Source organism: Paenibacillus sp. UNC217MF, from assembly GCF_000686865.1.
In the GTDB taxonomy this organism is placed as follows: domain Bacteria; phylum Bacillota; class Bacilli; order Paenibacillales; family Paenibacillaceae; genus Paenibacillus_B; species Paenibacillus_B suaedae.
Genome location: NZ_JMLT01000024.1, coordinates 1 through 57671, shown reverse-complemented (window position 1 = coordinate 57671; position 57671 = coordinate 1). Strand labels below are relative to the sequence as shown.

The following is a 57671-nucleotide window of genomic DNA, read 5'->3' as shown; positions in this document are numbered from 1 at the left end:
GAAGTTGACGTCGTTCAATTGCCAAGTACTTCAGCGGTCGTTGAAAGAGCAGTTCGCAGTGCATTTACGCCACTAAATGAATTCTATGATAAAGAAGGTTTGAAAGCGGAAGATGAGTATTATGTAAATCCGCAAGTAGACGGCAAATATTACGGGATGCCATATACATCAGGTTATACCTATGTCATGCTCAATAAGAATGCGTTGGATGAAGCGGGACTGCCCGTTCCTAAATTCGGCTGGACATGGGACGACTATCGCGAGTATGCGAAGAAGCTGACAAAAGGCGAAGGCGTAGACAAACGATACGGAACCTACTTCCATACGTGGGAGTTGTATATGAATGCCCCAGCGCAAACGGTAATGAAAGATCCGTTCCGCTATGACGATGGTAGTACAATTCTGTCTGACCCAACCTATCCGTACTTCTTCCAATTGCGCAAAGACATGGAAAGTGTTGATAAGTCAGCGAAACCCTATGCGGATGTGCTAGCATCTAAGCTTAACTATCGCAGTGAATTCTTCGGTGGTAGTGCAGCGATGATTATGTCAGGCAGCTTCACGATTCCTGATCCAGGCAATCTTGAGCAGTACCCACATGATTTTGTGACTGCTTTCGCGCCAGTTCCTTTGCCTCCAAAGAATGCTTTGCCTAAAGATTATGAGGGCGGTAAATACTTTGTTGGCAGTTCACAATTAGCAATGGGTTCAACAACGAAGCACAAGGAAGAGTCATATAAGCTGATGCGCTTCATGTCTACAGCAGATTCAGCCAATAGACAAGAGTTTTCCGGTTGGAAGAAAGCAGATCAGACAAAACTATTGGAGCGCATGATCGGTAAAAACACGGACAAGTACGATGTAGAGTCATTGAAGAACACGCTGTTTGGCGCCGATATTAAGTATTTGGATGCTTCCAAGGTCCTTACCACTTCGAGTGCTGATTTAACAAAAGTTATCGACGATGGCTTCAGCAAATTTATGCTTAGCACGGAGCCAATTGAGAAAGTACAAGCATGGATGGTTGAAGAAGCAACGAAGATTATTAATGAGAAAGAGAAGAAGTAACGATTTGTAAGTAATATAATAAATAGAAATCCGCTGAAACTAGGCGTCTCTATATTCCATGCTATATAAAGTACAAATAGTGGGAAGAGGGACGCCTTTTCTGTATGGTGCTCAGAGAAGGGGTGAAGAGTGATGAAAAAAATACTTAGTTTGTTACTAGTAGTTGCAATAGTAGTCACGTTCTTGCCTGTTGGCACAGGTGTAGCGATGTCATCAAATGTAAATAATTTATTTCCGAATGGTGATTTCGAATCAACTGCAGCGCCGAGCGGTACTTGGACTCAATATACGGATACGAACCCTGTACCTGTTAATTGGGACACATGGATTCCTGTAGGTTCTGGTAAACCAACTGGTAGGACAGTAAGTGTAACGGTTGCTACCTATGATTCTTATAGTGGTCAGCAATCGATGCTGATAGATGCTTCCGGCACAAGCCGTGTATCGATTAATGCTAAGGCACCCGTGGAGGCTGGGAAATCGTACCGCTTGCAAGTGTGGTATAAAACCGAAAATATTGCAGGTGGCAGCGGCGCTTATTTCCGCACTTCTGTGCTTAATCCTTCTAACACAAAATTAATAGATGGACCTACTTCAACGAAGGTGTATGGTACGAACGATTGGACGATGCAGCAAGTTTTTATAACGGTGCCGGCTGGTGGTGCTAAATTTTTTGTTGAATTGTTTTTAGAAAATAGCACCGGCAAAGTGTGGTTTGATAACATTCGGCTGGAGGAATATGACGGCATAACGGGGTTAGCGCTTGAACCGACGGCAACGATGATGACGGTTGGAGAGACGAAGCCGCTAACATTAACCGTCACTCCAAATAATCTTCCATCTCCCAAAGTAAAATGGAGTACTAGTGATGAGAACGTAGCTGCTGTTGATCAAGATGGTAATGTAACAGCTATTGCTGCGGGTGTAGCAACAATCACTGTTGCAACAGAAGATCAGATGATAAAGGCACAAAGTAACATTGGTGTAGACTCTACAGAGACAGCAGCTGCTTACGACCAATTGCGTGAACGCTGGAAGCAGAAGTTAGTAGGAGCTGTAGACGATAACCTCGCTTCTGATCCCGCTATTCAGGCACTAGTAGCTGAGATGGACAATAATGTATCCAATGCCGCTAAGACGGGTTATCTCGATACGCTTAGTGCTAATGATAGCAGCCGTAGATACTTATGGTCGGATCTTGTCGATAACGCCGACACGAAGGAGCAGCATGCCAACAACATCGTTAGCGAGTTTACTCGTATTAAGACAATTGCAACCGCTTACAATACAGAGGCTTCTCGTTTCTATCACGATCCACAGCTGCGGGATGCAATTATAGGTGCCCTGGATTGGATGTACGCTAAGCGTTATAACGAGCGTTTATCCTACAGCAGCGCCAGCAGCTGGTGGGGATTTGAAATCGGTGCACCGCAGCTGTTAAATGATTGTCTGATCCTTATGTATGATGAGTTGAACGATCAGCAAATAGGCAACTTCATGCGGACAATTGATAAGTATTGTCCTAATCCAACAAAGCGGGTGCAAAATAGCTCCGTGATCGAAACCGGTGGCAATTTGCTGGACAAAGCACTTGTTGTAACTCTTCGCGGCGTAATTGGTAGAAATAGCGCTAAAATTACGCAAGGACGGGATTCGATTGGTTCCGAATTTAACTATGTCACGAAAGGTGATGGTGTATATGAGGATGGTTCACTGGTGCAGCATGCGAATATCGCTTACACGGCTGGCTATGGTGCAGTCTGGCTCAGCCGCACGGCGGACATCACTTATTTGCTCAACACTTCACCATGGCCTGTGACTGATCCACGTGTGGCTAACATTTATAAGTGGGTAAGTGATACATTCGAACCAGTTATTTATAAAGGGCTGTACATGGATATGGTTAACGGGCGGGGGATCTCCAGAAAAGACTCGGGTACGGCTCGCGGCACGATTGTAGCTTTAGCAAGTTTAGCAGAGGGTGCACCACCAGAGGTTAGCGCTAATATTCGCAGTATGGTTAAGGAATGGGTAAGCAAGGATACAACCTTTAATGATTACTATAAAGGCTTGCCGATTTATAGTGTGATGTTGCTGAAGAAAGTGATGAACGATGATACTGTCGCACCGCGCGGTGAATTGTCGAGCAGTTATATGTTCAACGGTATGGCCCGTGTCGCGCATCATCGTCCGAACTACGCTTTTGGGCTAAGCATGTTCTCAGACCGCATTTCTGCCTTTGAAATGGGTAACAAAGAAAATATAAAAGGTTGGGATACTGGTCTTGGCATGACCTATATCTATAACGAAGATTTATTGCAATATCGCGATGGATTTTGGGCGACGGTTAATAGTTTCCGTTTGCCAGGTACGACAACAGACGGTTCTGGAGAAGGAAAGATGCCGGGCGAATGGGCGTACTATTACAATACGAAAAGTCATGTTGGCGGTGCCACACTAGATCATTTATATAGTGCAAGCGGCATGGATTTCTCATTAACGAAAGTAACGGGCAGTGATTTAAGTGGTAAGAAATCATGGTTTATGTTCGATGATGAAATTGTTGCCCTCGGTACAGATATTCGTAAAACATCGGCCGCTACAAAATCGGTAGAAACGATTGTTGATAATCGCAAGTTGAATAGCAGCGGTGATAACGCATTTGTGATTAACGGTGTACAGGTGCCTGCAGCATTGGATTATAAAGCAGATATTAACGATGTAAACTGGGCGCATCTGGCGGGCAATGGTGCAGGTTCTGGTACGGATATGGGCTATTACTTCCCAACTGCACCCACACTCCATGTCGTTCGCGAGGCGAGAACAGGCTCTTGGTATGACATTAACAACGGTCAATCGCAAGATAAACTGACGCGCAACTATGCCAGCATTGCCTTTGATCATGGGAATAATCCACAAGCCGCTAGTTACGAATATGTGCTGCTTCCAGGTAAGACAGCGGAACAAACACAAGCTTATAGTGAACAACCGGCAGTAGGAGTGCTTAGCAATACATCAACCGTACAGGCCGTTAGCAATAAGCAGCTTGGCATCACAGCTGCGAACTTCTGGAGTGCGGATACTGCAGGAAGCATCCAAGCTAAATCTGCAGCTACGGTCATCATGAAAGAAGAGCGTGGCGAAATGACAATTGCGATATCCGATCCAACGCAAAAGCAAAACACAGTGACGATTGAAGTCCATCAACCGAACTTGACATTGCTAACTGCAGATACGGGGATGAAAGTTACACCGATACAAGATGGAGTTAGCATTGAAGTCAATACTTCGGGATCGCTCGGTAAGACGTACACGGCAACATTTGATCTCGGCAAGACTTACACTGTAACCATGGAAGGTGTAACAGCAGATAAACAGACTGCTAAGAAAGGTGAAACCGTAACTGTAGTACTAGATGCGCCTGTGGGTAAAGTGTTCGACAAGTGGATCGTTACGCCAGCAAGCTTGACGTTGACCCAAGATACAACGAATAACAACATGTATACGTTCATCATGCCAGGTGAAGCAGTTAAAGTAACAGCAACGTATAAAGACGATACACCGGTAGGTGGCGGATCGACGCCATCAGCGGATCCAACACCTACATCGCCGACACCAACACCTAAACCTAAACCAACTGAACCAGTGAAACCAGTGAAACCTACTGATCCAGTATCCCCTACAGTAGATTTGTCTGATATCGCAGATCATTGGGCGAAGGTTTCCATTGAAAAATCAGTTGAGCTTGGTTTTGTAAGTGGCTATGAGGATGGAACCTTTAGGCCGAATGCTACGATAACTCGCGGTGAGATTTCAGCAATGTTAGCTAGAGCGCTAAAGTTGGAACCCGTAAATACAGGGATTATTTTTGCGGATCAAAGTCAAACACCAGTATGGGCACAGCCATACATTCAAGCACTTGCTAAAGCGGGATATATATCAGGCTATGAAGATGGTACATTCCGTGCGAATAAAGATATCACCAGAAGTGAACTCGTTGTTATGATTGTTCGTGCACGGGGTCTTGAAGTACATCCAAATGCAACTCTGACGTTTAAAGATGCGGATCAAGTGCCAGCATGGGCTAAGCCTTATGTGGCAACTGCAGAAGAAGCAGGCCTGATTAAAGGAAATGGAGTTGGTAAATTCAATCCTAATGCTGCTGCAACCAGAGCTGAAGCAGTTACTTTGATTCTAGGCATGTTAAATGATTTGAAATAAGAGATGCTGTCTATTCAAGCCATCTGCATTAGTCACGTCTTAAGGTCAACGACTTAAGTAGGTGCCAAACTGTATCATCTAAATGAAGGTGACTTCCCAGCAGGCTTGAGTACAGAAGAAGATATTTCCATTTTACAGTTAGTAGAGGTTAAAATAACCAATCGAAAGCCAAGGTCCGATTTTTAGGATCTTGGCTCTTTCGATGTTAAGGTCAAAATATTGCATATATATAAAAAAATAATGCGTGTTTCTACCTATCTTTGATTTGCTATTATTAGCCTAAGTTAGGTTGGGTTTTTAATTTCCATATAGATATGTATGATATCTTTTTATATTTTTCAAAATGTTGCAGCGGGAAAATGAGAGGGGGGAAATGGTTATGAACAGCAGTGGAGTTATAAAAACAGAGCAAGTTAAAGCGGCAGCGTTGGTGCGGCCGTCTGAGCGGCAGTTGGCGATACAAGAGATGGAGTTTTACGCTTTTGTACATTTTACAGTAAATACGTTTACGGACCAGGAATGGGGCAGTGGGCAGGAGCAGCCGGATATTTTTAATCCGACACAGCTGGATGCAAGGCAGTGGGTACGCGCTTGTAAGGCCGCAGGGATGAAAGGGCTGATTCTGACTTGCAAGCATCACGATGGGTTTTGTTTGTGGCCGAGTGAGTATACAGAGCATTCGGTGAAGAATAGCCCATGGAAAGATGGCAAGGGTGATGTCGTTCGTGAGGTGGCAGATGCTTGTCGTGAAGGCGGGTTGAAGTTTGGGATTTATTTATCGCCTTGGGATCGTCATGAGCCGTGTTATGGGGATTCGCCAGCTTATAATGAGTACTTTACCAATCAACTGCGCGAGCTGTTGACTAGGTATGGGGATATTTTCTGTGTGTGGTTTGATGGGGCTTGTGGTGAAGGTCCTAACGGCAAACGGCAAATATATGATTGGAATGGCTATTATGCACTGATTCGTGAATTGCAGCCAGAAGCGAGTATTTCGGTATGTGGGCCGGATGTGCGCTGGTGTGGCAATGAGGCGGGGCATTGTCGCAAGTCGGAGTGGAGCGTAGTACCTGCGCAGCTGCAGGATAAGGAGAGAATTCAGGAACATTCACAGCAGGAAGATAATGCTGAATTCGCCAAGCGTTTCACTTCAGAGGATGAAGACTTGGGTAGCCGCGACATTATCGCAAATGTATCGGAGCTTGTCTGGTATCCAGCGGAAGTGGATACGTCGATTCGTCCGGGATGGTTCTATCATGCGAGTCAAGATGATCAAGTCAAATCGCTGGATGAGCTGCGGAATGTGTACTATGGTTCGGTCGGAGGCAATGCTACGCTCTTGCTTAATATTCCTGCCGATACGCGCGGTCTGCTCCACGAGAATGATGTGCAGCGGTTAGAGGAGCTCGGAGCTTGGATTCGCAATACGTTTGAGACGAATGTGGCACGCGATGCTGCTGCTACGGCTAGTGAAGCGATGGCTGGATATGAAGCGACCAATATACTGGATGGCAATCGAGATACGTTTTGGGCTCCTGAGCAAGGTACAGAGGTGGCGAGTATCACTGTCGACTTAGGAACAGAGCAAACGTTTGACCATATCGTACTGCAGGAGTATCGCTATACGCAGAGGATTGAGAGTTTCCGCTTAGAGTATTGGCAAGCCGATGCTGCTGCAACGACAGAGGATTGTACGGATACTGCTGCAGGCAGAGGGACGTGGCAGCCTATTCTGAAGGGTACCATTATCGGTCACAAGCGGATCTGCCATTTTCCAGCCATAAGCAGCAGTCGCTTGCGTCTTCAGATCACTGGCTCCCGCTGGTGGCCAAACTTGTCCACATTCGAAGTGTACAACAGTCAGGTTCAGGGTGGTGAAGGGGAATGAATAATCGAAATGCTCATCCGGAAGTGGTCACCTTCGGGGAAAGTATGGCCCTATTGATCGCCGAGGGGGGGAAAGGTCTTGAATATACATCGAATTTGACGCCTTCCTTTGGTGGAGCTGAGACGAATGTAGCGATCGGTTTGTCAAGGCTTGGACATTCCGCAGGCTGGTGCGGTCGGCTTGGAGATGATCCGTTCGGGCAGCGGATTTATAAGATGGTGCGGGGCGAAGGCGTAGATGTTAGACGCGCTTCATTCACAGATGAAGCTCCAACCGGACTAATGATTCGAGAGAATGCGGCTGGAAGAAGTTCTGTCTATTATTACCGCAAGCTATCGGCGGCAAGTAAAATGACTCCTGAGCATTTGGATGAGGAATATATTGCTGGAGCAAAGATTTTACATATTACCGGGATCACACCTGCATTAAGCACATCCTGTGCGGAGACGGCGGCAGCAGCGATGGACATCGCGAAGCAGCACGGCGTCAAAGTGAGCTTCGATCCGAATTTGCGTTTAAAGCTATGGGATGTGAAAGCAGCCCAAAAGGTTCTGTTGCCATTGGCGCTAAAAGCGGATTATTTCTTACCGGGATTAGATGAATTGAAACTGCTGTATGAGACGGAATCGATGGATGAGATCGTTGCCAAGCTCAGTGAGCTGTCCGCTGTAAGCATTATTAAAGGTGGCGAGGACAAAACCTATATTCTGGAGCACGGTGAACTGTCATCAGTTCCTTACTATAAGGTTGATCATGTAGTTGATACGGTAGGAGCAGGAGATGGCTTTTGTGCTGGATTTCTAGCTGGTTTGCTGCGGGAATATAGCCTTGAAGAGGCGGTTCGTCTCGGTAATTTGATAGGCTCGCAGGTAATCCAGACGGTTGGCGATTGGGAAGGTCTCCCTAGTGGAGCGCAAATCGAGCGATTGCTTGCCGGTAAGGTGCATGTTGAGCGGTAAGTTGTGTTTCATTGAGGACTATTAATAGAAACGACATTCGATAAATGGGGAGGAGAACAATATGAAGAAAATGCAGATTACTCAGAAGATAGTACAGGAAGGTGTCGTTGCCGTACTTCGCGGGGAGACGGCAGAAGAAGTTGTCGCAATGGCCGAGGAAGCGATTCTCGGCGGAATTAAAGTGATAGAGATTACGATGACAGTTCCATTTGCGTTGAAAGCAATTGAGACACTAGCTCAAAAATATAAATGGGATTCGTCAGATGAATCTACTTATGCGATTATTGGCGTAGGAACCGTGCTGGATGCTGAAACGGCACGTGCGGCGATTCTTAGCGGCGCTCAATTCGTAGTGTCCCCTTTCCTTAGCGCTGAGACCGTAACCATGTGCAACCGATATCGCGTACCGGTAATGCCAGGAACGATGACCATCAAGGAAATTAATGAAGCGCTTGAGCTTGGAGCCGATATCGTCAAGCTGTTCCCAGGCAACCTGTATGAGCCATCCGTAATCAAGGCGATCAAAGGCCCATTGCCGCAGGCTAACATTATGCCAACCGGCGGTGTGTCGTTGGATAACCTAGGTGAATGGGTGAAAGCCGGAGCGGTAGCGGTAGGGATCGGCTCCGATTTAACAAATGAAGCAGTTAAGAACAAAGATTTCTCGTTGATTCGGAAGAAAGCTGCCGCATATGTAAATGCCTATCGTCAGGCAAAGGGGATATAAAATATTCGAAATGATATACGCAGATCGGACGATTCAGCATGTATGAATCGTCCGATTTTTTTGTGCAGCATGGACCAGAAAAATAGAGTGACGTGTATAGGTTGTTGCACGATTCGAATGGATCATGATGGAAGCAACTGAAGCGTACGAGTCAAAAAGCGACACACACATGGTCATAAAAGTGCATCTATTTTTAGGTGGAATGTCGATATAATGGTGCGAGGTACAATATTGGGGATACGAGCTATTACACAGGATTCTGTAAAGAAATGAGGGTAGCTTAATGAATCATATAAGCAACTATTTTTTGCTTGAGCGGACAGCGGCTAGCAAATGGACGGAAGCGTTTCCAATCGGTAACGGGCGCTTAGGGGGCGTTGTATATGGTGGGATACAGCGCGAGCAGATTCAATTGAATGAAGATTCGATTTGGTATGGTGGTCCAAGGGATAACGATAATAGAGCAGCGCAAGCGGCGTTGCCGGAAATTAAAAACTTGTTGCTGCAGGGTAACGTGCGCAAGGCAGAAAAGTTAGTGTTGAAGCATATGACGAACGTTCCGCAATATTTCCATCCTTATCAGACATTAGGCAACTTGTTGTTGGATTTTGATACGGATATAGATGTTCATGCAATTCATCATTATTGTCGTGAGCTAGACTTGGATAATGCTTTGGTTCAGGTAAATTATGAAGTGGGACGGCAAGATGCAATTCAGTACAGCCGTGAGATATTTTCTAGCGCCGCTGATCAAGTGCTAGTAATCCGGATGACTTCGACCGCCGCCGCAGGCTTAACCTTTGCAGCCAAATTCGATCGTAGACCATTCACCGGTGAAATGGTTCAGACAGATGATGGACAGGCTATTGCCATGAAAGGACAATTAGGAGCAGATGGCGTACGTTATGCCGTTGTGCTGCGGGCAGTAGTTGAGGGTGGACAATGTCAGACGGCGGGCAGTTATCTTGATATTCGTCAAGCTCGTGCAGTCACGCTTATTGTAGCTGCGCAGACTTCATTTCGCTGTGCAGATGCTTATGCTGTTGCTTGGCAACAGGCAAAACAGGCAGCTCAAGTGCCATATGAGACATTGAAGCAGCGGCACTTGGATGATTATAAGCCGCTGTTTACCCGTGTAACGTTGGATTTGGAAGCGGAGGAAGGAAGAAGCACTGAGCCACAGCTTCAGGTTCCTAGACAACAATGCTTGTCCACGTCGCAGCGACTAGAACAATATCGGCAAGGTGCCGCTGATAATGGGCTGGAGGCGCTGTTTTATCAGTACGGGCGTTATTTACTGCTAGCCAGCTCCAGACCGGGAACTCTACCAGCTAACTTGCAAGGGATTTGGAACGATAGTTTTACTCCTCCATGGGAATCGGACTATCATCTTAACATTAACTTGCAAATGAACTACTGGCTTGCCGAGACAGGGAATTTAGCGGAATGTCACCTGCCGCTATTTGATTTTATTGAACGCTTAGTCATCAATGGACGCCAGACAGCGCGCAACATTTATGGTGCACGTGGATTTGTTGCTCACACGAGCAGCAACCTGTGGGCGGATACAGGCATTTACGGTGAATATGTGAGCGCCAATATGTGGCCGATGGGTGGCGCATGGATTGCGCTGCATATGTGGGAGCACTATTGTTATAACGGCTCACTTTCGTTCTTGCGCGAACGTGCGTATCCCGTGTTGAAAGAAGCGTCGTTATTTTTCTTAGACTTCTTATTGGAGTTGCCATCAGGACAGCTGGTGACCGTACCATCACTATCTCCAGAAAACTCGTATCGCAGTGAACAGGGTGAAGTCGGGGCACTATGCTATGGTCCATCGATGGACTCACAAATTTTGTATGCGTTGTTTACAGCATGTATCCGTGCCGGTGAGCTGTTGCAACTGGATGAAGGGTATATGGAACAGGTGTGCCAAGAGGACAAAGATTTATTGGCACAGTGGAAGCAAGTCCGCAGTAAGCTGCCACAGCCGCAAATCGGCCGCCATGGACAAATTATGGAGTGGGCGGTTGATTATGAGGAAGTAGAGCTGGGGCATCGCCATATTTCTCATCTATTCGCTTTGCATCCAGGGGAACAGATCATTCCTCATCGCAGCCCTGATCTTGGACAAGCTGCTAAGTTCACGCTGCAGCGGCGCTTAGCTCATGGTGGAGGACATACGGGCTGGAGTCAAGCGTGGATTGCAAACTTCTGGTCAAGGCTGGATGAAGGAGAGCAGGCACATCTGAGTTTGCGCAATCTATTAAGCAAAGCGGTACACTCGAACTTGTTCGGCGACCATCCTCCATTCCAAATTGATGCCAACTTTGGTGGAGCAGCAGCGATGCAAGAGATGCTATTGCAGTCGCATGGGGATGAAATCCGGCTACTGCCGGCTCTTCCACTTGCATGGCGGCAGGGTCATGTTACTGGCTTACGTGCCCGCGGTGGATTTACCGTTGATATGGCTTGGAAGGAAGGCAAGCTGCAGCAGGCGCAGATAACGTCTACGCTTGGCAAGCCTTGTGTTATTTATAGTACGGTTCCGCTTACTTTCCGTTCTGGTAAGCCATCAATGGCAGTCGCTGTAACACAGCCCGCGCCACATACGTATCAGCTGGATATCCCGCTTGGAGCAACGGTTATAGCAAGCTTAGCGTAGGTTACTATCGAACTAATAACATAAAAAGGGAAAAGTAAAGTCAATTAAGCAATAAAGTCAAAATTGTTCACAATCGAGCAAAATAATTGACTTACTATTGCTGGGAGCATTTACTATGATGATTGTAGGTTCAATATCGAATGATCATCATTGTTCATTGTGATGAATCCAAGTCTATGAAATCGGGAGGAACTAGAAAATATGCAAACTATGGAGACACGCTACGCGTATGCGCCACAATCGATCGCACGCATGACAACAGAAGAATTGCGCAAGGAGTTTTTAGTGGAGCAGGTGTTTGTTCCCGGTGAAATTCGCTTGACTTACTCGCATAATGACCGTTTGATCTTTGGTGGCGTAACACCTACGAAAGAGCCGTTAGAGATTAAGCTTAGTAAAGATTTGGGTGTTGAGTATTTTCTAGAGCGTCGTGAACTAGGTGTCATTAATATCGGTGGTCCTGGGTTTATTACGATTGATGGTGTGCGTGAATCGATGAACAATCAGGATGGCTATTATATCGGCAAAGAGACGAAAGAAGTGCTGTTTGCTAGTGCAGATGCTAGTAATCCAGCGAAATTTTATATTTCTTCTAGCCCGGCTCATCACAAATATCCGAATGTACGTATTTCCATTGATAACATTAAGCCAATGGAGACAGGTGCTGATAACACAATGAATAAGCGTAAAATTTATCAGTACATTCATCCGAATGTGTGTCAGTCATGCCAGTTGCAAATGGGCTATACGCACCTAGAAGAAGGAAACGCTTGGAATACGATGCCATGCCACACGCATGAGCGACGCATGGAAGCGTATGTATACTTCGATATGGAAGGGGACAACAAGGTATTTCATTTCATGGGCAAACCTGATGAGACGAAGCATCTCGTTGTCGGCAATGAGCAAGCGGTTATCAGTCCAAGCTGGTCCATTCACACCGGTGTTGGCACTAGCAACTATACGTTTATTTGGGCAATGTGCGGCGAGAATATCACATACACCGATATGGATATGGTCGCTATGGACGATCTAAAGTAGATAGATGAATAGATAGGGTTTATAGAGAGGGGAGTATGAAGAGTTGTCACAATTTTCGGTAGATCAATTTCGCCTTGATGGCAAGGTAGCTCTCGTTACAGGTGCAGTGTATGGGATCGGATTGGAAATGGCATGCGCTATGGCGCGTGCGGGTGCAAAAATTGTATTTAATGCTCGTGAGCCAGAAACGGTAGAGATCGGTATGGCTGCTTATAAGGAAGCCGGCATTGAGGCGCATGGATATGTATGCGACGTGACCGACGAGCCAGGTGTACAAGCGATGGTGCAACAGATTGAAGCGGAAGTTGGAGTCATTGATATTCTAGTCAACAATGCTGGCATTATTAAGCGGATTCCAATGACAGAAATGACTGCGGAAGAGTTCCGTGAAGTCATTGATATTGACTTGAACGGACCATTTATAGTTTCCAAAGCGGTTATTCCAGGGATGATTAAAAAAGGTGGCGGTAAAATAATTAATATTTGCTCGATGATGAGTGAATTAGGACGAGAAACGGTGTCTGCTTATGCTGCTGCCAAAGGCGGCCTCAAGATGCTAACCCGCAATATCGCTTCTGAGTATGGCCAATATAACATCCAATGTAATGGTATCGGACCAGGCTACATTGCTACGCCACAAACAGCGCCGTTGCGTGAGCTTCAAGCTGATGGCAGCCGTCATCCGTTCGATTCCTTTATTATTGCGAAGACACCTGCAGAGCGTTGGGGAGAAACTCAGGATTTAGCAGGTCCTGCGGTATTCTTAGCTTCGCCAGCTAGTGACTTTGTCAATGGACATATTTTATATGTTGACGGTGGAATCCTTGCCTATATTGGTAAGCAGCCTTAATTTCGAATAGTAAGATGAAAATACTGAGACTAACAGGAGTACGTTGCTGTTAGTCTTTGTAATTTATCTGTGTACGATTGAGTTATGAGGTTTGTTGTGCTGTGAAAACTGTTGAAGGAAGCGTGAATAATCGTGATGGAGAAAATACGTAGCATGCAGTGGAATCATCGTGACGATGTAGCGGAAGCCCTATTGACGTTAGTAGAGCCGTTAAGGTCAAGGTTAGCAGAACAGCCTGGACACTTAGCATTAGGAAGCCACGGCACGGTCTATACCGAAAATCGCAGAGATGCCGAAGGATTCTTACGAATCCTGTGGGGATTGGGGCCTTTCCTCGTTCATTATGATGACGAGCAGCTTCAGCGTCAATGGATGCGTGGACTAGCGGAGGGTTGCAACCCACACAGCGAGCATTATTATGGCAAGACGATGGATGGCGATCAACTGCTGGTCGAGATGGCTTCTATCGCGACTACACTGCTGCTTGCACCACAAAAAACTTGGGATACTCTTTCGAAGACAGAACAGCAGCATTTGGCGGACTGGCTATGGCAAATTAATGAACGCCGTTTGGCACCGAATAACTGGCACTTCTTTCGCATCTTAGTGAATGTGGCACTGAAGCGGCTTGGCATGAAGTATTCTCAGGAGAAGATCGAAGAAGATTTTGCCCTGATTGAGTCTTGCTATGTTGGCGATGGCTGGTATTTTGACGGAGTGGATCAGCAGTTTGATTATTACATCCCATGGGCGTTCCATTATTATAGTTTAATCTACGTTACGTTTATGGCGGATGAAGATCCGGAGCGGGCAGCTAGGTTGAAAGAGCGGGCTATTCTTTTTGCGCGCAGCTATCAGTATTGGTTCGATAGCAAGGGAGAAGCGATTCCTTTCGGTCGCAGTCTAGCGTATCGATTTGCGCAAGCAAGCTTCTGGAGCGCGCTTGTGCTGGCCGACGTTGAAGCTCTGCCATGGGGCGTCATTAAAGGGTTGTATGCGCGCAATATGCGCAGCTGGATGAATCATAATATTTTTACGACAGATGGCGTGCTAAGCGTAGGCTATCACTATCAGAACTTGGTGATGGGCGAGGGCTATAACGGTGCGGGTTCCCCGTATTGGGCATTCAAAAGTTTCTTATTGCTTGCTGTTTCGGAAGACCATCCTTATTGGGAGGCAGAGGAAGTAGAGCAAGAGGTATCACCAGGCCGGCTGCCGCTGCCGAGCATGAAGGCGTTGATTGAACATACGCATCATTCACAACATGTGCTTATGTATCCGGTAGGTCAATTTATTGGCTATCAGAACCATGCTTGCGCCAAGTACTCTAAATTTGCCTATTCGACTGTATTTGGCTTTAGTGTGCCGCGCAGTAATTATTACTACTATGAAGGTGCTTTTGATAGTGTGCTTGCTGTTAGTGAGGATGGCGTACATTTTCGTGATAAGCCGCTTGATTCGAGCTATGAGCTGCATGAAGATCGACTTATACATAACTGGAAGCCGCAAGTCGGAGTTACGATTCGCAGTACGATTATCCCTTGTGGTGACAGCCATGTACGCATACACGAGTTGGAAACTAGCCGTGCCTTAATTGCCTATGATGCCAGTTTCTCAGCGCCGTTCGCCACGGTTACCAGTGACGACACAGCCGTAGTCAAGACAAGCTGGGCAAGTTACGATTCGCCTGTTGGGAGCACCATCGCCAAGGCGGTTAGAGGATTCACACAAGCGGAGATGATTCGCACCGAGCCTAACACCAATGTATTCTATGAGCGTACTCTGATGCCTGCACTGCGAGCTGAACTTCAGCCAGGGACACATTTATTAGTTAGTGTGATGGCAGGAGTTCCTGCTGGTTGTGAGTCGCAGCTGCCTGAGGTGAGGCTGACATCGGATCGCGTAATTGTGCACCATAACGAGCAGACGACAACGGTTAAGGTGAAATAGAGGAAAGCGAATACAACAAAAAAGTCAAAATTGTTCACATTTCACACAAATTAAGGCGTACATTCTGCGGAATGTATCCGCTATCATAAGAAATGCATTGAGTTATTTTTCTGGGAGAGGGCTGAAATGCAGATGTCTACAGAGGGAACGCAAACAACGGTCATGCAAGCAATTAAGCTTTACACACAAGCAATTGAAAATATTCTAGCGAAGACGCTGAACAATATTGATAAGTTTGGAACTCAGTTTCCGCATGTTAGCCTTAATGGGAAATATCAACTGAATGATAACAACGACTGGACAAATGGCTTCTGGTCGGGAATATTGTGGTTATGCTATGAATATTCACAAGATGAGCGTTATCGGCAGGCAGCAGAAGCTACAGTGGCTAGTTTCCGTCAGCGCTTTGATCAAAAAGTTGTATTGGATCATCATGATATTGGCTTCCTATTTAGCTTGTCTTCCAAAGCGCAGTGGATCATAACAGGCGATAATCGTGCTCGTGAGCTGACACTGGAGGCAGCTGATCATTTATTGAATCGTTGGCGTAACACGAGCGATGGAAGCGGATACATTCAAGCTTGGGGAACGAAAGATAACGAGCAAGAAGCGGGTCGTATCATTATCGACTGTTTGCTTAATCTGCCATTGTTGTATTGGGCAAGCGAACAGACTGGTGATCCAAAGTATCGAGAAATTGCAGAAATCCAAGCAGAGAAAACGCGGCGCTATATCGTTCGTGGAGATGATAGCTCATACCATACGTTCTTCTTCGATACCGAGACGGGGGTTCCAATCGGCGGTGCGACTCATCAGGGCTATAGCAACGGTTCGACGTGGACGCGGGGGCAAGCTTGGGGCGTATATGGCTTTGCACTTTCCTATCGTTATACGGGAAATGCAGCATTTTTGGAGACATCTAAGCGTATGGCGCGCTATTTCCTTGAGCATTTGCCTGAGGACAGTGTTGCTTATTGGGATTTCAATGCGCCTGTAACGGCTGATACGTATCGCGATAGTTCAGCTTCAGCGATTGTGGCTGCCGGACTGGTGGAGCTTATCTCACATTTGGATGCTGCTGACCCCGACCGTCCTTATTTCGAGAAGATGCTGACAATCAGTATGGAGTCGCTGATTACCAACTATGCTACGATTGGTGACGATGCAGCGGAAGGTTTGCTTAAGCATGGCTCGTACTATGTCCATGGTGGTTTGTCTCCTGATGATTATATGATTTGGGGCGATTATTACTACTTGGAAGCGCTCATGCGACTTACACGCGGTATTCCTGGCTACTGGTATGAGCGTAAATAGAAATAGGAAATAAAGTCGATGATTTGGCTTGAACAGTAACGGAAATGTTGAAGGATTAAAGGAAGGGAAGTGACGCTAACCTCATGTTCCATTTAACTTACTATAAACGAATGTTACTTTCCTTCATGCTATTTATTATCGTACCGATGGTTGCTGTATCTGCGCAATCTTTTTATCTAATTAAAGAATCGATGCTGGATAAGTTGCATGCAACGAATGAGAACATGTTGAACGTAATCGGTGCAGAATTTAGCAAAACAATCGATGATGCTACATTTGCCTCCCATTTCATTGTCAACGATGCAGGCTTCAAAACTAGCTTACGTCAATTCGCTGATGTGAAGCATTTAAATAGTTTTGCAGATTATGAGAATTTCTCACAAATCAAAGCTGTATTTTCGCTTATCAATTCAAAAACGTTGAATAGGCAGACGCAGATGTACTTAATTAACCGCCAGCATTTTATTATCCCTTCAGGAGATGATGAACCGGCGAAACTACTACCACATTTACCTGAATTGTATAGCAAAATTAATTTCCAGCAGCCAGAAAGGCTGCAGTGGTTAGGACTGCTCGAGGACAAGGGAGCTAGTAAATATTATATTGCTCGTGTCATCTATGATCGCGTTAGTAAAGAGCATACGGCCGTGCTGCTGATTGGAATTGAACAGTCCTATTTCGAGAAAGCATTACAATCGGTGAAGTCATGGGATGTTGCTCTCTTGGATGAGCATGGTGACCGGATTGCTGGCTCAACACAATTGCTTGCATCCGATTCAAATAAGGTGGACGATCGAATGCGCTCGGAAGTCGTGCTGAGCAAAAACGGGTGGAAGCTTGTGTATGAGATGAGCAACAACACGTTTAGAGGCATCATTTCAAAGACGCTTTATATCGGTTCTGCTGAAGTCATGCTTTTTGTCATTATATTCTCTTTGTTTGCACTGCTGATCTCTAAACGATTGCATCGTCCAATTGAGCAATTACAGCAGGTTGCAGGACAATTTGGCAACGGTAAGCTAGATGTTAGGCTGCAAGTTAAGGGAGATGATGAGCTAGCAACGGTTAGCAAGACGATTAACTTGATGTTGGATCAGCTGCAGCAATCCATTTATGATATGGAGCGGCAACAGGAGCAGAGACGAGTGTTGGAGCTTGAGGCGCTGTTTATGCAAATTCGTCCCCACTTTCTGTTGAATACGCTTAACTCAATTAAGTGCAGCCTAATGTTGCAGAAAGATCGCCTGCATAGCGGCATGATTGACTCTTTAATGAGCTTACTGCGTGCCTATATGAATTTCAATGCACTATCAACACTGCAAGAAGAGTGTGAGTTAATGGGTCACTACATTGATATTATGCAAATGCGCAGTGATATTCCAATCCAACTGCAAGTCGATGTAGAGCCGCAATTGCAGATGCTTAAGTTTCCAAAGTTATTACTACAACCGTTAGTTGAAAATGCAATTTTACATGGGTTTGTCGATACTGATGTAGATATAGAGGGCAGTGATAGTGGGCGCCAGCAATCTCAAATTTGGATCTCCGTCTATCAGGACGCGGATACCATCGTCATTGAGGTTGCCGACAACGGAGCAGGTATGGATGAGTCTTTGTTGCATCGCCTGAATGAAAGTGTGTTACGTTGCAGTGATGAACCTGATCCAAGTTATAAGCGGGTCGGATTGGTTAATGTTGCTCAACGCTTGAAACTATCTTTTGGTTCAGAGGCTACGCTTTCTTTTGCTCCTAACAGGTATGACGGTATAACGGCACGAATGCAGATTCCAGTGACATCAAGCGGGGGGACCACCAGTGATATACAAAGTGATGCTTATTGATGATGATGTGCCAATGCTCAAGCTATTGCAGCAAATGATTGATTGGGAACAATTACAGTTGAAAGTTGTAGCTGCCACCTATTCCAGCGTAAAAGCAGTACACCTATTTCAGCAGACCGTTCCAGATATTGTGATAACAGATATTGGCTTGCCACAAAAAAATGGGATTGAGTTAGCCGAACAGTTTCGCCAACTCAAACCTGACGTGCGCGTCATTTTCTTAACCTGTCATGAAGACTTCAACTACGCGAGACAAGCACTTAAGCTTCAAGCTGACGATTATTTAATTAAAGATCAGTTAACAGAAGAGCAGTTGCAACAAAGTTTGCATAAGTCGCTGCGCTTACTGAAAAAACAATCATCGTCTGTCAGTGTACAACCTTCAAGCTACAATCAACAGTTGCTCAAGCAAGGTTTATTGCAGAGTGTGCTTGATCGAACGAATGTTGACGAAATCCTTAAATATGCTGCTGGCATTGGAGTAAGGTGGAACTGTCCCTGGTATATGCTCAGTCTTGTGCATGTACAATATGCTAGTTACGATGAACATTACTCACAGCAATCGTTATCGTTAATTTGCTATGCCGTCTACAATATTGCGGAAGAATTAGCACGCAAGTTCGAAGGGATTACACCATTTTTGCAGCAACAGCATCTTGTCATTGTGTATAACTATCACGATAATTTAGCAGATAACACCGTGTTGCACTTCAACAGCTATTTGCAAAAATTGAAAGAGCGAGTTGCCCAATATATGAAATTGCAGCTTGTAAGCGTCATGGTAAGTGATAAGCTGCAACTTAAGCAAATGGGTACTTGTTATCACTCCTTATTGCGCCATAAATATGAGTTCTATGTTGGGGAGTCGATGCAGATTGCCGATCGCCAGCAGGCGATAGGATCAACATGGCTGCAATTGCCTGCAGGGGAGTTGGACAACTATAAAGTTGAACTGAAGCAGGCGCTAGCTATTCATGATATAGATGGCATACAACGTATTATCGGGAGTATGAAGCAACATTTTCAAGCAAGGATGATTGAACCTGCTTCATTCATGCATGAGCTGCAAGTCTGCTTACGCGAGCTGACGATTGCAGCTTCGGTTAGACTCGATGAAGCGATCTTCAATTATATAGAGCAGTCACGAACCCTTGTTGATGTGCTTGCATTAGCGGAACGCACGCTAACCGCAATGGCTATGCCTAGCGATAAACAAGGGAAACAAGGGCAAGGTACACTAGCTAATAGCTATGAACCTAAGTTACAGCAAATTCAACATTATATCGAACAAAATTTAGCTGATAGTATTACTTCCATTGATATTGCGCGCTATCTGTATTTGAATCCAAGTTACTTCTCACGCTATTTCAAACGCATGACGGGCAGCAATTTCACGGATTATGTACATCAGTATAAGATGAACATTGCTTCACAAATGTTGAAAACATCTGGGCATACGTTGGAACAGATCGCACTGACACTAGGTTACTCAGACCGTACCTATTTCTCTAAAGTGTTCAAGAAGTATATGGGCGTGACACCGAGTGAGTATAAGAACGAATGCTCGTAAATCTATCAAAAATAACGGAAGAAAGAGATGATCATCTTATGACACCACTAACGCAATTTACGATTGAAATTCACGATGCAAATCATACCGTATTGGCAGCTACGTCTGATCAGGGGCAAGCCCAGCTTGTATATCATCAGCCCTATCAAGAGGGTGACCAAATTGTTGTAAAGAGCGAGCATCCCAATCAATATGTAATGTTGCAGCTTGATGATACGATGCCAGAAACGTTCGTATATTTAGCGACAACTTGCTATCGGCTTACGATTCCATTTGGAGAGAAGAAAATCTCCTATAATCCGAAATCATATAGTGGTGACATCCATGCCCTTAGTGTGCGTCTAGCGACTGAAGTGGAAATCTCCAGTTACAAAAATGTAGCGCTTAATCCGTTCGACCAACATGAGAATGACAGTTGTTATCCGCATGCGATTGCGAATGTGGAGACGCGTGGAGAGTCCGTGTTTGCCGCACGCAATGCCATTAATGGCAATTGTTTTAATGCAGGTCACGGGGCATGGCCATTTGAGTCGTGGGGCATTAACCAGCAAGATGATGCTGAAATGAGCGTGCAGTTTGGACGTACTGTAGAAATTGACTGCATTGCTCTAACGCTGCGAGCAGACTTTCCTCACGATAACTACTGGGAGCAAGTAACCGTCTGCTTCTCAAACGGTGATTGTGAGACGATTCATCTAACGAAAACGCATGCCAAGCAGGTATTTAAGCTTACGCCGCGTCAGGTAGAGTCATTGACAGTAAAGAACTTAATCAAGTCCGACGACCCGTCGCCGTTCCCTGCTCTAACGCAAATTGAAGCTTATGGCTATGAAGTAAAGTGAGCGAAAAAAGATATAGAACCTAACCTGTTGCAGACAGGGAGGTCTATATCTTTTTTTTTGGTGATGTTTTAAAACAATGTTGAAACTATATACCTTTTAAGGGAAGACATTTTGACGTCCCTTAATTCGCTTTTAAAGAAGATTATACATTAATCATTTTTTATACCTTTGTCTACAATAGTATGAAACTGGCAAGTGATCGCCTAAACAAACAGTGCTTGGCTCAAGCTGTTTAGCAAAAAAACGATAAAATTTGAATTGGAGTAGTCTACAGTTTTTTAGGTTCAAACATTATGAAATTGATTCATTTTAGTATGGGCTGCCTAGTGCAGCTCTTTTTGGTTCATTATTTATTGTAGCTAGGGAAGTAATCATTACAGGGATTAGACTTCTCTATTTATATTTTTTTGGCACGAAATACAATGGCTTAGAACGATAACCCCAGAAGCCTGTGCTCGAAATCAAACTATTGACACAAAAGTGTATTACACGTATAGTACACGCATAAGATGTATGAACCACTTAGTACACACACTTACCGTATGGAGTTGGTTGCATGACAGAAGAACAAAAATTAGGTGTCAGCTTTAATGTTCGAGAACCGGTATATATTCAAGTTGTCCGCTACTTTAAGGAACAGATTGCTACAGGGCAAATCGGAGCGGGAGACAAAATTCCTTCACGGCGTGAACTGGCATCAGTAATGAAGATTAATGCGAACACGGCGCAGAAGGCATATAAGGAGATGGAGGAACAGGGTTTGATCGTAACAGAAGGAAATTCACCGAGTCGAATTACACAGGATCAGCAAATACTAAGCTCGATTCGTGCTGAATTAATCGAAAGTGCAGTGGATATATTCATCAGTTCCATTCGGAATATTCAAATTCCAGTTGAAGAACTAGTAGATATCATAAAGACAAAATATACATCCGAGCGAAAGTTATCCCCAGAGGGTGGTGACACAAAATGATCCAAGTGAATCAGATGGTGAAGAATTATGGATTTAAGAAGGTACTTAATGGCGTTAGCTTCACTGCTGCCAGGGGAGAGATTACCTGCCTGATCGGAATCAATGGTGCCGGGAAGTCAACGGTGCTGAAGTCCATCATGGGACTGACACCATACAAAGGTGAAGTCTTAATCGATAATGTATCACTAACACCTGTGATGTATGAGAAAATTACTTTCATTCCAGATTCGTTAACGATGCCCTCCAATATGCGAATTGCTGATTGCTTGAGCTTTATGACTGACTTTTATCGGAATTGGAACGCTGAACGTGCAAAGGAATTGCTTAAGTTCTTCCAACTGAGCTCTTCGGATCGCGTATCCTCATTGTCGAAGGGAATGGCTGCGAAGTTAAATTTGTTGCTCGGACTTGCCTTGGATTGTGATTACATCCTAATGGACGAACCGTTCTCGGGGATTGATATGTTCAGCCGCGAGCAAATTGCTGATGTGTTCACGAGTGAATTGATCGAGGATCGTGGTGTGATTATTACAACTCATGAAATTAACGATATTGAGTATTTAATTGATAAAGCGGTCTTGCTACAGCACGGGAAGGTAGAACGTGAATTCTACTGTGAAGAAGTTCGCGAGCAGGAAGGTAAGTCCATTACGGACGTAATGAGAGAGGTGTACATAAAATGAGAGCTTTTGTGAAGCTATTGAATTTTGAAATGAACCGATTTGCCAAAATATATATTGGACTCATGGTGCTGACAGCCGCCTTGCAACTTGCAGCAGTCGCCATCGGTGCTAATCATTGGCTGGATTCTGCGAATGAGGCAATGAGAGTGAATCAATGGACCCTTGAGCAATATCACAATGTGACTGGATATATTCAGCTAAACAGTACGGTGTATGATCACTATAATAAACTTCTATATTTCGGATCCATATTTTTGAGCATAACAGTGCTGCTAATATATAGCTGCTTCATCTGGTACCGTGACTGGAGAGGTAAAAATACGGTAGTATATCGCCTGCTCACGTTGCCGTCCAATCGGGCGAATTTGTATTTTGCCAAGCTGGTTACGATCTTGCTATTCGCCTTTGGATTTGTCGCCCTGCAAATTGTCCTTGTTCCACTGGAGAATTTGATAGCACAGTCGATTCTTCCTGCTGAATTATATCGAAACATCTCGGTATTTGATTATTTGAAGCATCCTACTGTGCTTAAAGTTCTGATTCCGCCCTACTTTTCTGAGTTTGTACTATACTATGGACTGGTCATTACGGGCTTGATCGTCTTGTTCACAGCGATTCTAATGGAGCGGAGCTACAGACTGAAAGGGATCGGCTTTATCGTACTATACTTTGCGGTTCTAGCTGGATTAGCCTCAATACCCTATCTTATGGGTTATAGCAGATACGATAGCTACTTCTATCCAGGAGAAATCATAGGCACTTGTCTCGGATTAATAGTGATCATTGCTGGAGGTTCGCTTTGGTACAGCTTGTATCTATTGCGTAAGAAAATATCGGTATAATTGAAGGGTTATGGAGGTTAAGGTATGAGAAAATATATGGTTAACGCCATTCTTGTAGTGTTCGCGGTTATTACAATCGGGACGTATTATGTACAAGCTTCACAAGAGACACCACCTAATTATAAGCTGACGATGGTTCAAGGGGATGCTTCTCTCGTTGAAGGTATAGCTTTATACGGAAATTACATGAGTAAGGATAGTGTTTTTGGCATCGAACGAGCTTATATCACTACAAATGGTACAGATTATCCACATGAAAATTTAACGATAAGCCAAAGCTTAAACCGAAGACCAGTGAAAACGCAATTGGATAAATGGGTGGATCAGCATCGTCAGTTCATGCGTGGGAAGAACAACTTAGCTGGGTTCTATGAAAATCAGGACATACTTGCTTATGTGAATTGGACCGTAGATAAGCAGCAATCCAATGATCCATCAGCGAAGAAGAATGCAGAGCTCAGTATTTCTGTGCTTAACAAGCAGAAGGACAATACACAGGAAATCAGATCCGATATCAATGTAGATCATGATGTTTCAGATATCTTTGTAGAAAATGTACAACTTGTTGATCAACAGCTTGTTGCAATGGTGTCTTTGATTCACAGTGCCAAAGGTTATGTATCTGAACCGCAGATTATCCGTGTTAATCTAACAACAAAGGAGATTACGAATGAGCCGCTCGCGTTACTAGGAGCTAAATCTGTAGCAGCAAATGGGGATAATCAAATCGTAAGGTTAGCTAATCAAAATTTGGATCACACGGATCAATGGATTTTAAGTGTTAGTAAAGATAATCATAAAAAGGCATATCAAGTGGATGTTAAAACAGGACAAATCTCGCCGCTCACGTTCAAAGGGCATGAAATGTTATTGAATAATAATATTATGTATGCCTATGGACAGAAAATTTATTTCCTGCAAAAAGCTGCATCGAGTAAGAAAAATATAGGATTCACTGTTATTTCTTACGATCTCGTGAGTAAAGAATATGAGACTACTCTGAAGAATTCAAATATAGATTTAAGTGAAAACATTACCTATGATTTTAAACAAGACTATCTCTATATTGTGGGTCATAAGAATTTTAAAGGTAATCGTCTATATGTATTCAATTTGAAAAGCGGTAACCTTGAATACGAAGGAAAAGCAGTATCAACAGAGGCTGCAAATCAGGCCGAAGATGAAGCTAACATGGATTTGAATTTTATCGATCTCGGCCAGTTAGAATAGAAAAATAGAGATAAAGAGATATAAAAAGGAAACAAAGGCCGAGCTAATGACTTCTAATAGTCAATTAGCTTGGCCTTTTAGTTGAAAACTAGAATACAAAAATGATGTGGAAACTTAAGAATTATCGGGTACGGACGGTTACCTATCCAGACATAGAAAAAGGAGTACCTCCCCAACTCTCGAATAGGTTATTCGTATATATGTTTTTTCAGCCATTGTCTGAAAACCTGCAACTGTTCCTCAGTATGGAAATAGTGTTCTCCATTCTCCATTATTTGCAAATTACAGTTAAAACGTTTATTAAATTCAGATACAACGTCAAACTCACATACGTTATCTTCTGAACCATAGAGAATGGAAGTTGGAATATTCCAAGCAACAATAGGATGTTCTTTCACATAACAGTAGTAGTCCCAGTAGAGAGTTTGTCCAATAGGTGTAGCAATTTCTTTCTCTATTTTTAATCTACTCTCACTTACGTTAAACCATGTCATCATATTATTTATAATACGTTCCATATTTACCACAGGAGAGAGAAACAAGCACTGCTTCAACGGCTCATGGCTATATGCTAATAGGCTAAAATACGCTCCCATGCTACAAGCAAAAAGGCTTATATGATTTGATAACGATTTTGCATAGGTCATAATTGTATGAAGGTCTTGAACACAGTTCTGAACGTTGCAAAGGTAAGTATCATCCTTACGATCACCATGTTGAGGTAAATCAAAGCTAAGCACTTGATATCCTAATGCTGTTGCTTCTTCTGCAAATACAATAATCGAGTCATCAGCCTTGTTTGACATGTTACCATGCACCACCACAAATAACTTATCTGATTTGTCACCCCACAAAATCGCTGGAATATTTTCTATTTTCAAATTATTTTTTATCATTATAATTTATCCTCCATGATATTAAATCATTGCTGATTTATTTAGTTGCAACACCATTAAACTAATTAGTGTTGAATGAAGTCAAAGAAATGGATTTCCCATATAATACCTCCGAACCTGTATATATGGCTTAATTATACTATGTGTTTTCTATTAATATATTAATTTTCAACATCTATTTAAACGTAGCCATTTTTTTAAGCAAAGGTCAAAATTTTACCCGTGGAAGGTCATAATCCGTCCTTGGGTCTCTCCTTCTCGCTGAGTATGATGGTATCAACAATCAGATATGTGGAAGGAGCATGTTTCAAATGGGAGAGCAGAACCAGAACAAACAAGGCAGAGGGCGCCTCACCATCCCTACCGACCTTGATGTCGTAGGAGAAACGCTGAAAACGATGGAGTTGTGGGGTGCTGATGCTGTGCGCGATGCAGACGGCACAACTTTCCCGCAAGAGTTAGCAGAATGTGGAGCGAAAGTATACGCTACTTACTATACAACCCGCAAAGACAACAATTGGGCGAAGGCAAACCCAGATGAAGTACAGCAATGCTATATTTCAACGAAATTTGTTCCTGCCACAGGCGCTGAACTTTCCATCCGTCTGTTAGAGGGAATCAGCGAAGACTTATTGCAAGTCAACAACCGCGATGATATTTACCGTTGGTGGGAAGTTATCGATCGTACCACTGGCGAGGTCGTACCTACGAATCTCTGGAGCTATGATGAAGCTAGCGGCTGTGTAATGATTACGAACACGATACCTTACCATGAGTATAGCGTGAGCTTCTTAACCTATCTGATTTGGGATCCCGTTCATATGTACAACGCCGTCGTGAACGATTGGAAAGATTTCGAACGACAAATTACGTTTGACGTACGTCAGCCTAAGACACGGGAATACTCCAAAGGCAGACTTCGTGAATTTTTGCGGGACAAGCCTTATGTAAATGTAGTACGATTCACAACGTTCTTCCATCAGTTCACGCTTATATTCGATGAACTGCGTCGGGAGAAATATGTGGACTGGTACGGCTATTCCGCGAGCGTCAGCCCATATATTCTCGAACAGTTCGAGCGTGAAGTTGGCTATAAGTTCCGTCCGGAATATATTATTGACGAAGGGTACTACAACAACCAGTATCGGATTCCGTCAAAGCAATACTTGGACTTTATGGCCTTCCAACGTCGCGAAGTGGCGGGGCTCGCTAAAGAGCTCGTTGATATTACCCACGAAGAAGGTCGCGAAGCGATGATGTTCTTAGGGGACCACTTTATTGGTACTGAGCCTTATATGGATGAGTTTAAGACCATTGGGCTGGATGCAGTCGTCGGCAGCGTCGGCAATGGTTCAACACTGCGTCTAATTAGCGACATTCCTGGGGTGAAATATACAGAAGGGCGCTTCCTGCCATACTTCTTCCCGGATACGTTCCATCCTGGCGGGAATCCAACGGCGGAAGCTCAAGAGAACTGGTTAACGGCAAGACGAGCTATTTTGCGTAAGCCTGTAGATCGCATTGGCTATGGCGGATACTTGAAGCTGGCGCTGGACTTCCCAGACTTTGTGGATTATGTAACACAAGTTGCCGATGAATTCCGCGATTTATATGAGAAGGCACGCACGAAGCCGATGTGCTTAGCTAAAGTTGCTGTACTGAACTGCTGGGGGAAAATGCGCTCTTGGGGCTGCCATATGGTGCATCATGCGCTGTACCAGAAACAAAACTACAGCTATGCGGGCATTATTGAAATTTTGAGCGGAGCTCCTTTTGATGTATCGTTCATTAGCTTTGACGACATTCGTGAGCAGCCGCAGCTGCTAAAAGATATCGATGTCATTATTAATGTCGGTGACGCTGACACCGCACATACCGGCGGTGACAACTGGAAAGACCCGTATATTGTTGAGCAAATCCGTGCATTTATTGCTGGCGGAGGCGGCTTTATCGGGGTAGGTGAACCTTCTGCGGTTCAACATCAAGGTCGTTTCTTCCAGCTGGGCGATGCTCTTGGCGTAGAGCTGGAGCGCGGCTTTACCCTCGGCTACGATAAATATAATTGGGACGAAAAGCCGTCTCACTTTATTACCGCCGATATGAATGGTGACATTAACTTCGGTGAAGGCAAGAAAAATGTATACGCAACGAGCGCTGATATTTTAGCTTGCAAGGATAAAGAAGTGCAGTTTGCAGTTAATAATTACTTCGGCGGTCGATCTGTCTATATCGGTGGACTGCCGTATAGTGCGGAGAACGCCCGCTTGCTGCATCGTGCAATATTATGGTCATGCAGCAAGGATCACGAATTGCACAATTGGTTTAGTTCGGATGCCCATACGGAAATCCATGTCTATCCGGAAACAGGTACGTATTGTGTTGTCAATAACACGGCAGAGCCGCGCAACACGACTGTGTACGCGAATGGCAAGAGCTTCGAATTGGAGCTCAAGGGCGGCGAATTGCGTTGGTTTGATATGTAAGTTTACGTCGTATTACAATTGAATAACAATTAGATTAGGCTGGGCAATTAGTGAGATAATTGTTCCAGCCTAATCCTGTTTTTGGCTGACATCATCATCACTTATTGCTACATTCATTACAGCCACTCCATTAATAATCAGATCGCTTGATTCTATAATATTTTTATGAAGTCTATAATTTTGAAAATGCGAATTCATCGAAAGAAAGGGATGGACATGATGGAAGGTAGGAGTGAAGAGCGCGATAGATATATGGAAGCCTATCATGTATGCGACAATGTAAAGTTATACAGTAAATATTCGCGAAACAGCACGCCGAGCGTCATTTTTATTGCCGGATTAGGTGATAGCAGTGAGACATGGGAGATCGTGCAGAATCGAATATCAAAAGCAGCGTCGACCTTTTCTTATGATAGAGCAGGTATTGGCAGAAGCCAATCCGTATCAGGAACACGAACATGTCGTTGTTTAGTCGAAGAACTTTCCGAATTGCTGCAAGTGCTTAACGTAGAACCTCCATATGTATTGGTGGGGCATTCCTTTGGCGGCTTAGTCGCTAGATTATATGCAGGCCTTTATCCGCAAGACATATGTGGAATCGTGCTGGTAGATGCAGCGCCTGAATACAAAGAGTTGGCATACGAAAAGGTGCTTCCGAAAGAACGGATTGTGGAAAATAGGGAATATCTGATGAACCCATTGCAGAATAGTGAGCGAATCGACAAGATACGAAGCTATGAGCAAATTGCCGAACATGTACAACTATATGACATTCCACTCTCTATTATCATAAGAGGGTTGCCCGATGAGTACCATGAAGGATGGCCTCACATGGAAATATTAGAAATGGAACAAAAGCTGCAATCCGAGTTTCGGCGATTATCGACGTCAAGCAAGATTCGAATAGCCAATCAGAGCGGACATTACATTCATCATGATGAACCTGAGATCGTAGTAGAGGAAATCATGAATATGCTAGAGGAGAGTAAAAGTTGAGCAATTCTCTCAAATCCCCGTAGAATGGGTATGAACGAGCCACTCTACGGGGATTTTATACATAAATTATAAAAATGGCACAGAATGCGACTCCTATATCACAACTCTATGCAATATCGAATTTCTTCTGCTTTCTGCTCAAATCCGAGCGACTCATACAATTGCAATGCTGTTCGATTATCGGTTAATACCTCAAGGCTCGCACGTGGTATGTCATGAGACTTCGCATATTGGAGTGATTGAGCAAGCAGGAACTTCGCAAGGCCCTGTCCACGCCATTGCTCGCGAACGAATACATTTTCGATTTGGGCATAATCGTCTTCTTTCCACGTCAATAGACCGGCGACGACGGTATCCCCTTGGCGGACAACCATTGAATTCCAGAGCGGGTACTGCCTGTATTCATTCAGTCTTTCCAATCCAAGCGGATTATCTGGCCAAATTTCTGTGTCGATATCCAGATAGGCATGAGCTTCTTCATCTGTATCCAAATTCCAATGAGAAAATTGATAACCTTCAGGCAATTGCAATTCTGGGATAGGTGCTTCTATCATTCTTTTCATACGATATAGACTAATCAGATGACGGAAACCACGCTGCAGGAAGAATTGACTGTTCACCTCTTCAGTTGAATCATTACCAACACAGAGTCTCGTTCCGTATTCGGCAGGAAGTGTTGCCTTCAATTCAACGGCTCTTGCGTACAGCAGCTCATAAATGCGGGCAAGTAATACATAATCATGCTCACGTTCTGGGATCGCTTTGATATTAACGTAAATGGCATGCTTGTTCTCTTGAGCGCGACCGGGCGGTACAATATTGATGATGCCGACTTGTCCCTTGGCAACCATCTTGCCATGATCAAAGGCACAATACACGTTGCTCCAGTTCGCTTCCTCGCCGACCCACCAAAATATCGCATCTGGACGCGATGTAACAGATTGATATAACTCCCCTAATAATGGCATGTCCTCTTGCTGAAAATGACGAATCTGCAATTCAGTCGTTGTATGCTCCATTCAATACCTCTCTCTGTAAGTAGTAATTTTGTGCTGGCAGGTTGTTCTGCTCCTCATCCACTATAGTATACAAAAATTGGGTTGACAATATATCCCTCGATTGTGTATCATCTATTTTAATATCCATCTAATTTAATGATTATCTAATTAAATTATTGTTTAATTCGTGCATGCTCTACGGATACTGCAACATTACTTAAATAAGTTGAGGAGGAGTGAATGCCTGTATGCAGTTAGACAAGGTGGTTGCCTATCATAAGGCGTTGGCGGATCCAACACGTGTCAAGATGCTCATCCTGCTTGCGGAAGGTGAGCGGAATGGTCAGGTGTTAGCGGAGAAGCTGTCGGTTACTCCTGCCACGATTACTCATCATGCGGCCAAGCTTCGCGAAGCGAGCCTTATCAACGAACGAAGAGAGAAGAACACGATTTATTTTTCATTAAATGATTATTTTCTAAAAAATAATGCTGCTGCGGCTATCAATCTTATTTACCGCGGAGCTGATGGAGGTATAGGGATGTTGAATGAGGAGCAGCAGCGTTTGAGGGATTCGGTGATTCGCAATTTCTTCTCGAAAGAGGGCAAGCTCAAAAATATCCCGTCTCAGTTGAAGAAGAAGCTTATCATCCTAGAGCATATGGTGACTAATCTGGAGTCGGGACGCAGATATAGCGAGAAGGAAATCAACGAATACATTAAGGCCTACCATGAGGATTTCGCAACGATTCGTCGGGAGTTCATTATGCATCAATTTTTATTCCGAGAAAAGGAGATTTACGAGCTGAACCCGCAGGAAATGTGGGCAAAGTGGGTGAATCTTGCTTGAGAACGAGAAGCGACTGTTCTGCTGGATACCGTGGGAAATCTGCGAGTATCCAGCGATTTTTCAATCAGATCGAGCAAGGCGAATTGCCGGTTCATAGTTTGATCGTGTGTCACCATGGTTCTACGATTGCAGAGTTCTGGCGCGAGCCGTATCGCAAGGATTGTCCGCAACTGTTGTATTCCTTAAGCAAAAGTGTGACCTCCATTGCGGTTGGTATTGCATGGGACATGGGATTCATTCGTCTGGACGATCTGGTCATTTCATTCTTTCCCGAGCGGCTGCCAGAGCGAGTATCCGACAAACTATCCGCGATGACGATCCATCATCTGCTATCTATGACAGCAGGTCATGAGGGTGATATCTACCCTGTTGTGGCTAAGGAACAGGACTGGGTCAAGGCATTTCTAGCGCAAGAGGTGGATCATGAGCCGGGTACTCAATTTCAATATAGTACACATTCGACCTATATGCTGTCTGCCATATTGGAGCGGGTAACGGGGCAGAATCTAGTAGACTTTCTCATGCCTCGATTATTCGAGCCGTTAGGCATCGCTAGACCTGTATGGGAAACCTGTCCGATGGGAGTTACTGCTGGGGGGATGGGGCTGAGTCTAACGACGAGTGACGTAGCGGCATTCGGTCAGATGCTGCTGAACAAGGGCATGTTCAAGGGAAAGCGCATCGTGTCAGAGCAATATATCCAGATGGCGACAAGCGAGCAAAGCGATAATCGCAAAGGAACCAATCGAATCGATTGGGCTCAGGGCTATGGCTATCAGTTCCATCGCTGTCGAGACGGCTGCTTCCGAGCAGACGGGGCATTCGGTCAGTTATGCTTTGTCTCTCCGAAGGATGGGATTGTCATTGCTGTGACGGCTAGCTATCCGACCATGGATATGCTGCAGACACTTTTGAATCTCATTTATGAACATCTCCTTGACGAAGTTGACAGCAGTGGTGATACTCGGGAGCATCCGCATACAGATGTGCAGCAAGAGGGTCATCCATTAAGTATTGATTTTTCCAGTCAGTGGCCTTCCGTTGAGTCTTGGTCTTGGACGGTTCCGTTGCACAGAGAAGCGCGGCATACAGTAGGGGGAAAGCATGCCCAACAAGTACTGGAACTGCCGGAACTGCATCAGCATGTGTACGTCATGCAACCGAATGCTAGTGGATTGAAGCAAATTCGCTTCGATGATCAGAGTGAGACGGTGCAGCTTTATTTGCTATATGGAGATGAGCGGGATATTGCTGTGCCTATAAACGCAGCGCAGCCGATGCGTACGAAGGCTGTATTTTACAAAGATCTATCCATGTCCCTGCAGGAAGTCGTTGTGTATGCATCCTGGGTGAGCGAATGTACCCTGCAAGCGAAGCTATTTTATATCGAAACGCCTTACGTGGTGACCTATATCATGAAGTTCCAGCCGCAGTCGATTGAGTTGGAATTTGCTATCAATGTGTCTTTTCATTTGTCCAACTTTATAGCCGTTGGTTACAAGGAAAGTTTGTAGCTTGTAGTATGCGCAGTGTGTGGCTTGAGGTACGGATGGCATAACGTTTGCATCATGGATGTGATTGCGTATAATTATGGACAGCACGATAAGGGAAGGAAATGACACGATATGAACCAGAACTCCAAGAAGAGCATCATTGATAAATTAAATTTGAACAAATACCCGATGAAATTAATCTTAAACAAACCTGACGATATGTCGGACTTCGATGGGTTGGATTATGACACTGCGATCAAGGGGGACAGCTATGATCTTATTTTTGTCTTCATCTACTCGCTAGAGCAATTTACAGAGCTGGTACAAATGGTTATCGATAAGCAGTTGCTGAACAGCAAGGGATATCTATTTACCGCTTATCCGAAGAAAAATAATCCTAAATACGAGCAATATATTGAACGCGACAGCTTCTTCAGCATCGGATTCGTTAATGAGGAAGGCTATGTAGGAAGCAGCGATATTAAATTCGCACGGATGGTCAGCTTGGATGACGTCTTTACCGTAATCGGCTTGAAGTCCGAAGCCAAAAAAGCAGCCAAATCAGCATCTCCTAAAAAGAGCCAATGCGTTGATGATTATGTTGAGCATGTTGCAGATATTCAGGCATATTTAGCAGGCAGTGCGGAACTGGAGTTTTACAACAGCCTGACACCGGGATATCAAAAGGACTGGGCGCGTTACGTGTACAGTGCTAAGCGGAAGGAAACACAGGACAAAAGGCTTGAAGAAATGAAGGCGATCTTGGCCGAAGGATATAAATCTTTTGATTTGTATCGCAGACGGGATAAGTAGTGCATCATGTGTTTGTGGGGGAGAGACAATGAGTCACGCTTTTGCCAAAGAGATACACAACTGGGATTCATGGGGAGCGGTGTATCAATCGATTGAAGATTTTCGACAGCTCATCGAAGTCATCTACCGAAAAGAAAACCTGAGCTGGGCAGAGCATATATTCCATGTAACTCCGGGTACAAATGCGGTATTTCGTGCCGGCAGCTATGTGATTAAGATATTTGCACCCAAGGAATCCGGAGCGAATACAGATGCGGATTATCAAGCAGAAATAACTGCTATGGAACGTGCTATCCAGCAGGGCATCCACGCACCGAATGTGATCGCAGCGTCCTATATTCAAGATAAGTATTTGTTCCGATACATCATCATGGACTTTATTCAAGGTCAGGAAGCGGGGAAGGTGCTCTCAGGCTGGACATTAAACCAGAAGGAAGCGTTCGTGAAGCAGCTGCTTGCTAATTTGGACAAGCTGAATACGTTGCCTTCGGAGCAAGTCGATGCAAGTGCAATACAGCAGAGGGTTGTACGCAATACGAGATGGAACTTCTTTTCAGAGTCCATTCGGGCGCAAATTGCTGAAATCGTGACACAAAGCCCGGTATCCCAGCCCGTATACGTACATGGAGATATTACAGCGGAAAATGTGATGGTGGATGATGAAGGCCAATTATTCATTATCGACTTTGCAGACAGTACGATCGCTCCTGCCGAATATGAGTACCCGCCAATCCTGTTCTCCTTGTTTGATTTTGATGCTGATCTGATTCAATTGTTCAGGAGAGAGATAGGATGCAGTCGTGAAGTATTTATCGATAAGCTGTTTCTCGCGATATTGCTGCATGAATTCGGATTTGTATTCGTAAAAATGATTTGTGAGAAATATTCGGATCAGGAAGCGCAGGCCTTAACGGATATTTACGAAGTAAAGAGAATGCTGCAGGCGCATCTGCCAATGTGATGTCAACGACAATTGAAGATGAGCAATAAACGAAAGAGAGCACACCGAACTCGTAGGGGAGCCGGATGTGCTCTCTTCTTCGTATATTTAGAAATAGTCAGAGAAGTATGGGATCTGCCGAATAATGAGCTTCTCCAGCAGGTCGATGGTGGCCTCGTTGGCTTGGAATCGACCGATTTTCGCCAAGTAGGATGGGCGCTTGTATCCCATAAGCATCGTGGTCAAGGTTTGAATATCGAATTCAGCATCCCGCTGATTCCCGCCTTTGGTAAGATGCCCGTTGCCCTGCTCATCTACCGTTAATGTAAATACTCCCTGATTCCATTCCAGCATCGGATCATGAAGTACGAAGGTGAAGCTGCATTCAGCTTCTTGCGGCTGGAACGGATACTGCTCCAGGAACAATCCGATATCCACGATTCGTGCCATATAGTATGGCGCAATAATTTCTTTAATATCGCTGTCCTCGAGCAGGAACGCAAGCGGCTCATCCGTGTAAATATGTCCCTTTACACGGGTCACCATGGAGAAATGTGCGCTAATAAAGTTCCATAACCCGTTGCGTGCCTCTTGATTGACATACACCATTTCTTTCATATAGAACACTTCTTCAGCGATCCAATAGAGCAAATATCCTGTCGGTTCATGGTTGCTGTCATAATAGACTGCGACCGTCATGTCATCGAGATCCCAACGGAGATATTCTTCCCATGCCAGATCGTTGCGCAGCATAGCGCCGTGTGTCAGCAGGGCGAAGCGATGATAGACTTGGCGAACATCAGGATGCTCAATGGTGACGCGTTCGACATTGCCAGGAACTGTCTTGAGCTTCGGTAGCTGAGTGTCCTTCACATCGAATGAGATTTTATCAGAGATGATTTCCCAGCCTTTGCGACGGTAATACGGGATGGAGTAAGGATATAAGTAGGACACGGATTGCTTGCGCTTGCGCATGTTCGTCAGTGCTTGACGCATTAATTTATTCATTAAGCCAAGATTGGCGTATTCTGGGTAGGTTCCGACACCTGTTAATCCACCCATTTCGTAGATTTGACCGAATATATTCACTTGGAATGGATACACGGCGAGTTGGGATATCAGCTTGTCTCCATCGAACCATCCTAGTACATCGGCCTGCTTCAGTATGGGCAGCTTCGCTTGCGCGATTTCGCGATTCTCCCATCCAAGCGCCTGCAGATCATGATTGGTCACTTGGAATACATAGCGCAGCAGAGCGTTGAATTGCTCGCCGTGGCGGATTTCAACGTCCCTCATTTTCAGTCTCTCTTGCAGCTCTTGGCGGCTCATGAATGAGAACCTCCTTTTCATGGATGAATCACCTTATATTATCTTACACTAATTTCCCATGCTTCAATCATGCAATGGTGTGCACTCTGGAGTCTGTGATAATAAACAAAAAACGCCACCACAGGATGTGATGGCGCTGCATTCTGCGACATATCGCTTACTTTCGTTCCATAACGGCAAAGTAGTTATTCTCATCGTCAGCAAAGTTGAATACCCTTGCACTAGGCATTGTCACGACATCACCAACTGTAATGCCTTTGTTCTTGAAATCTTCATACAGTGCATCGAGATTGTCGGAGAATAGCATGATCGAAGGAGTCCCTAGGTTGAGTTCTGGCTGCATTTCGGCAATAAGCTGCTTATTGTGGAGCACGAAGGATGTCTGTGCGCCTTGTGCAGGAGCAATTTCAATCCACTTCATTCCATGCCCGTTGTTATCTTCCGACACGACAATGAATCCGACTTTTTCTGTCCAAAATTGCACCGCTTGGTCTTGATTATTGACATACAGCATAACTTGTCCGATTTGATTGATCATGGATCATTCTCCAATTCTAACGTTTTGTGATTGAATTCTTATCGATCGTACAATTTTTAGGCAATGAATGCAAGTGGAGGTGAGTAAGTAAGCAACCCTCTATCGTAGGCCGGTATATTTGGATATTCCTGAATGTGATTGGAATCACAAAGTATGTAAACAAGTTCAATATAATAGAAGTACGTGGGGATGAAGTCTAAAAAGTCATAAGGGAAGTCATGAGTATGAGTGTATACTTTCGTGATAGTTGAAGGATTGACTTTGTCTAGAATGGGGTAATGAAGGTACTAAAACTAAAATTCAGGAGAGTGAGAACTCATGCAGAAAAATCACGTGACCGAGTATCAAGAATATGTAGAGAACAAATTTACGAAACGAATTATTCATAAGGATGAGGAAAATGTGATATTCGTACTGAACTTCAGTCCGGGAGCCGAATTGCCGAAACATCGTCATCCGGGAGCAAACGTCAATATTCTAGTTCTGGATGGAAGCGGGATCGTGAATAGTGATGGCGTGGAGACAGGAGTTGCTGAAGGTGACATCCTTCATATTACTGGTGACGAGAGCTTCTCTTACCGCAGCGGAACAGATGCCGTTTCCTGTCTATATGTCGTGTTGACGAAAATGCCGAGTGAGCGCTACGCCCAAAATATTTGATCAAAGCGTTGGATGAAGCTGTCGATGGATTCGTGCCCCGAGATCAAAAAACCGTTATTTTGAAAAGAGATTGATCAAAATAACGGTTTATTATTTGATTAAATATAAATTTTCATATAATAGTTTGATTATTTCTTATTTAACTAAAGCACCCGATCGTTTAAGTTTATATATTCACAAACTTTCCCCATAAATGGTTATTATCAAAAACAGAGAAACCCAATATGGATAGTAGAGGTTTTTGCTTTCTGAATGGTCTTATCCCTAAACCCTTTTGTCGTCTGCGCCCGGAATAAGTCTTTCCATCATTCAGCTACTTTTGGATGTAGCATGAATTGGACTGATTTTATCCATTGCTACTCCTTGCTTTTTATATTTAAAAATAAACAAGCCATTGACTAATAAAACCAATGATCCAAATGCCAATGCTGCCGTAGAGTTCCATTCAGAAATCAAACCAGATAGTATAGTCGCTATCATTGCTGCAATTCCACCAAAAACGTATATGGAACTTCGAACCCTGGCGATCAAATAGTCTGGAGTAATCCCCTGTTGAACAGTTATCTGAACAACAAATGCCATAGAAAGTGCCCCATCAAAGATTATCATTCCGAAACACATGGTGATAAATGAATTTGATATCAATAATAAAATACCAAATGAAGATATAATCATTAAAGTACTGAGAAGATATAACCAGTTTGCATTTTTAAATTTGTTCATTATAAGTACGCCAACGACATTACCTATACCAGCACAAGATAATAGTATTCCAATATACTCTTCTGAAAAATGGAGAGAATATTTAGAATGAATGGTAACACTAAGCACAATAAAACTGGTTGAAAATCCGAGAACCAAAGCTGAAATCGTCGATACAATTTGAGCTCCATTAGCATAGAGGTACTTTACACCTTCTTGGGAATCCCGAATGAAACTCTTCAGTTTCTGTTTTCCCTTCATGGGCTTATCATCCGTTTCCTTACGTACATTTCGGTATTTTATAAGTAAAATAAATAACATTGAAACAAGTAATAAACTACCGGATTTACTACCCTCCTCTTATTTAAAATCTGATTAATCAATCTGCTAGACCCATAGAATATCCTCCTTGCAATATCAATGTCCAAGTCACTTTCTTCAGTAAAATCACCCCTACTATATGAGTGGCAATTGTATTTTTGTATTAAATACTTTGTCACTCTATCAAATAATACAGTTTCGTTCATAAATAAACTAACGCCTCCGTTAGTTGAACAAAAATCATTATTTTTACTCATTATCCTACTAAGACAATAGCTAACAATAATGCTGGCTTTTCCATTTATCTAAAGTTTATTTCCTTTACATCATTTTTTTGAGGTATGGAATCTTTCGCCATACAAAATGACTTAGCAAAAAACTTAGAATGATTCCTAAAAATGCCGTTATAAGAAATTTAGCCATGACCGGTATTGGTAGGTCATTCAATGTATATTGAAGGAACACAACTACTGGCACATGGATGAAATAAACAACAAATACATTGTTTGATAACCTCTTTGACCAACGATTAGTGCCGTTAATTTTTTCTCTAAATAAAATTAGAAGACCGATTACAAGCGAAATACACAGTAACGTCTCAATTAATGATCGAGTCAACGAACCGAAGTTTGGCCCCCCTTTTAAAAGAAAAGGATCTACCGTATTCCCTCCAAAATACAAAATAGTTACTATTAATACTCCAATAATAAGCCAGATGTATCCTACTCTCGTACTCAAAGTTAAAAACCATTTGCGATGATAGGCCATAATGCCTAAACAAAAGAAACTCACATACTGTGGTACATGTGCAAATTCTGTTTGAATAAATCCTACGAAAGCTGTCCAATGATCAATAGGAAACCATATCCTTGTAATGAAAGTCACTAAACTAACGATCAACCACAAGGAGAGAATCTGATAAACCTTAATGTTTCCATCAAATTTTTTTGTGGATTTCTTGGATGTAAAGAAGGTCCAGACTGAAAACACAACCGCATACACAAGTAAATGCTCTAAAAACCATAAATGTCCAAATTGCATATCAGGCCATGATGGCCCGGACCAGTTCGAGGGTTCATTACCAAGTCCAAAAAATATATTAACATAGTAAGGAAAATATGAGATGGGTTCATAATTTCTGAAATTAATGTAGTATAAATACATCAGAATAGGAATTATCACGAGAAATCCAAGTAGTAATGGAATCCCAATTCTAATAAGCCGTTCTTTTAAAAACCGTTTCGGCCCTTTTCTCGCGATTGATTGAGGGAGAAAATAGGCTGATAAAAAGAAAAACATACTCATAAAAAATGCTGCATTTACAGAGAAAAACCTGCCCAACCAGTTGATAGATTCATCATCCATAAAATACCACCAACCACCTGGTCCATATGCTTGTCCAGCATGGTGAGCTACTACAAGCATAATTAAAGCTATTTTTAGATTATCGATGAAATATAAACGATCGCTCTCTTTATTCACCTATAAACCCCTTTCCTATTAAAAGTTACACTGAGATAATAGCAATGTATTTTTCACCACTACAGGAAAATAATTTTATAAATGATCAATGTTTATTTTAAATAAGCATACTTTGTTTTTAATGATCAATCTTTTTTATAAGGCTACAACTTGGATGGTATTCTATGTCTTATCTTTGGGGCACGATAAATTCGGAACAGTTAGATCATGCTTCGTTCTCTAGCATTCGAATGGAGCTGGGAGTTCCGACGCAAAGCCGAAGTGATGCGCAATGATGTCCACGATCCGCTTGGAAGCTTGTCCATCACCAAACGGATTGCTAGACTTGGTCATGTCTTGGTAGGCCTGCTCATTCGCAAGCAGTCGGTTGGCAATGTTGAAAATCGTGTCTTCCTCTGTTCCGGCTAGCGCGACCATATTGGCGGCTACGGCCTCAGGTCGTTCCGTTGTATCCCGCATCAGCACAAGTGGCTTGTTGAATACCGTTGTCTCCTCCTGCAGACCACCGGAATCACTCATTATGAGATAAGAGCGAGCAAGCAGGTTAATCATATCTGGATACTCCAATGTGTTCAGCAAGTGAATCCGTTCATGTCCAGACAGTAGAGTATGTGCTGCATCCCGCACGACTGGGCTCATATGGACAGGATAAATGACAGCCGTATCAGGATGTTCGTCTACAAGTCGACGAATCGCTTGGAACATGTGCTGCATCGGTTCCCCATAGTTCTCCCGGCGATGAGCAGTAACCGTAATAAGTCTTCCGCGGTGGTGAATCAGCTCATTTAATGAAGCTTCATGGAATGTATAATCCTCTTGGTATGTCTGCAGCGCAGCATCTACAGCCGTTTGCCCCGTTATATAAATATGCCCAGCATCGTACCCTTCACGAAGTAAATTGTCCTTCCCAACTGAGGTAGGCGCGAACAGCAGATCGGTTACGACATCTACAATTCTGCGATTGACCTCCTCTGGCCACGGGGAGTATTTGTTATGGGAACGCAAGCCTGCTTCTACATGCCCGACAGGGATTTTGTGAAAGAAGGCCGCTAGTCCGCCGCACATCGCCGTTTGCGTGTCGCCATGAACAAGAATCATATCCGGTCTATCTTCTGAAATGATATTATCCAGCCCTGCGATTGCAGCAGAGGTGAAGTAGGCTAGCGATTGATTTTCCTTCATTAAGCTTAAGTCAACATCCGGTGATAACGAGAAATGAGAGAGTGCCTGATAGAGCTGCTCTCGATGCTGTCCCGTGACGACAACCTTGGTATCGAACCAATCGGAATGCTGCTTCAACTGTTGAACGACTGGGCACATCTTCGTCGCTTCCGGTCTCGTTCCGAAGATGACCATGATTTTTTTCTTTGTCTCCAATGGAAAGTCCCCCTCTAAAGAATTCAACCTACATTCCTCATATTACCATGGGTCGAAATGGAAGTCATATGTAAGGAGTATGCTTCCCTATATAGCATTTAACGGCATACATAACGTATAAGGGACAACAATTAATGCTGTCTTTTTTTTGCGCAGAACTAGTCATTTTACCACTAGAAATAGTAATGATACTCCCCTATTTATTTGTTTTATTTATAGCTACAATAAACTCAACTTCAGTAGTACACTTCAAACATTTTGATGCAAACAACATTAAATTAGGAGGGGCATTTAATGAAAAAATCATTAGTTCTTATGACTGCGGCTGCTACGCTCTTGATGGCTATCCCAGCATATGCACAACCATCTATTTCAAATGTGGCTCAAGCTAAAAGCTCTGTTAATGCTGCAAATTACACGTGGCATTTTGAAGTCAGTGCAGATGATACAGAGGATTCTAGCGCATTCTATCCATCTGGTGACAGATTAACTTTAACGGTGAAGCAATCCAGTAACGGAAAAACAAAAATTAAATATTGGCTTTATGAGGACAAGACTGATAAATTAGTAGACTATGCGACAGTGAGTGGAAACCATGATGAGAAGGAACCTGTGTTTGAAAATGTTCCAGTTGATACAAATAAGAAATACCGTGTAGAGGCTCAAAACAAAGGTAATAAAACAACAAAAGGAACAGCATACATCTCCTACTAAAATTAATTCTGTTGAAGCCCGTTATCTCCCTTTGTGGGAATTGGGCTCCTGCAAGATTAGCTCCTTTAACAAAAGAGCCAGTGGGCAACCACGGCGAGTATATTCTACTTTTCAACGAAAAGCCACCGATTAAGGGCCCAACCTAGTCTCGGTGGTTTTTTCGCTTGTTGTACGCTTCTTGAAACGCTTGGTAAAGCAATACGTTACTAATATTCACGTCAGCTTTAAGATTTTTTTCTAAAAAACAGAAGAGAAATCAGGATAATTACTAGAATTGCAAAAATATTAAAAATCACTTGGAATGTTCCAACTTGTGTCCGAGAAATAATAAAACCCATAATAGCAATAACTAGAACCACTAACCCCAAAAAGATATTTTTTTTATTCAAATTAACCCCTCCTCAATTTCACAAGGATTCAGATTCTAGCACATTTTCAGAAAATATATTATAAAAAATAGGAAAGCTAGAGTAAAGGTACGAAGAGAGGTTCCTATACAAAATGATTTTCTACATAGTTTTCATGGTAGCGTCAAGAATTTTGTGTAAATGAAAATATTCCTTTGCTGTAGGTGGCCACTGAAAAACTTGCATTTATTTAAGATACAATTCATCTCTTTTTAGGTAGTCAATTTGAATATTCGCTTTAGATTAACTGCGAATATCCCGCAAGGAACTCAACTTCTCTTTGACGCGGGAGAGAGAAATAGATACACTCTTTACAAGGTAAAATATGGATGTAAGACGAGGTTAGATGATGAACCAAGTTAATCATGCTCAAGAAATCGACTATCTCATTCGAATATATGTCATGTTTCAACGCTTGCTAGCAGGCGATCTCGACTTCGAACGTGTGCGGAACTGTGTGTTTCTCTTCATGGAGAGCTTTCTATATCTAGGCAAGGTACATGTCACTGTAGAGCAACAAGGCGATGACCGGCCACTCTCTAATCATCTTGTACAGGGATATGAATTTGTTCGTATTCGAAATCAGTTGATTCTTGTTCGTTACCACCTTTGGAAGGATCCTGACACACACCTCCTTTTGTGCGGATAGAAACGCTCAATGTAAGGAGGAGTACGAGAATGACAAGTAAATGGTTTGAGAGATGGAGCGAGAAATATCGCAATCGAAACTTGATACCTTACTTGGAGCAAGTGATAGAGATGAGGAAGATTCATGCACAAGCATGGAGTGATTCGGAAATCAAGCAGCGTGCGAAAACGATGAAAATGAGGGTTAGAGAAGGAGTAGCATCGGCTCGTGATGTCATAGAGGCAGCGGGACTGGTTGATGAGGCCGCATGGAGAGTGAAGGGAATCCGAATATATGACGTGCAATGGCTCGCAGGCATGGCTTTACATGAAGGCTGCATCATTGAAATGCAAACTGGTGAGGGTAAAACGTTAGCCGCCGTTCTCCCCGCCTTTTTGCATGCTTTGTCAGGGCGCGGGGTACATGTTCTTACATTTAATAATTATTTATCCAACAGAGATGCAGAATGGACGAGACCTATTTATGAATATTTAGGCGTGACAGTTGGCTGTATTACGGAGGGGCGCAATTCTGAGGATAGAAAGCGAGCATACGCTGCTGACATAACGTATTTGACAGCCAAGCAGGCAGGTTATGACTACTTGAAGGATTCGCTGGTTAGGGACACAGAGCAACTCGTCCAGCGCCCATTTCATGCTGCATTAGTTGATGAAGCTGACTCGATTCTGCTTGATGAGGCGAGAGTCCCTTTGGTCATTGCGGGTGAGAGGGGAGTTTCGAAGCGGGAGGCGGTGTCTTATGCAGGCATTGTTAAGCAGCTCATCTCTGGAGTAGATTATGAGACAGACAAGGAGTTTCGCAATGTATACGCTACAGACTATGGCATCGATAAAGTCGAAGCCACACTTGGTTGCGGCAATTTATACGAGGATCACAATATAAACGTACTGACCATGCTGCAATGCGCGCTGCATGCTGAGGCGCTCTTGAAGAGAAATGTTCATTATATTGTGAGGGATGGGCGAGTCCAGCTCATTGATGAATGTACGGGTCGAATCGCACAGCACAGGCATTGGCCGGATGGGCTGCAGGCAGCGGTAGAAGCGAAGGAAGGATTGGACATACGAGCGAATGGTCAGATACTAGGCACCATTACGCTACAGCATCTGCTTCATTTGTATCCAAAGAAATGCGGCATGACGGCTACGGCACAGTTGGCTGCTCAGGAGTTCATGGACATGTACGGGTTCCAAGTGATCTCCATTCCGCCCAACAAGACCAGTCGAAGAGTAGATGAGCCGCATATGGTATTTACCCATCGAGCTGCGAAGCAGCAAGCCATTGTGGATCAAGTTAGGGCTGTCCATCAGACAGGGAGACCCATCCTGATCGGAACGTCCAGCGTCGAGGAGTCGAATGAATATGCAGAAGCACTGCGTAGGGCTGGAGTGACCTGTCAAGTTCTGAATGCATACAACGACTGGGAAGAAGCTGCGCTTATCTCCAAGGCAGGAATGCTTGGGGCAGTTACGGTGTCCACGAATATGGCAGGCAGGGGAGTAGATATCGTCCTAGGCGGCGGAAGCTTGGAAGAATATAAGAAGGTGACGAGTCTGGGCGGCCTTTATGTAATTGGAACGAATGTACATGAGAATGCGAGAATTGATAATCAACTAAGAGGGAGAGCGGGACGTCAGGGGGATCCAGGAACTTCACGTTACATGATTAGCTTGGAGGATGATCTATTCATTCGCTATGACCTTGCTGAGGTACTGCCGCATGATCTCCTTGCTCGCAGGCAGGACGAGCCCTTGAATGATTCCCGAATCTTGCAGTTGATTGAGCATGTACAGCGAGTTGTGGATGGACAGCATCTGGATATGAAGAAGACGTTGAACAAATACGCAGATTTATTGGAGCAGCAGCGAATGATCTTGTTCAATCGACGCAATGAAATCCTGCATGGGAGACAACGACCTAACATTATTGCTGATTATGCACCAGAGCGTTACAGGCAACTGTGTGAACAATTCGGAACGTCAAGAGTCCATGCTGCTGAGAGACAAGTGCTTCTGGCAATCATGGATCAATGCTGGGCAGACCATTTGGCGTATGTCGCCTATGTGAAGGAAGGCATCCATTTGGAGAGCCTCGGAAATAACAATCCGTTGGATGAGTACAACCGACTCGTCATCGCAGCATTTGAGCAGATTGATGGGGACATAGTGCAGAGAGTGCTCGATCATTTTTCCAACATCGATTCGGGATGCATCGAGCTTCATTTTAATGATGAGGATTTGAAGATTCCTTCTGCAACGTGGACATATACGATAACGGATCAATTTTTCCCGAATCGAGTGAGTTTGTTTTAAGGTTTTAAGTTCAATATAAGCGGAAGTGATGTTGTTCACATTCAAGTGAAGCAGCGCGCTTCCGCTTGTTTTGATTACAAAGAAAAACTAAAAAGTAGTTCTTCTCTGATTGGTGTCGGCTGCGTGTAAATGTAAGGATTGTGCAAGCAACCGTAGTTGAAGACATTTGTGAAATTATTAGGGGGTTGCCTTATCGTGTTCTCCACATATTTTGGTGGTTCTTCACTTCGTCCTTGCAATGATTATTCTCTCAATATGAATGAGTAAAATTATATCTAAAACAGATTGAAAATACTGGATTAAGGATCTATTATTAGGAGGATAGTATAAGAAAAAATTGGAATAAGATTGCGAGAGTTGCTATGTATTGTATAACCAAAGGTTAGTATTGCGAAATGAGTATACGCAGCCCTATTTTGGATTGGAGGTGAAGTAAATCAGAACACTGCGAAGAAAAGCTATTTGGTTCACTATCGTGTTTATTGTGATCAGTATCCCTATGATCAAGGAACTGTATCAAGACTATCAGGCGAAGATGATGATAGAGAGGGCATTGCATCAATTGTTTATGGATTATTGTCATGAAAATGTCGAGAAGATTGAAGTGAAGACAAGACTGGTTCAGAGTTCTTCGATTATGCCCGGAGGAGTAGATCATAAGTGGCATGCAATAACTTCGTCCTCAAAAGTTCCAGAAATGTGGGGACACCATGGAAAAGATGTTATTAGCATTTTTGATTTTCCGTGTTCTAAAAAATATTTCGTACTAGATCGAGAAGAAGAGAAATTTATACCAAAGGAGAATTTAATACTAGACGGTACAGATAATGCAGGATTTCATCCTTTACATTTATTGTTTTACTTTACGGTTTATTGCGTATATTTTTTAACACTCTTCTTGTACGTACTAATCGTGTATATGAAAAAGTGGAATACCAGGAAACGTTTGAACAAAAAAGATAAATGAGTTTCCAACATATGTATAAAGGGGCTAGGGGTAAATGAAAAAGAAATATAGGCTGCTCGCTTCATTGCTATGCATCTTCATATTAATAGGTACTGATATTACCAGTGCACTAGGCAGCTATTACTTGAATCAAGAATTTACAGAAGAGAATTATTCGTTATTGTTCGATGATCTTAAATTAAATCATACGGTAACAAATCAAGAGAACACCTCCGTATCTTCTGCTACTTATGGGGAACAAGAGAGACAAGACAATCAGGAGAGTCAAGAGCAAGAACGAAAACCGCGGGAACCATATTTGGTTGGATTGAAGCAGGGGGTCACCTTTGATCAATTTCTTAATAAACCCATTACTAAGAAGAGGATGATGCAATCCTCTCCTAATACGACCAAAGTAGAAACACTACCGGTTGCAAATGCACTTCTGATGCACCTGAATGAAGTGGAGCTTACGCAACTGCAGAACAATCCGAATATCTCGTTTATTGAACCAGATTCAATGATTGAGGTGGCCTCAACCAGCGTGATCACGAAAGATCATGAATCCTATAAATTTATGCCGGCTGATACTGAGATCACACCGTGGGGCGTTTATTCCATTGGCGCCGACCTAGCGCAAAATAATAACTTGATGGGGAAAGGTATTAAAATCGGCGTCATTGATACGGGAATAAGCCCTCATAACGACTTGGATATCGTTGACGGGGTTTCATTTGTAGAAGGTTCATCTTACATAGATGATAACGGCCATGGCACACATGTATCCGGTACGATTGCAGCTAAGAAAAATGGCGCTGGCGTTATTGGCGTAGCACCTGAGGCGGAACTGTATGCGATTAAAGTGCTGAATAGCAGCGGACGCGGCTCATATAGCCAGGTCATTCAAGGTATTGAATGGGCGATTGAGCATGATATGAATATTATTAACATGAGCTTCGGCGGCATGGAGTACAGCAAGGCTTTGCATGAGGCGGTACAGAAAGCCGTAGATAAAGGCATAATCGTAGTCGCTTCAGCAGGGAATCATGGTGCTGGAACGGAGACAGAACTGTATCCTGCATTATTTCCTGAGGTAATCTCAGTTGGAGCGGTTACAAAGGCACATAAAAAAGCAAATTACTCGAGCGTAGGCTCACAAATTAATCTGGTTGCTCCGGGATCTGACATCTTGAGTACAACCAAAGATGGGGACTATGGAGTTATGTCAGGCACTTCAATGGCAGCACCGCATGTAACGGGTGCATTGGCAGATATATGGGCCATGGATCGCCAGCTCTCTGCTGAAGAAGTGAAACAGCTCGCTTACGATCATGCTACTCCTCTTGGTGAGAAACATGAGTATGGAGTTGGTTTGCTGAACGTTGCGAAGTCATTAGGTTTAATCGATCAAGCAATACCTGTTGTCAACTCCTTGGAAGAGGATAATTCCGTTCCTGAGGAGCAGATACCTGGTGATGGAGTCAGCATCGCATCGTATGATCATCAAGGCAATAATCAGACCGTTAACCCAGGGGATATGGCTACAGTTTCTTTGAAACTATCGGATCCAAAGACTCTGGTTTATATTGGTGTGTTTGATCCAGCCGGGGATAAAATTATTGGTGATTCTCGCTCGAATGTGCCGGCAGGAACGGCAATAACATTTGTATGGGCAACAAGCCATCTTACCGTGCCCGGAAAATATCGGATCAAGTACGCTTATTCAGGTACCGATATTGTAGACAATTTCTATATTAATGTAGTAGATGCGAGCAGCGGCCTGCGTTCACCCGCCAATCTGAGTGTGAGTGCGACCGAAACAAGCATCCAATTGAACTGGGATCGAGTAAGTGGTGCAGAATCCTATTTATTGAAATTGAACGGCACTTTGGTCGATCGTACGTCCAATACGCATTTTCGATTCACTGGTTTGCAGCCGAATATGACGTATCGATTAGAAGTCGCAGCGGTTAATAGCAATACGACTAGTTCGTTTTCTTCGATTTCTGCCACAACATCAGGAGGAGCAAATGGAGCACCAGCAACTCCAACAGGCCTGAAAGCGGTATCGAGCAGTAACAGTATTACGTTAGCATGGGAGAAGGTTACTACTGCTACTGAGTATATTGTGAAAAAGAATGGTTCTGTTGTAGGAAGAACAGCAGATACAACATATATTCTTAAAGACTTGTCTAACAGCACAGCTTATACCCTTGAAGTAGCAGCATCCAATTCTTATGGTACGAGCTCTTATGCAGTCATTCATAAGACAACAGGTGAAGATATTCCTGCTCCTACGGGAATTAAAATAACGGCAGCGACTAAAGATGCTGTCACCATATCTTGGAACTCTGTTCCTGGTGCAGTAGCATATAGCTTGCGAAAGAACGGTACCTACGAGACGAGTATTACGACAACATCCTACACATTCAAAAACTTGACTCCGAATACGTCCTACACCCTTGAAGTTGCATCTAAGAATAGTTCCGGTGAGCTTGGTGAATACGCATCAATTAAGCATAATACTGCGAATGTTTTGTTACCACCTTCAAATTTGCGAATTACAGCAGCGACACACAATAGCTTGACATTGGCATGGACTTCAGTGAATGGAGCAACCGCCTACAGTTTTAAGAAGAATGGTATCTATGAAACGAGTAAAACAGATACAAGCCATACTTTTAAAGACTTAAAACCAAACACCCAGTATAAATTGGAAGTAGCTTCAAAGAAGAACGACGAAGTCAGTGACTATGCTAGCATCTTTAAAACAACATTGTATCCGGTTCCAACAGATATCATTGCCACGAATGTGACAGAGACAAGTATGCGGATTGTTTGGAATGGAACGTACGGCGCCCAATACAGCGTCCGCGTTAATGGAGTCTACTGGAGTACAATTAATAGTAACTATTTTACATTAGATAATTTGAATCCAAACACACTATATACAATTGAAGTCGCCAGTAAAAATGGAAGTGGAGAGTTAAGTGATTACATTAAGCTCTCACAAAAAACGCTTCAAGATCTAGTAAAACCAGTAGTCAAAATGTCACTGGATACAAAAGAGCCCTATATGATTAACGAAGAACTGTCATTTACACTTAGCGCAACTGATAATGTAAAGGTTGCCAAAACGACCATGTACGTGGATTTCAACGGTTCACGTATAAAAGAACAGGTTGTTACTAGTAGCAAATATTCATATACTCCTCGTTCTGTAGGCAGCTATAGGTTTACTTATGAGGCGGTTGATACCAGCGGGAATACCGCAGCGGTTTCAGTAAACGTGACTGTAGACAAGAAGCGGGATGTTGTTGTCTTTGTGCCTGGATTCCTAGGTTCCGAAATTGTACGGGGCAATTCAACATTATGGCCGACTTACTTAACATTAGATAGCTTAGACTTAAATGATTATGGCAATCCGAAGGATGGATCTACGTTTGGTTCAATTATCAAATACTATAATGTGCCTAATCCTTTTAATAGTAAGCGGGATGTTGCCGAAGAATTTATAAACAGCCTGAAGGATATGGGCATAGAAGTTGTTGAGGCACCTTACGATTGGAGAAGAGATTTACGCAACGCCTCTTCCGAAATAAGCAAATATGTAGATGAAGCATTCCGATTATCGAAAGGGCAGAGAGTCACGATTGTTACTCATAGTACAGGTGGAATCGTAGCCAGACATTATTTACTTACAAATCCTTTCGCGAAAGAAAAAGTTGAGAATTTTATTAATTTAGCTTCTCCAAATTTAGGTACCGTTCGTTCAATAAAAGGCTTAGTTGCAGGAGATACGCTTGGGGTTTCCACAGGTACTTTTCCATTTGACATTATTAGAGCCAAAGAAATGGTGCAAAATATGCCTGCAGTGTATCAATTACTTCCTGGGAAGAAATTCGTGGACGCATATCAAAATTTATATAGGAATCAATTTGATTTTACTTCGTATTATTTAGATGATTATCGTGAGGGGAACATAGTCAATAATTATAGTGAATTAAAAAAATATATTTCTAAAAATCATAATAAATTTCTCTACGAAGATCCAGAATCCAGTAATTCATTCAGATATAAAATTGAAAACTATGCTCTAGACCCTTCTATCAAGGAATATCGAATCATTGCACATGGATATCAGACAATTACACAATTTAAAAAAGCGAAGTTAGACCCATACTATGGTTACGGTCTTGATTGGAAATATCGTGTTTTATGGGGTGAAGGAGACGATGTCGTTCCTATTCTAAGTGCTAACTTCAATGATATGTATAATTCAACTAATTATTATACAAGAAGCAGACACGTGGGACTGATCACCAAAGAAGATAAAAATGATGATAGCAAGAATAGAGGTTTTTACGATTCATTAAAAATAATACGAAATATAGTTGTAGATAATAGACCACCTTTAGAAAATGAGTTTCCTAGAATAAGTAATGAGCAAATAAAAGCTCATGGAATCTACTTTGAAGCTGCAGGCAGGCTTACAGCGTTCGATGCAAAAGGGAATACTGCAGGTTTTAATAGTGAAGGGAAATTTATTAATGAGATACCAGACTTAGCATACGAGGTCTTGGATAATTCCACATTTTTGTTCGTGCCAAATGGGCTTAAATTAAGCATTAAGTTTGAAGGCTCTGATACAGATAACTTGAATATGGGGTTTACTTCTTATGAAGGTGACATCCCAGGTAATTCTAACATCATTGAAGATGTAAAAATGAAAAAGAATTCTAAAGTCTCTTTTAACTTTGTTGGTGGACAAGATAATGCAGGTCAAACAGATATTTTGTATGATTTCAATAACAATGGATCTACAGAAATTTTGCACCCATCGAAAGAGATTACAGCTGCTGAATACTTCGATACAGCGGCACCTGTAACAACACATACTCTAAGTGGAACGATAAAAAACGATAATTGGTATGTTACGCCTGTGACGATGACCCTTCATCCTACCGATGATGGAGGAAGTGGTGTGAGCAAGACGATATACCAAATTAATGATGGACCTGAGATGGAATATACGGCACCGGTAGAAATTAAGCAAAATGGTGTTCTAGAAATTAAGTACTATTCGATAGATAAAGCTGAAAATAAGGAAGAGAAGAAATCATTCACGCTCAAAATTGATATGGAAGCTCCAACTGTTCCAGAGAATGTGAGAGCAACACATACGAGTATAAACAGCATTGGAATAGAGTGGAATACATCCAAGGATAACCTAGGTTATGTGAAATATCAGATATTTAACTACGATAAATTCATTGGGGAAACTGAGGAAAATAAATTTATTATTGATAATCAACTTCCAAATACGGATTTTTCACTAGTCATTAAGGCTGTAGACAAGGCTGGTAATGAATCTGAAAGTAATAGATTTTATACTTCAACGATTTCGACAGTCCCTATGCTAATTGCAGGTGAAAAGAACAGCGCCTATGTAAAAACGGATAGAACGCTGTGGATGTGGGGAGACAATGAATTTGGTCAAGCGGGTCTAGGGACTACAGGAGGGAAAGCCAGTATGGCTATGAAGATAGCCAACCTGGAGAACGTTATTGGAGTTGCAGTAGGGAGTAATCATACGTTGGTATTGACCCAAGATGGCCGCGTATGGTCGTGGGGATACGGGTACTATGGTCAATTGGGGGACAAGAATCGAACCTATTCAACGTATCCTACTCCAGAGAAAGTACCGAATCTAGACTCGGTTGTTGCTGTAACCGCAATAGGTGATTATAGTATGGCCCTGAAGAAAGATGGGACAGTATGGAGATGGGGAGGCTCATCGTCGGGAGTGGAGCCTCAAAAACTGAATTTTACAGGAATAAGTGCCATGGCTCAGGGAAATCCCAGAAGTGTTGGGATCGTACTAAAAAGCGATGGGACAGTGTGGGATTTACATGGAAAACAAGTACAGGGGCTAGATGGCATCGTGGCAATCTCGCAAGGAGATGGGTTTAGTGTTGCCTTGCGAAATGACGGAACCGTATGGACATGGGGAGGAAATTACTACGGACAATTAGGGGACGGCACGACAACCAATCGGGACAAGCCAGGAATGGTAAAAGGATTGGATGAAGTCGAAGCCATTTCAGTAGGTGAATATCATGTGATAGCCATGAAGAAAGATGGAAGTGTGTGGGCATGGGGGGATAACCGCGAAGGGCAGCTAGGAGATGGAACCAAAACCAATAAACTATCTCCCGTGCAGCTGGCAGGAATTGATGCTGAAGGTATAGCGGCAGGAAATAATTATGGTATGGCTCTGCAAAAAAATGGGATAGTATGGTCGTGGGGGAATAACTCCTTTGCTCAACTAGGGGATGGCACAATAGAAGGAAGAACAGTTCCGGTACAAGTCAAAGAGAACCAGACGTTAAAAGCAATTCTGAGGTATCCAGCAGGGACACAAAATACACCAGATAAATCAAATGTAACGCTGCCATCTATAGGCTGGAATATAGAAGGAGCTTGGTTAGCGCCATTTGGAAACTATCAAGTACAGATACTGGATGAGACAGGGAAGATTCTCGTGGATTCTGGAATACAAAAACGATATGTGGATGTTACGAATACGCAAGGCAGTTGGGTGTTAACGACTCCACTAGAAGCAAATAAAATAGTACAGGTACGAGTGAAAGTAAGTGATGGAAGTCTGTGGTCGGAATGGTCTGAACCAGGCTGGATGAAGTATGAGCTTCCTGAAATGCAAGCTACTTTAGAACCGTGATTATGGATGTGGGGAGACAATGGATCAGGTCAAGTGGGTCTAGGTACCGAAGGAGGGAAAGCGAGCAAGGCTATGAAGGTAGCCAAACTGGAGAATGTTATAGGAGCAGCAATGGGGAAATCTCATACCCTGGCAGTAACACAAGATGGCCAAGTATGGTCATGGGGATATGGGTACTTTGGTCAATTGGGGGATAAAAATCGAACCTTTTCCACGTACCCTACTCCAGAGAAAGTACCAAATCTGAATTCGGTTGTGGCTGTAGCTGCAGTAGATAATTTTAGTATGGCTCTAAAGAAAGATGGGACGATATGGAGATGGGGAGGCTCATCGTCAGGGGTGGAGCCACAAAAACTGAGTCTTACCGGAATAAGCGCAATTGCTCAAGGAAGCTCCAGTAGTGTGGGTATAGCACTAAGAAGTGATGGAACTGTGTGGGATTTACATGGAAAACAAGTACAGGGGCTAGATGGAGTCGTGGCAATCTCTCAAGGAAATGGATTTAGTGCGGCCTTGCGAAAAGATGGAACCGTAAGGACATGGGGAGGAAATTACTACGGTCAATTAGGGGATGGTACAACAACAAATCGAGAGACGCCGGTAATGGTAAAAGGATTGGATGAAGTCGAAGCCATTTCAGTAGGTGAATACCATGTGATAGCCATGAAGAAAGATGGAAGTGTGTGGGCATGGGGGGATAACCGCGAAGGGCAGCTAGGAGATGGAACCAAAATCAATAAGCAGTCTCCTGTACAGTTGGCAGGTATTGATGCTGCAGGTATAGCGGCAGGAAATAATTATGGTATGGCTCTGCAAAAAAATGGGACAGTATGGTCGTGGGGGAATAACTCCTTTGCTCAACTAGGGGATGGCACAATAGAAGGAAGAACAGTTCCGGTTTTGGGTACCCAGCAGGGACACAAAATACACCAGATAAATCAAACGTAACGCTGCCATCTATAGGCTGGAATATAGAAGGAGTTTGGTCAGCGCCATTTGGAAGCTACCAAGTGCAAATACTTGATGAGACAGGAAAGATACTCGTGGATTCAGGAGTGCAAAAACGACATGGGGATGCTACGAGTACGCAAGGCAGTTGGGTGTTAGCGACTCCTCTAGAAGCAAATAAAATAGTACAGGTACGAGTGAAAGTAAGTGATGGCAGTCTGTGGTCGGAATGGTCTGAACCAGGCTGGATGAAGTATGAGCTTCCTGAAATGCAAGCTACTTTAGTTGCAGGAGAGAAGAACAGCGCATATGTAAAAGCTGACGGAACATTGTGGGTCTGGGGAGACAATGGATATGGTCAGTTAGGTTCAAAAGAAGAGAAAGCAACTATAGCAGTAAAAATAGAAAAACTAGAAAACATAATGGATGTAGCGGTTGGCAGTGATCACATACTTGCATTGGCTAGAGACGGGAGTGTCTGGTCTTGGGGGCACTCCTATTACGGTCAGCTTGGTGATGAAAGAAGAAGGTATTTTCCGTCGTATCCTACCCCAGAGAAAATACCAAATTTAGACTCAGTAGTGGCTGTAGCTGCTAGTGGAACAATTAGTATAGCACTGAAGAAGGATGGCTCAGTATGGACATGGGGGGGGGCAGCTAGTGGAACTTCTCATATACCAACAAAGTCTTCTTTTACAGGAATAAGCGCAATCTCCTCTTGGAAAAACTCTTCTTGGCAATCTTCTGACATTATTGCGTTACGAAGTGACGGAACAGTATTTGGATCGGGCGGCGCCCAAATTAAGGATATTGATGAGGTAGTTGCGATATCTCAAGGATATGGTTTTAGTTTGGCTCTTAGAAAAGATGGAACAGTATGGTCATGGGGAGGAAACTATTCCGGACAATTGGGAGACGGGACAACTACGAATCGAGTACAACCTGGCCAAGTTAAAGAGCTTAGCGAGGTCATAGCTATAAAGGCAGGAGAGTCCCATGCAATAGCTATTAAAAAGGATGGAAGTGTATGGGTTTGGGGAGATAACCAGCAGGGACAATTAGGTATAGGTAACAAACAGACTCAGTTGTTGCCAGTGAAATTAACGGGAATACAAGCAGAAATGGTCGCAGGTGGTGCAAGTCATAGTGTTTCGTTACAACAAGACGGGACGGTATGGTCATGGGGGAAAAACGATAAAGCACAACTTGGGAATGGAACTAATGTGAATCATTTGAATCCAACAGAGGTTCAGTTTTCAAGTAAATAGTTAGTTGTGATGTTCAAGGCTGTTCCAAGAGGCAACTAATTAGGAACAGCCTTGTTCTACATTATTTTTTTCAGTGTGTCAAAAATCTCGCTGAAGTAGTGCATGCGTTTTACATATGTATATTAGGGGGGATAGCTGTGAGTAAATGGTTTCGAAACAAAGTGGTAATCTGGTACATCGTTATTTTTGTCCTTCTTACTCTACCACTTTTCGTTAAAGTCCTACAACACTATGACACTTTGGGTAAAATAGAAACTGCACTTCATAAATTGTATAGAGACACTTGCCACGAGGATGTAAAAGAGATCGAAGTAAGAGCAGACATTTTGCAGCCTTTTACGATTATAGGCGGGTTAGATAGTATATGGGGTGCAACGACTTCATCCAAGCTAATACCATCAGTATCAGGTTATTACGGAAAAAAAGTGATAAGTATCAATAAATTTGCTTGCTCAAACTATGAATACATTTTAGATAAAGGGAAAAAGGAGTTTGTTCCAATTGAATATCTTATTCTTGGTAGTACAGATGATAACGAAGGTATACCTTTATTAGGGTTCTATTTTCTAATACTCGCGTATTTTGTATACTTTTCTAGCATTCTAATCATTCTTCTTGTATACGTGATAAAAAAACTGATTGGCATGCTGCGCAATTCACAGTAATCGAAGTAATGCAAACAACTAGAGTACAGCAGATTAGGAGGTACACATTATGAAAGTCACAAGAGCTGCACATGAAGACCTTGAACAGTGGCTGCAATTGGCTGCAGAGGTGGAATATTTATTCGGTCCAATGGTGGACGATCCTCATTTTGTGGAAGCTGTTGAGAAGAGTATCGAGATGGGAAGGGCGTTTTGCATAAGAGAGAATGACGGAGGCCCTGGTGCACCGCTGTTGGGCGGGGTGCTTTTCTCCTCATCAAATGCCCCGATTTATAAAATCCATTGGCTATCGGTGTCATCCCATGCCAGACAACAAGGAGTGGGTTCGGCAATACTTGAACATATTTTAAGCTTGGTAAAGCCTCCTGCGGAAGTATTCGTTACTACGTTCGGTGAAGATATTCCAGATGGACAGCCAGCAAGAAGACTGTATCAGAAATTTGGATTTGTGCCTCAGGATGAGACGGTTCCGAATGGCCCTGAAGGGGGATCGCGTCAAAAGTTCAAATTATCCATCGGTAGTTAGTGAAGTATCTTACATAAATAAGATTAAACCTCGTACTTGCTGCTGCATGAAATCACGTATTGAAGATATGTATCTGAATTTGTGCAGCAGCAAGCAAACGGAGAGCTTGAACATACGAATTAATGAGATGCATCACTTGTAATAGGGGTGTCTGATGGGGAGAAGTTGGACTCGAAATACGCTCGATTGTGCAGCACTCGTTCGTCTTCTGGGCGATATTGAGCGGCTAATTCGTTATTCGCTGAGGCCAATTGATGTTCTCCGATCGATCATAGCATACACATAATTGTAAGTGGGGGAGCCATGAAGAGCATGCTGTATTCGATAAACCAAGAACATCGTCAGATGGATTAAGGGTAGTGGCTGTTTTGTACCAAAAGATGGAGCTCTGCCATTCACTCTTCTGCAAAAAGTAAAATCCGAGGCGACAGCAAATTTCTGCACGTGGAGCTGCATATTGAAGGGAACGAATCGCACTCTCTAACTCGAGCTGCTCGTTTCCAAGTGCATGATGGCAGTCAGCCATCTTTCCGCAAGCAGACAAATTGTCCTCGATCCACCCCAGTCCAGTTTCAAGAAATTGTTCGTAATATTGAATGGCTTCCTCATAACGTGCATGATTTTGCAGTTCATTTGCGTAATAGTACAGATCCCTCGGTGTAAAAGTTTCGCCACGCTGCAGCGCATTTTCATAAATGGCGATATTCCGATTCCTGTCATGATGCATGCTGGCATGGGTTACGGCAACATCGCTGTTGATAATATGTCCCCACACCTCTAGATACTCGTGAACTCTGCCGATCCAGCGAAATGAGTTGCTTCGCTTGACGAGCCGATTACGCCGATTCTTCACTGTAACATTTCCATATTCATCGTGTGCAAGATGGTATTCCATGGTGACGGAATCCACGCTAGGATCGAGAGTGTCTTTCAACTCGGCTAATTTACTTCTGTCTCTTTCACGTAAAAAATCGTCAGCATCGAGCCACAGGATATACTCCATTGTAGCTTGGCTGAATGCATAATTTCGTGCCGCTGCAAAATCATCTATCCATGCGAAGTCGTAAATATCGCTTGTGAATGGACGAGCGATTTCTTTGGTTCGATCGGTGGAGCCTGTATCTACGATGATTATTTCATCAACAAAATCGGCAACCGAAGATAGACAACGTGCCAACGTATCTTCCTCGTTTTTGACAATCATGCACAGGCTTATGCTTGGCAGGTTGATCCCTCCATTCGAACAAGGTTGTAGGTGCTTACTAGTAAATATATATTTCCGTTGCGCTGAAATTGACCTTACAAATGAAAACGATAGCCGTGCGAATAGAAGCTATTCACACGGCTAGAAATGAGGATTATTAATATATGGTTTTAGCTAAGTCGAATGATTGTTACCGCTGCGCCGGCACCATTATTGATTAATGTAGCTGTCCCAAGGAGTCCAAACAATTGAAGAGATATTGTTGAATTTGCAGCCAAAGTTACGATGACATCACTGTTAAAGCTGGATAGCGTAAGCACTGGCGTTATGGTTGATGCGACATTCGCAGCGCCGTTAATAATTAGTCGCGAGCCGAGAAGTAGACCGGCAGTTAAATTGACTTGGTAGGTTATATAATATCTACCGGCAGTGGACACAGTGAATGTGTCATTTGCTGCGTTGATAGTGATACCTGGGCCAATATTTTGAGCACTTGGAAGTGGTACGAGTGTTCCTCCAAGGATAACGGCGATCGCTGCACCAGTTGTATTCGCAGCGAATGCAGAAGTTGCAGTGGTACTTGTTCCTGTAGCTCCGGTAGCCCCAGTCGCACCAGTTCCCGTAGCACCTGTAGCTCCAGTAGCGCCCGTAGCACCGGTATCGCCAGTGGCGCCGGTAGCCCCAGTAGCGCCAGTAACGCCAGTCGCGCCAGTAACACCAGTAACGCCAGTGGCACCGGTAGAGCCAGTA

At 43.4% G+C, this 57671-nt stretch carries 41 protein-coding genes and 1 pseudogene (1 of these 42 running past the window's edge); 32 read left to right on the top strand and 10 right to left on the bottom strand.

Annotation, left to right across the window (positions count from 1 at the left end):
* The 17 genes from BP95_RS0113945 to BP95_RS0113865 form a co-directional block, all read left to right on the top strand.
* Positions 1-1068: the 3' portion of an ABC transporter substrate-binding protein gene (locus BP95_RS0113945; RefSeq protein ID WP_021254838.1), read on the top strand. 303 nt of this gene lie to the left of the window's left edge; the window shows 1068 of its 1371 coding nt (coding positions 304-1371); the start codon falls outside the window, past its left edge; the stop codon is at positions 1066-1068.
* A gap of 132 nt (positions 1069-1200) precedes the next feature.
* Entirely contained in the window at positions 1201-5289 is a 4089-nt protein-coding gene (locus tag BP95_RS31950; RefSeq protein ID WP_051614085.1) for a polysaccharide lyase family 8 super-sandwich domain-containing protein, read from the top strand.
* A 373-nt stretch (positions 5290-5662) separates the two neighbouring features.
* A complete protein-coding gene (locus BP95_RS0113935; RefSeq protein ID WP_028532504.1) occupies positions 5663-7177 on the top strand; it encodes an alpha-L-fucosidase in 1515 nt (504 codons plus the stop codon).
* A complete protein-coding gene (locus BP95_RS0113930) occupies positions 7174-8136 on the top strand; it encodes a sugar kinase (RefSeq protein WP_021254841.1) in 963 nt (320 codons plus the stop codon). The genes BP95_RS0113935 and BP95_RS0113930 overlap by 4 nt, the downstream gene beginning before the upstream one ends.
* A gap of 61 nt (positions 8137-8197) precedes the next feature.
* Entirely contained in the window at positions 8198-8863 is a 666-nt protein-coding gene (locus tag BP95_RS0113925) for a bifunctional 2-keto-4-hydroxyglutarate aldolase/2-keto-3-deoxy-6-phosphogluconate aldolase (RefSeq protein WP_021254842.1), read from the top strand.
* 283 nt (positions 8864-9146) lie between these two features.
* Positions 9147-11528 (top strand): glycoside hydrolase family 95 protein, encoded by a 2382-nt coding sequence (locus tag BP95_RS0113920; RefSeq protein WP_028532503.1) that lies wholly within the window; start codon positions 9147-9149, stop codon positions 11526-11528.
* Positions 11529-11738: 210 nt separating this feature from the next.
* Positions 11739-12569, top strand: a complete 831-nt coding sequence (kduI, locus tag BP95_RS0113915) for a 5-dehydro-4-deoxy-D-glucuronate isomerase (RefSeq protein WP_090512700.1) — start codon at positions 11739-11741, stop codon at positions 12567-12569.
* Positions 12570-12612: 43 nt separating this feature from the next.
* A complete protein-coding gene (locus BP95_RS0113910; RefSeq protein WP_021254845.1) occupies positions 12613-13419 on the top strand; it encodes a gluconate 5-dehydrogenase in 807 nt (268 codons plus the stop codon).
* Between the two features lie 153 nt (positions 13420-13572).
* Entirely contained in the window at positions 13573-15369 is a 1797-nt protein-coding gene (locus BP95_RS0113905; protein WP_021254846.1) for a DUF2264 domain-containing protein, read from the top strand.
* A gap of 126 nt (positions 15370-15495) precedes the next feature.
* Complete coding sequence (locus tag BP95_RS0113900; RefSeq protein ID WP_021254847.1) at positions 15496-16683, top strand: glycoside hydrolase family 88 protein; 1188 nt, start codon at positions 15496-15498, stop codon at positions 16681-16683.
* A gap of 224 nt (positions 16684-16907) precedes the next feature.
* The gene (locus tag BP95_RS0113895) at positions 16908-18524 is read left to right on the top strand and encodes a sensor histidine kinase (protein ID WP_231515112.1); all 1617 of its coding nucleotides are present in this window, start codon (positions 16908-16910) and stop codon (positions 18522-18524) included.
* A complete protein-coding gene (locus BP95_RS0113890; RefSeq protein WP_021254849.1) occupies positions 18499-20094 on the top strand; it encodes a response regulator transcription factor in 1596 nt (531 codons plus the stop codon). Before BP95_RS0113895 ends, BP95_RS0113890 begins: the two co-directional genes overlap by 26 nt.
* 38 nt (positions 20095-20132) lie before the next feature.
* Positions 20133-20936 (top strand): hypothetical protein, encoded by an 804-nt coding sequence (locus tag BP95_RS0113885; RefSeq protein WP_028532499.1) that lies wholly within the window; start codon positions 20133-20135, stop codon positions 20934-20936.
* A gap of 556 nt (positions 20937-21492) precedes the next feature.
* Positions 21493-21909 (top strand): GntR family transcriptional regulator, encoded by a 417-nt coding sequence (locus BP95_RS0113880; protein ID WP_021254851.1) that lies wholly within the window; start codon positions 21493-21495, stop codon positions 21907-21909.
* Complete coding sequence (locus BP95_RS0113875; RefSeq protein WP_021254852.1) at positions 21906-22592, top strand: ATP-binding cassette domain-containing protein; 687 nt, start codon at positions 21906-21908, stop codon at positions 22590-22592. The genes BP95_RS0113880 and BP95_RS0113875 overlap by 4 nt, the downstream gene beginning before the upstream one ends.
* On the top strand, positions 22589-23434 hold the full coding sequence (locus BP95_RS0113870; RefSeq protein WP_028532498.1) for a hypothetical protein: 846 nt from the start codon (positions 22589-22591) through the stop codon (positions 23432-23434). The genes BP95_RS0113875 and BP95_RS0113870 overlap by 4 nt, the downstream gene beginning before the upstream one ends.
* Before the next feature lie 24 nt (positions 23435-23458).
* Positions 23459-24664: a hypothetical protein gene (locus BP95_RS0113865; RefSeq protein ID WP_021254854.1), complete on the top strand. Its 1206-nt coding sequence runs from the start codon at positions 23459-23461 to the stop codon at positions 24662-24664.
* 188 nt (positions 24665-24852) lie between these two features.
* Here BP95_RS0113865 and BP95_RS0113860 read toward each other — a convergent pair whose 3' ends face one another.
* Entirely contained in the window at positions 24853-25560 is a 708-nt protein-coding gene (locus BP95_RS0113860; protein WP_028532497.1) for an alpha/beta hydrolase, read from the bottom strand.
* A gap of 311 nt (positions 25561-25871) precedes the next feature.
* Here BP95_RS0113860 and gnpA point away from each other — a divergent pair, with 311 nt between their 5' ends.
* Together gnpA and BP95_RS30390 are read left to right on the top strand one after the other, a co-directional pair.
* Positions 25872-28043, top strand: a complete 2172-nt coding sequence (gene gnpA, locus BP95_RS0113855; protein ID WP_028532496.1) for a 1,3-beta-galactosyl-N-acetylhexosamine phosphorylase — start codon at positions 25872-25874, stop codon at positions 28041-28043.
* 216 nt (positions 28044-28259) lie between these two features.
* On the top strand, positions 28260-29039 hold the full coding sequence (locus tag BP95_RS30390) for an alpha/beta fold hydrolase (protein ID WP_028532495.1): 780 nt from the start codon (positions 28260-28262) through the stop codon (positions 29037-29039).
* Positions 29040-29137: 98 nt separating this feature from the next.
* On the opposite strand, the gene BP95_RS0113845 is transcribed toward BP95_RS30390, so the two are convergent.
* Positions 29138-30058: a GNAT family N-acetyltransferase gene (locus BP95_RS0113845; RefSeq protein WP_028532494.1), complete on the bottom strand. Its 921-nt coding sequence runs from the start codon at positions 30056-30058 to the stop codon at positions 29138-29140.
* Positions 30059-30285: 227 nt separating this feature from the next.
* On the opposite strand from BP95_RS0113845, the gene BP95_RS0113840 reads away from it, so the two are divergent.
* The 4 genes from BP95_RS0113840 to BP95_RS0113825 all read left to right on the top strand — a co-directional run bounded on the left by BP95_RS0113840 (position 30286) and on the right by BP95_RS0113825 (position 34152).
* Complete coding sequence (locus BP95_RS0113840) at positions 30286-30885, top strand: DUF2087 domain-containing protein (protein ID WP_028532493.1); 600 nt, start codon at positions 30286-30288, stop codon at positions 30883-30885.
* Positions 30882-32399, top strand: coding sequence for a serine hydrolase domain-containing protein (locus BP95_RS0113835; RefSeq protein WP_028532492.1), 1518 nt, complete (start codon positions 30882-30884; stop codon positions 32397-32399). Before BP95_RS0113840 ends, BP95_RS0113835 begins: the two co-directional genes overlap by 4 nt.
* A gap of 111 nt (positions 32400-32510) precedes the next feature.
* The gene (locus tag BP95_RS0113830) at positions 32511-33191 is read left to right on the top strand and encodes a YdeI/OmpD-associated family protein (RefSeq protein WP_028532491.1); all 681 of its coding nucleotides are present in this window, start codon (positions 32511-32513) and stop codon (positions 33189-33191) included.
* Between the two features lie 28 nt (positions 33192-33219).
* The gene (locus BP95_RS0113825) at positions 33220-34152 is read left to right on the top strand and encodes a phosphotransferase (protein WP_021254862.1); all 933 of its coding nucleotides are present in this window, start codon (positions 33220-33222) and stop codon (positions 34150-34152) included.
* 87 nt (positions 34153-34239) lie between these two features.
* On the opposite strand, the gene BP95_RS0113820 is transcribed toward BP95_RS0113825, so the two are convergent.
* Complete coding sequence (locus tag BP95_RS0113820) at positions 34240-35460, bottom strand: GNAT family N-acetyltransferase (protein WP_021254863.1); 1221 nt, start codon at positions 35458-35460, stop codon at positions 34240-34242.
* Between the two features lie 157 nt (positions 35461-35617).
* Positions 35618-35998 carry a VOC family protein gene (locus BP95_RS0113815; protein ID WP_028532490.1) on the bottom strand — a complete coding sequence of 127 codons (381 nt, stop codon included), beginning with the start codon at positions 35996-35998 and terminating at the stop codon, positions 35618-35620.
* A gap of 318 nt (positions 35999-36316) precedes the next feature.
* Between BP95_RS0113815 and BP95_RS0113810 the strand changes: the two genes are divergently transcribed.
* A complete protein-coding gene (locus tag BP95_RS0113810) occupies positions 36317-36658 on the top strand; it encodes a cupin domain-containing protein (RefSeq protein ID WP_028532489.1) in 342 nt (113 codons plus the stop codon).
* A gap of 309 nt (positions 36659-36967) precedes the next feature.
* Here the strand turns inward: BP95_RS0113810 and BP95_RS0113805 are convergent, their stop codons facing one another.
* The 3 genes from BP95_RS0113805 to wecB form a co-directional block, all read right to left on the bottom strand.
* Positions 36968-37621 carry an MFS transporter gene (locus BP95_RS0113805; protein WP_175460787.1) on the bottom strand — a complete coding sequence of 218 codons (654 nt, stop codon included), beginning with the start codon at positions 37619-37621 and terminating at the stop codon, positions 36968-36970.
* Positions 37622-38002: 381 nt separating this feature from the next.
* Positions 38003-39163, bottom strand: a complete 1161-nt coding sequence (locus tag BP95_RS0113800) for an acyltransferase family protein (RefSeq protein WP_028532487.1) — start codon at positions 39161-39163, stop codon at positions 38003-38005.
* A gap of 219 nt (positions 39164-39382) precedes the next feature.
* A complete protein-coding gene (gene wecB, locus BP95_RS0113795) occupies positions 39383-40540 on the bottom strand; it encodes a non-hydrolyzing UDP-N-acetylglucosamine 2-epimerase (RefSeq protein WP_028532486.1) in 1158 nt (385 codons plus the stop codon).
* A 294-nt stretch (positions 40541-40834) separates the two neighbouring features.
* Between wecB and BP95_RS0113790 the strand changes: the two genes are divergently transcribed.
* A complete protein-coding gene (locus BP95_RS0113790; protein WP_028532485.1) occupies positions 40835-41254 on the top strand; it encodes a hypothetical protein in 420 nt (139 codons plus the stop codon).
* Positions 41255-41478: 224 nt separating this feature from the next.
* On the opposite strand, the gene BP95_RS33095 is transcribed toward BP95_RS0113790, so the two are convergent.
* A complete protein-coding gene (locus tag BP95_RS33095; RefSeq protein ID WP_155987267.1) occupies positions 41479-41643 on the bottom strand; it encodes a hypothetical protein in 165 nt (54 codons plus the stop codon).
* Between the two features lie 696 nt (positions 41644-42339).
* On the opposite strand from BP95_RS33095, the gene secA2 reads away from it, so the two are divergent.
* The 7 genes from secA2 (at position 42340) to BP95_RS0113745 (ending at position 55717) form a co-directional block, all read left to right on the top strand.
* A complete protein-coding gene (gene secA2 / locus BP95_RS30385; protein WP_036667079.1) occupies positions 42340-44622 on the top strand; it encodes an accessory Sec system translocase SecA2 in 2283 nt (760 codons plus the stop codon).
* Between the two features lie 499 nt (positions 44623-45121).
* Positions 45122-45589 (top strand): hypothetical protein, encoded by a 468-nt coding sequence (locus BP95_RS0113770; protein WP_028532483.1) that lies wholly within the window; start codon positions 45122-45124, stop codon positions 45587-45589.
* A 34-nt stretch (positions 45590-45623) separates the two neighbouring features.
* Positions 45624-52310 (top strand): S8 family serine peptidase, encoded by a 6687-nt coding sequence (locus BP95_RS30380; protein ID WP_036667073.1) that lies wholly within the window; start codon positions 45624-45626, stop codon positions 52308-52310.
* A gap of 6 nt (positions 52311-52316) precedes the next feature.
* Positions 52317-53258 carry an RCC1 domain-containing protein gene (locus BP95_RS0113760; RefSeq protein WP_081819890.1) on the top strand — a complete coding sequence of 314 codons (942 nt, stop codon included), beginning with the start codon at positions 52317-52319 and terminating at the stop codon, positions 53256-53258.
* 62 nt (positions 53259-53320) lie between these two features.
* Positions 53321-54526, top strand: coding sequence for an RCC1 domain-containing protein (locus BP95_RS30375; protein ID WP_028532481.1), 1206 nt, complete (start codon positions 53321-53323; stop codon positions 54524-54526).
* A gap of 137 nt (positions 54527-54663) precedes the next feature.
* Positions 54664-55191 carry a hypothetical protein gene (locus tag BP95_RS0113750; protein WP_028532480.1) on the top strand — a complete coding sequence of 176 codons (528 nt, stop codon included), beginning with the start codon at positions 54664-54666 and terminating at the stop codon, positions 55189-55191.
* Positions 55192-55240: 49 nt separating this feature from the next.
* On the top strand, positions 55241-55717 hold the full coding sequence (locus BP95_RS0113745) for a GNAT family N-acetyltransferase (protein WP_028532479.1): 477 nt from the start codon (positions 55241-55243) through the stop codon (positions 55715-55717).
* A 119-nt stretch (positions 55718-55836) separates the two neighbouring features.
* Here the strand turns inward: BP95_RS0113745 and BP95_RS30370 are convergent.
* Both BP95_RS30370 and BP95_RS33090 read right to left on the bottom strand, forming a co-directional pair.
* Positions 55837-56942 (bottom strand): annotated as a pseudogene (locus BP95_RS30370) (tetratricopeptide repeat-containing glycosyltransferase family 2 protein).
* Positions 56943-57091: 149 nt separating this feature from the next.
* The coding region (locus BP95_RS33090; protein ID WP_028532478.1) for a BclA C-terminal domain-containing protein at positions 57092-57671 on the bottom strand (580 nt) is incomplete at its 5' end.

Bases quoted from the DNA above. Each gene is read 5' to 3' on its own strand.
- BP95_RS0113820 (WP_021254863.1), bottom strand. From the start codon at position 35,460: ATGAGCCGCCAAGAGCTGCAAGAGAGACTGAAAATGAGGGACGTTGAA.
- BP95_RS0113925 (WP_021254842.1), top strand. From the start codon at position 8,198: ATGAAGAAAATGCAGATTACTCAGAAGATAGTACAGGAAGGTGTCGTT.
- BP95_RS0113930 (WP_021254841.1), top strand. From the start codon at position 7,174: ATGAATAATCGAAATGCTCATCCGGAAGTGGTCACCTTCGGGGAAAGT.
- BP95_RS0113790 (WP_028532485.1), top strand. From the start codon at position 40,835: ATGAAAAAATCATTAGTTCTTATGACTGCGGCTGCTACGCTCTTGATG.
- BP95_RS0113860 (WP_028532497.1), bottom strand. From the start codon at position 25,560: ATGATAAAAAATAATTTGAAAATAGAAAATATTCCAGCGATTTTGTGG.
- BP95_RS0113875 (WP_021254852.1), top strand. From the start codon at position 21,906: ATGATCCAAGTGAATCAGATGGTGAAGAATTATGGATTTAAGAAGGTA.
- BP95_RS0113830 (WP_028532491.1), top strand. From the start codon at position 32,511: ATGAACCAGAACTCCAAGAAGAGCATCATTGATAAATTAAATTTGAAC.
- BP95_RS0113760 (WP_081819890.1), top strand. From the start codon at position 52,317: ATGTGGGGAGACAATGGATCAGGTCAAGTGGGTCTAGGTACCGAAGGA.
- BP95_RS0113745 (WP_028532479.1), top strand. From the start codon at position 55,241: ATGAAAGTCACAAGAGCTGCACATGAAGACCTTGAACAGTGGCTGCAA.
- BP95_RS0113920 (WP_028532503.1), top strand. From the start codon at position 9,147: ATGAATCATATAAGCAACTATTTTTTGCTTGAGCGGACAGCGGCTAGC.
- BP95_RS0113805 (WP_175460787.1), bottom strand. From the start codon at position 37,621: ATGAAGGGAAAACAGAAACTGAAGAGTTTCATTCGGGATTCCCAAGAA.
- BP95_RS30380 (WP_036667073.1), top strand. From the start codon at position 45,624: ATGAAAAAGAAATATAGGCTGCTCGCTTCATTGCTATGCATCTTCATA.
- BP95_RS0113870 (WP_028532498.1), top strand. From the start codon at position 22,589: ATGAGAGCTTTTGTGAAGCTATTGAATTTTGAAATGAACCGATTTGCC.
- BP95_RS31950 (WP_051614085.1), top strand. From the start codon at position 1,201: ATGAAAAAAATACTTAGTTTGTTACTAGTAGTTGCAATAGTAGTCACG.
- BP95_RS0113935 (WP_028532504.1), top strand. From the start codon at position 5,663: ATGGTTATGAACAGCAGTGGAGTTATAAAAACAGAGCAAGTTAAAGCG.
- BP95_RS0113840 (WP_028532493.1), top strand. From the start codon at position 30,286: ATGCAGTTAGACAAGGTGGTTGCCTATCATAAGGCGTTGGCGGATCCA.
- BP95_RS0113900 (WP_021254847.1), top strand. From the start codon at position 15,496: ATGCAGATGTCTACAGAGGGAACGCAAACAACGGTCATGCAAGCAATT.
- BP95_RS0113810 (WP_028532489.1), top strand. From the start codon at position 36,317: ATGCAGAAAAATCACGTGACCGAGTATCAAGAATATGTAGAGAACAAA.
- BP95_RS0113845 (WP_028532494.1), bottom strand. From the start codon at position 30,058: ATGGAGCATACAACGACTGAATTGCAGATTCGTCATTTTCAGCAAGAG.
- gnpA (WP_028532496.1), top strand. From the start codon at position 25,872: ATGGGAGAGCAGAACCAGAACAAACAAGGCAGAGGGCGCCTCACCATC.
- BP95_RS0113825 (WP_021254862.1), top strand. From the start codon at position 33,220: ATGAGTCACGCTTTTGCCAAAGAGATACACAACTGGGATTCATGGGGA.
- BP95_RS0113865 (WP_021254854.1), top strand. From the start codon at position 23,459: ATGAGAAAATATATGGTTAACGCCATTCTTGTAGTGTTCGCGGTTATT.
- BP95_RS0113880 (WP_021254851.1), top strand. From the start codon at position 21,493: ATGACAGAAGAACAAAAATTAGGTGTCAGCTTTAATGTTCGAGAACCG.
- secA2 (WP_036667079.1), top strand. From the start codon at position 42,340: ATGACAAGTAAATGGTTTGAGAGATGGAGCGAGAAATATCGCAATCGA.
- BP95_RS0113885 (WP_028532499.1), top strand. From the start codon at position 20,133: ATGACACCACTAACGCAATTTACGATTGAAATTCACGATGCAAATCAT.
- BP95_RS30390 (WP_028532495.1), top strand. From the start codon at position 28,260: ATGATGGAAGGTAGGAGTGAAGAGCGCGATAGATATATGGAAGCCTAT.
- BP95_RS0113770 (WP_028532483.1), top strand. From the start codon at position 45,122: ATGATCAAGGAACTGTATCAAGACTATCAGGCGAAGATGATGATAGAG.
- kduI (WP_090512700.1), top strand. From the start codon at position 11,739: ATGGAGACACGCTACGCGTATGCGCCACAATCGATCGCACGCATGACA.
- BP95_RS0113895 (WP_231515112.1), top strand. From the start codon at position 16,908: ATGTTGAACGTAATCGGTGCAGAATTTAGCAAAACAATCGATGATGCT.
- BP95_RS0113905 (WP_021254846.1), top strand. From the start codon at position 13,573: ATGCAGTGGAATCATCGTGACGATGTAGCGGAAGCCCTATTGACGTTA.
- BP95_RS0113815 (WP_028532490.1), bottom strand. From the start codon at position 35,998: ATGATCAATCAAATCGGACAAGTTATGCTGTATGTCAATAATCAAGAC.